Origin of the sequence: Bacteroides sp. Marseille-P8574, from assembly GCF_902825465.1 — a bacterium.
Taxonomy (GTDB): Bacteria; Bacteroidota; Bacteroidia; order Bacteroidales; family Bacteroidaceae; genus Bacteroides; species Bacteroides uniformis.
In genome coordinates this window covers 1,613,669-1,671,339 of record NZ_CADEBE010000001.1, presented here as the reverse complement: position 1 = coordinate 1,671,339, position 57,671 = coordinate 1,613,669, and the positions used below count along the sequence as shown (strand labels likewise).

Genomic DNA, 57,671 nt, shown 5'->3' with positions numbered 1-57,671 from the left:
AAGAAGGAGCAAACATCGCATTCACTGACTTGGTGATTGATGAAAATGCCGAGGCTACAGCAAAAGAATTGGAAGCTTTGGGAGTAAAGGCAAAGGCTTATGCCTCCAATGCAGCAAACTTTGAAGACACTGCCAAGGTAGTGGCAGAAATCCATAAGGACTTTGGACGTATTGATATTCTGGTAAACAATGCCGGTATCACACGTGACGGTCTGATGATGCGTATGAGCGAACAGCAATGGGATATGGTTATCAATGTCAACCTGAAATCGGCATTTAACTTTATCCATGCCTGCACACCCATCATGATGCGCCAGAAGGCGGGTAGCATTATCAATATGGCATCTGTGGTAGGTGTTCACGGCAATGCCGGCCAGGCCAACTATTCTGCTTCCAAAGCCGGTATGATTGCTTTGGCCAAGTCTATCGCTCAGGAGCTGGGCTCTCGCGGCATCCGTGCCAATGCCATTGCTCCGGGGTTCATCATGACAGCCATGACCGACGCCTTGTCTGAAGAGGTGAAGGCTGAATGGTGCAAGAAGATTCCTTTGCGCCGTGGCGGCACACCCGAAGACGTGGCAAATATCGCTACTTTCCTGGCTTCTGATATGTCTTCTTATGTATCCGGTCAGGTTATTCAGGTAGATGGTGGGATGAATATGTAATTTAATGATTAATGATTAGTGATTAATGTTTAATGAGAAGTTGGGTGTTAGTCATTAATCATTAATCACTAATCATTAAACATTAACAATCGATGACTGTCGTATACGAAGACAATCATATCATTATAGTCAACAAGACCGCTTCCGAGATAGTTCAGGGAGACAAAACGGGTGATACACCGCTTTCGGAAACTGTAAAGCAGTATCTGAAAGAGAAGTACAGCAAGCCTGGAAATGTCTTTATCGGTGTCACCCACCGGCTGGACCGCCCCGTGAGCGGTCTTGTTGTTTTTGCCAAGACCAGTAAGGCACTGTCGCGTCTGAACGAGATGTTCAAGAATAGCGAGGTGAAGAAGACTTACTGGGCAGTGGTGAAGAACCTGCCCCGTGAGGAAGAGGGGGAATTGGTGAACTATCTGGTGCGAAATGAGAAACAGAACAAGAGTTATGCATACGACAAGGAGGTGCCGGGCAGCAAGAAAGCGATTTTGCATTATCGGCTCATCGGGCGGTCGCAGAACTATTATCTGTTGGAAATAGATTTGAAAACCGGACGCCATCACCAGATACGCTGTCAGTTGGCAAAGATGGGCTGTCCCATCAAGGGAGATTTGAAGTATGGTTCGCCCCGCTCCAATCCCGACGGCAGCATTTGTCTGCATGCGCGGTATATCCGTTTTGTGCATCCGGTGTCCAAAGAACTGATAGAAGTGGAGGCTCCCGTCCCTCCCGGAAATTTATGGAATGGTTTTGAAACGATTTAATCTTACAGTAATGAAGAAAATCACAGTTTTGTCGGGTTTGCTGCTCCTTGCGGGATTGGCTGCCCAAGCTCAGGAAAGAGTTGCTGAGTATAACGTGCGTCCGGCCGTTACGGTGCGTACTCCCCTTCAGGGTGATAGCGTCAACTTCAAGGGAGATAAGTTTACTATCGGCAATCTTCTGAAGACGAAGGTCAGTCTTAACTTCGACGAGGGTTCGTACGAACGCATGGCTGCTGATACGGCTGGATATGTAGCTGTGGCAAAGGCAGACAAGGACAATCTGTTCTATCTGTTTGCTACCAATCTGCGTGCGGAGCGTTTCATGAAGGGCAAGCTGAATGTATATTCCCCTGCCCGTTTTGAGGTGTTTGTAAACGGTGAGTCCAAGCAAGTCAAGGAGACAGCGGAGGACAGCTTGTCGCAGGTCCGTCCTACGGCTGTCAGTCTGCGTATGGACCCCGAAGCAGATTATGAGATTGTCATCAAGTTGCTTTCAAGCGCGGACGACAAGATGCAGCCGATGCTGAAATGCGAATTTGAAAAGGAAAAGGACTTTGCCGATGTAGCCTGCCGGATGGCACCGGACATGAAGAGACGTTTCTCTTTGTTCAACACCAATTTCGGCTCCCGAGCGAGCAGGGTTTCTCTTTCGCCCAACGGCAAGTATCTGCTGACCCGCTATTCGGACAATTACGACGTGAAGCGTTCCAGGACCCGTTGTGAGCTGACCGAGGTAAAGACTGGCCGGGTGATATTGCCCAATGCCAATGAAAAGATGAACTGGATGCCCAACAGCAACAAGCTCTATTATACGGTTATGGGCGAGGAGCAGAATGACCTGGTTGTGTTCGATCCCGCCACGATGCGTGAGGAAGTGCTGCTGAAGAATGTTCCCGAAGGATATTTCAGCTGGTCTCCTACAGAAGACTATCTTATCTATATGCTCACGGACGAGGGCGAAAAGGTGAGTGGCCCGTTGAAACGTCTCTTGCATCCGGACGACCGTATCCCCAATTCTCGTGACCGCTATTATCTCATGAAATACGATGTGGCGACGGGACTTTCCGAGCGCCTGACATACGGTAGTCACAACGTCTATCTGAATGATATTTCCCCGGATGGCAAGAAACTGTTGTGCAGCACTTCCAAGCCGGACATTACTCAATGCCCTTTCTCCCTCTCTTCTCTTTTCGAGATTGATTTGGCCACCTTGCAGGCAGATACGCTGGTCGCCTGGGATGCTTATCTGGGAAGTGCTTCTTACTCTCCGGATGGGAAACAGCTTCTGGTGACGGGTAGTCCGTCTGCTTTCGGAGGTATTGGCAAGAATTGCGGTGAACATCCCATAGCCAATGACTTTGATACCCAAGCATTCATTATGGATTTGGCTACAAAAAAAGTGCAGGCTATCACGCGCGATTTCAATCCTACGGTGTCTCTCGTGCAGTGGAACCGTGTGGACGGATGTATCTATTTCGATACGACTGATGGGGATTGCAGGCATATCTACCGTTATGTTCCGAAGACGGGCGGCTTTGAAATGCTTCCGCTTGAAGAAGATGTGATTACTTCCTTCACGCTGGCCAATGACAATCCGGTTGTGGCTGCCTATGTGGGCGGAGGAAACACCAGTACGGGCGTAGCCTATACATACGACACGAAGAAAAAAGTTTCTACCCTGCTTGCCAACCCCATGAAGCCCATCCTCGATAAGATTGAGCTGGGACAGATGGAAGAGTGGAACTTTACAGCTTCGGACGGTACGGAGATAAAGGGAATGGTTTGTCTGCCGCCGTCTTTTGACCCGAACAAGAAGTATCCGCTTATCGTATACTATTATGGAGGAACGACTCCTACAACCCGCGGTATAACTTCCCCGTACTGTGCACAGTTGTTTGCGTCACGTGACTATGTGGTTTATGTTATCCAGCCCAGTGGTGCCATCGGGTACGGCCAGGAGTTCTCTGCACGCCATGTCAATGCATGGGGTGAGCGTACGGCCGATGAGATTATTGAAGGTACGAAGAAATTCTGTGCAGCCCATCCGTTTGTCAACGATAAACGTATCGGATGTCTGGGTGCCTCTTATGGAGGATTCATGACGATGTATCTGCAGACTAAGACGGACATGTTCGCTGCCGCTGCCTCGCATGCTGGCATCAGCAATGTAACGAGCTATTGGGGCGAGGGTTATTGGGGATATTCCTATAACTCTGTTGCGGCAGCCGATAGCTATCCTTGGAATAATCCCGATTTGTTTACGAAGCATGGAGCATTGTTCAATGCGGACAAGATTAATACCCCTCTGTTGTTGCTGCATGGCACGGTAGATACGAACGTGCCTATCGGTGAAAGTATCCAGTTGTATAATGCGTTGAAGATATTGGGCAAGCCGGTGGAATTTATTACCGTGGATGGTGAAAACCATTTTGTACTTGATTATGCAAAACGTGAATTGTGGCACAATTCAATTATGGCTTGGTTTGCCCGCTGGTTGCAGGATAGTCCGGCATGGTGGAATGACCTTTATCCGGAAAGACATTGGTGATTTCTTAGTTGACAACTATCAACTATCAATTAAAAAAGCCGTTTCCCAGAATAGACAAGGAGGAAACGGCTTTTTGTTGTAGTGTGCTTACTGTTATTGGGCCACTTTTGCTGTGTCTTGGACGTTCTCGGCTTTCTGCAAAGTATCCGTTACCACAGTGTCGTTAGACAAGGTTGTTGTCTTACTCGGCTGTTCTACCGGAGCCTTAGCTTGAGCCAAGAACGTTCCGCCACAAACAAACATAAACAGGGCTGCTACTAATACTAATTTTTTCATAATTCATTTGCTTTTAGGTTGCTATATCTTATTGTTAAGTCTAAGTGCTTGTTTGTTGTAGCGCTTGTTGCTTGTACTTAATACAAGTCAAATGGTGTGCCAAAAGAATTATTTGTTGGGTAATGCTTTGATAACTAGATGTATATGTTTTTATGCAAAGTGTAGTATAATGTGGAAAAGTGGGGAATGTGTGGAGAGGAGTGTGGAATTATTCCACATCTTTTAGTCGGATATGTTATAAAGCTTCAACTTGTTGTACAGCGTTTTGCGGTCAATGCCCAACAGTTGTGCAGCGCGGCTCTTGTTGTTTCCCGTCTGCCGTAGGGCTTCGATGATTTGACGTTTCTCTGCCTCCTCATTGCGGAGAGGGATGCCGATGATGGCCGATGCAGGTTCTTTCAGTTCACTTAGTTCGTTGATAGTAATGAATTTGCCTTGTGCCAGCAGGGTTGCACGACGTACCATATTCTTCATTTGTCGCAGATTGCCAGGCCAGGGGTATTCCAATAAGGCGCGGGATGCTTTGTCATCAAAGCCGGTCAGTTGCTTGTCCATTTCGCGGTTGGCCTGGTCCAGAAAGAAATTGGCAAAGAGCAAGATGTCTTCACGGCGGTCTTTGAGTTGCGGCATGCGCAGGGTGAATTCATTGATACGGTGATATAAATCCTCACGGAACGTTCCTTTTTCGATGGCTTGCTCCAGATTTTCGTTGGTGGCGGATACCAGACGTATGTCCACGCTTATCTCTTTGTTTGAACCAACCGGACGTATCTTGCGTTCTTGCAAAGCACGCAGCAGTTGTATTTGCACTTCATAGCTCAGATTGCCTATCTCATCCAGGAAGATGGTACCGCCGTTGGCTTCGACGAAAGCGCCCGTTTTGTCGGTCAGTGCGCCGGTAAAGGCGCCCTTTATATGCCCGAAGAATTCCGAAGCGGCCAATTCTTTGGGGATAGAACCGCAATCGATGGCTACAAACGGCCGGTCGGCACGCTTGCTGAGCTGGTGGATGCGATGGGCTACGTATTCTTTGCCCGTTCCGCTGGCACCATTGATGAGTACGGACATATTGGTAGGTGAAACCAGTTTCACATAATTGTAGAGTTGTTTGGCTGCGTCGCTCTCTCCTTCGAGAAAGTCGGAGGAAGACAATGAGCCTTCTGCACTCTTCTGAGACTGATTTTTCATCTTGTCGGAATGTATCGTCTGTTTGGGCGAGACGGATGGTCTGTTTGGGGTAAACGCGTCATCTGTTCGGGACGGATGCATCATCTGTTTCAAAGCGGAGGATGATGCATTCAAGGCTTCGCCTATTTTTTTCAGTAATTCGTCCGGATTCACAGGCTTGGCAATGTAATCGCAGGCTCCCAGTTTCATGGCTTGGACGGCCGACTGTATGTCAGCGTATCCCGTCATGATGATAAGCGGTATTTGCAGGCCGTGTTCGCCCAGCCATTTCAATAAGTCAATGCCATCCTTGTCGGGCAGGCGTAGGTCAGACAAAATCAAGTCCACGGTTTCCGACTCAATATGTTTTTGAGCACGGGCAATGCTGCTGGTGGAGGTTACTTGGAAACCTTTTTTGCCGAGCCATGTTTTTAGCATCATGCCGTAAGTAATATCATCTTCTACAATTAATATGGATGTCATTGCTTTTGCCTTTTATCTCTTTTATGTAGGCAAAGGTAAGTGCTTTTGTCTGATTTTAGTATATTTGCAAACTTAAATTAAATAAAAAACAAAATGAAAAGGAATCTAATTGTATTATTAACTATACTGGTTTGCGGTTTGACTGCTTGCAAGCCGGGACAAAAGAAAGAGGAAAATATGGAAAAAGAAACGAAGCTGAAGATTGAAACAAGTGCGGGTGACATCACCGTGAAACTGTATAATGAAACCCCGAAACATCGTGATAACTTTATTAAGCTGGTGAAAGACGGCACGTATGAAGGTACGCTGTTCCACCGTGTCATCAAGGACTTTATGATACAAGCAGGTGACCCGGAATCGAAAAAGGCTCCAAAAGGCAAGATGCTGGGGGCAGGCGACGTAGGTTATACTGTTCCTGCCGAATTTGTTTATCCGAAGTATTTTCACAAAAAAGGTGCTTTGTCGGCTGCACGCCAGGGTGATGAGGTGAATCCCGACAAGGCATCATCCGGCTGCCAGTTCTACATTGTGACTGGAAAAGTGTATAATGACTCTACCTTGCTGGGGATGGAACAGCAGATGAATCAGATGCGCCTGAACAATGCTTTCAATGCATTGGCCCAGAAGCATATGAAGGAAATCTACAAGATGCGTAAGAATAATGACCAGGACGGTCTGATGGATTTGCAAGATTCTTTGATTGCGCAGGCAGAGGCTCAGGTTGCCAAGGAACCGGAGTTCAAGTTTACTCCCGAGCAGGTGAAGGCTTATACTACCATGGGTGGTACTCCGCATTTGGACGGTGCATATACCGTATTCGGTGAAGTGCTGGAAGGTATGGATATAGTTGATAAAATACAGAAGGTCAAGACTGATCGTAACGACCGTCCTGAAGAGGATGTGGTTATTAAAAAAGTGACAGTGATAGATTGATGATAGATTCTGTCATTCTATTTTATGAAGATAAACAAAAAGATATTTGACAACGGTCTGCGGTTGGTGCACAATGAAGATACCAGCACGCAGATGGTTGCCTTGAATATTGTTTATGACGTAGGTGCCCGTGACGAGCATCCCGAGCATACGGGCTTTGCCCATTTGTTTGAGCATCTGATGTTTGGAGGTTCGGTGCATATTCCTGATTATGACGCTCCTTTGCAACTGGCAGGTGGGGAGAATAATGCATGGACCAATAATGATATTACCAATTACTACCTGACGGTTCCAAAATCGAATGTGGAAATCGGCTTCTGGCTGGAGTCCGACCGTATGCTGGAACTGGCATTCAGTGAGCAAAGTCTTGAGGTGCAGCGTGCAGTGGTGATGGAGGAGTTCAAGCAACGTTGTCTGAACCAGCCGTATGGTGATGTGGGGCATCTGCTTCGTCCTTTGGCTTATCAAACGCATCCTTATCGCTGGCCTACTATCGGGAAAGACCTCTCTCACATTGCCAATGCCACGCTGGATGAGGTAAAGGAATTCTTTTTCCGTTTTTATGCACCTAATAATGCAGTTCTGGCCGTTACCGGAAATATTTCGTGGGAAGAAACGATTAGGCTGACTGAAAAATGGTTTGCTCCTATTCCCCGTAGGAATGTGCCTGTAAGACAATTACCGCAAGAAGTTGTACAGACGGCGGAACGCCGGCAGACGGTGGAACGGAATGTTCCTCTGGATGCTTTGTTCATGGCTTATCACATGTGCAGTCGTGAAGATGCCGATTATTATGCCTTCGATATTCTGTCGGATATTCTGAGCAATGGACGTTCCAGTCGCTTGACCCGCAGGCTGGTGCAGGAGCAAAAGCTCTTTTCCAGTCTCGATGCCTATATCTCCGGTACACGGGATGCCGGACTGCTGCATATCAGTGGAAAGCCATCTGCTGGCGTATCTTTGGAGCAAGCCGAGGCTGCTGTCCGGAAAGAGTTGGAAGAGTTGAAATCCGGGTTTGTTGGAGAGCAGGAATTGGAGAAAGTAAAGAACAAGTTTGAGTCTACACAGATATTCGGCAACATCAATTATCTGAATGTTGCCACGAACCTTGCCTGGTTTGAACTGACCGGGCAGGCGGAAGACATAGACCGTGAAGTGGACAATTACCGCTCTGTGACGGCAGAACAGCTTCATAGGGTAGCCCAACAGACCTTCCGCGATGAAAATGGGATTGTGCTTTATTACCAAAAAGAAAACCTTTAGTATGAGAAATTTATTTGATACGTATAAGCAACACTACAAAGCATTGCTTCTCCTGGGACTACCCATTGTGGTGGGGCAGTTGGGAGTCATTGTGCTGGGGTTTGCCGATACGCTGATGATTGGGCATCATAGCACGGAAGAGCTGGGTGCCGCTTCTTTCGTAAACAATCTGTTTACTCTCTGTATTATTTTCAGTACGGGGTTCAGCTACGGGCTGACCCCGGTTGTGGGAGGCTTCTACGGTAACCGCCGTTTTGCCGAAGCCGGACAAGCGTTACGGTGCAGTCTGGTGGCCAATGTGCTGGTAGCTTTATTGCTGACTCTTGTCATGGCTGTTCTGTATTTCAATGTGGAACGGCTGGGGCAGCCCGAAGAATTACTGCCTCTGATTAAGCCTTATTATCTAGTGCTGCTTGCTTCACTGGTTTTTGTCATGTTGTTCAACGGCTTTAAACAGTTTACGGATGGCATCACCGACACCAAGACGGCCATGTGGATTCTGCTTGGAGGGAATGCGCTTAACATCGTAGGAAACTATATTCTGATCAATGGAAAATTGGGTTTCCCGGAGATGGGATTGCTTGGCGCGGGTGTAAGTACCTTGTTCTCTCGCATTGTGATGGTCGTGGTCTTTGCGGTGATTGTGCTTCGTAGTCGCCGTTTTATCCGTTATAGACTCGGATTCATGAGGCTGGGATGGTCGACACCGATGTTTAGGAAACTCAATGCTCTGGGCTGGCCTGTCGGTATGCAGATGGGAATGGAGACCGCTTCCTTCAGCCTCAGTGTTGTCATGGTGGGGTGGCTGGGGACACTTGCTCTGGCATCACATCAGATAATGCTCACTGTCTCTCAGTTCACCTTCATGATGTATTATGGCATGGGTGCTGCAGTTGCTGTGCGTGTCAGTAACTTTAAGGGGCAGGGCGACGGGCAGAATGTGCGCCGTTCGGCGTATGCTGGCCTTCACGTCATCTTATGCATGGAAGTGGTGCTGTTGAGTATTGTCTTTGCACTTCGCGGTCAGGTCGGAGGATGGTTTACAGATAATATGGAAGTGTCCGGTATGGTAGCCGCTCTCTTCTTTCCGTTCCTGATTTACCAGTTCGGTGACGGATTGCAGATTAATTTTGCCAATGCCCTGCGTGGTATCTCGGATGTGAAACCGATGATGATTATTGCATTTATATCCTATTTTGTTATATCTTTGCCCGTAGGGTACCTCTGCGGTTTCATCTTCGGCTGGGGACTGACGGGGGTCTGGATGGCTTTCCCGTTTGGACTGACCAGTGCAGGGGTGATGCTGTGGCTGAGATTCCGTAGACAGACCAGGGAAAGGATTTGATAATATGAACAGTGTCTCCAAAGTAAAGATTGCCGTAGGCTACACTTTGTTGCTGGCGGTATTGTTTTTTTCCTTGTTCTTCGTACACCGGGAGATGGAGAACCTTATTCTTACCGATGACCGCGATGTACAATGGACAGACAGCGTACTAGCTTTGATACGCGAGAAGGATACCAATACGATAAGAATGCTGCGTACGCTGAGTGAGGCGAATGACAGCATGGTATCCACCAGTGACATTGAGCAGATAATTGCCCAGCAGGACTCAGTAGTGACCCAGCAACGTGTGCAGCACCGTATCATTACACATCGGGATACCGTCGTGACACGCCCTCGGAAGAAGGGTTTTTTCCGTCGTTTGGGTGAAGTGTTTGTTCCCCCAAAGAAAGATACGGCTATCCAGGTGAAGACCTCCCTCGAATTTGCGACGGATACGGTGATTGAACCTTATAATCCGGCCGATTCTTTGCATGAGAAACTGCGTGCTGTGGCCCAGCAGAAAAAAGCTGTAAACACTGTTATACAACGACGTAAACGCTATCTGCAACGCTTGGACCATATGCTGACCGCTCGTATTGACAGTTTGCTGAAAGATTATGAGACGGAAACTCTGCTGCGTGCACGGACGGAAGCCGAGTATCAACAGGCGGTCCGACGCCGTTCGGCCAAGATTATCAGTGGCATTGCCGTAGGTGCGGTATTGCTTTCCGTTTTTTTCCTTATTATCATCGGTCGCGACATAACTCGAAGCAACCATTACCGCCGTGAGTTGGAAGAGGCCCGCCGTCGTGCCGAAGATTTACTTGCTGTCCGTGAAAAACTGATGCTTGCCATTACCCATGATTTCAAAGCCCCGCTCGGTTCTATCATGGGCTATGCCGATTTGCTTTCCCGTCTGACGGTGGATGAGCGCCAGCGGTTCTATCTGGACAACATGAAAACCTCATCGGAGCATTTGCTGAAGCTGGTCGTTGATTTGCTCGACTTCCATCGTCTTGATTTGAACAAGGCTGAAGTCAACCGGGTCACTTTTCATCCTTCCCGCCTGCTTGAAGAGATACACGTAAGTTTTGAACCGCTTACGGCTGCCAAAGGGCTGGAGCTTCATTGCGACATTGCCCCGGAGCTGGACGGTACCTATATTTGTGACCCCTTGCGTCTGCGTCAGATTATCAACAATTTGCTGTCCAATGCCGTGAAGTTTACGGACCAAGGCGGTATTACCATGACTGCCCGTTACGAGGACCGTCGACTGGTAGTTGCCATTGCTGATACGGGTAGAGGTATGGAGCCTGCTGACCGTGAGCGTATCTTCCAGGAATTCACCCGATTACCGGGTGCTCAGGGTAAAGAAGGGTTCGGACTCGGACTTTCCATCGTCCGTATGTTGGTACAGTTACTTGAAGGTACGATTGATGTAGACAGTGTACCAGGTAAGGGAAGCACTTTCACGATATATATTCCTATCTATCCCGTAAGGAGCGAAAGGCGTAGAATGAAGGATGAAGAATTGGGCTGTGTTGTCACGCCGGAGGGCAATTCTTCATTCTCCGTTCCTTGTTCTTCATTGAAGAATGTCCTCCTTATCGATGATGACCGTATTCAACTTACCCTTACTGCCGCCATGCTTCAGCAGAGTGGTATAAATTCTGTTTCTTGTTTACAACTGGATGAATTGCTGGATGCCTTGCGCACTGCAACCTTTGATGTTCTGCTTACTGATGTGCAGATGCCTGCTATTAATGGTTTTGATTTACTGAAACTGCTGCGTGCTTCGAACATACCGCAGGCACAGTCTGTTCCGGTGATTGCTGTCACTGCTCGCAGTGACATGCAGCGTGAGGAATTTACGGCGCATGGCTTTGCCGGATGCCTGCATAAGCCGTTTACCGTCAGTGAATTGCTGCATGAATTGAATGTGGAGGACAAAGGGAAGGAGGTTACAGAAGTTTCGGAAACTTCGGCTTGCCCGGGGTATAAATTCTCTTCGCTCACCGTTTTTTCGGTCGATGACCCCGAGGCCGCAAAGTCCATTCTGGAAAGTTTTGTGGCTGAAACTCGTCTCAATGCGGAGCGTTTGCAGAAGGCTGTGGAGAATGAGGATGTGGACGAGATGGCTGCTGTCTCCCACAAAATGATTCCCCTCTTTACGTTGATTGGAGCTACGGAACTGGTTGCATTGCTGAAACTGTTGGAAACTTCGCATGGAGTGCCTTTTACCGGAGAGTTGAAAGAGCACGTCCTTGCCGCCCTCGTTTTGATAGAGGATGTCATTACTCAGGCAACAGCTTTTCCGTAATGGGGGAACAGAGAAGAATACATGATTTTTCTCTATCGGGAACCAAATGTCGAAAGAAATTGTTTACTTTGTAGGACTTTTAAATACGATGAAAGATTGACGTTCCGATGAGAAGAAAATGGTTGAGAATAGCACTGTGGGTGCTGCTTACTCCTATTATACTGTTTATAATATTGATGATACTGCTCTATGTGCCTCCCGTACAGAATTTGATACGGAAGCAGGCTACAGCAATTGCATCAGATGCTACGGGTATGGACATATCTGTGGAGCGGATTGACCTTCGCTTTCCTTTGAATTTGTTGGTTCGCGGTGTATTGGTGGTACAGCCTGCCGACAGTGCTGTTGAGGTGCAGCATCCCGATACTTTGCTGAATCTTGGAAGTTTGAACGTGCGGGTGCAGGCATGGCCTTTACTCAAAGGGAAAGTGGAGGTGGATGACATTACCCTGAAACAAGTTGCTGTTAACTCTTCCAATTTAATGGAAGGTATGTGCATCAAAGGGGTACTGGGGCATTTCTTTTTCGAAAGCCATGGCATAGACCTTACAAAAGAAGATGCTATTCTCAATAATATAGAATTGAGCGATACCCATGTGCAGGTAATGCTTGCAGATACCACTGAGACTCCCAAGGACACTACTGACACTGCGTTAAACTGGAAAGTCACACTCCATACCCTGAAGTTGAAGAACGTCTCGGTCGATTTACAGATGCCATTGGACTCCATGGGGCTGAAAGCCCATATCGGAAATGCTGAGATTGCGGACGCTGCTGCCGACCTGAAACACCAGTTCTATGGCTGGAGAAAATTCCTGCTGACTGGAACTTCTGTCAATTATGATACCGGCGGCCCGGGGGGTGCGATAGGTTTCGACCCCTCGCACATTGCTCTTCACGACATTCGTATGGGCATTGATTCTGTGATGTACTACGGTAGAGATATGAATGCCGTTATCCGGGAATTTTCCATGTATGAGCGTTCCGGTTTGAGTGTAACTTCCCTGACCGGGCGGTTGTTTGCCGACTCTACCGTTATCCGTATCCCTTCTTTGAAGTTGCTGACACCTCATAGTGAGATGAATCTTACGGCACAGACTTACTGGGAACTGATAAATATACCTACCACCGGCCGTTTGACAGCCCGTTTCAATGCCCGTATCGGCAAACAGGATGTACTGCTTTTTGCCGGTGGCCTGCCGGAAACTTTCAAGGAAGCCTATCCGTTCCGTCCGTTGGTGATTCATGCCGGTACGGAAGGAAACCTGAAGCAGATGCAGATTTCCCGTTTTACGGCTGAGCTGCCCGGAGCCTTTTCGTTGAGTGGGGGAGGAGAATTCTGGAACCTGGCCGACAGTGTGAAACGCAATGGAAACATGGACTTCGAGATGCATACGCAGAACTTGAACTTCCTGACCGGACTAGCTGACATTGCTCCCGATGGCTCCGTCATCGTGCCGGACAGTATGCACCTTGCGGCACGTGTCGGTATGGAGGGGGCGCAGTGCACTGCCGCCCTGAAACTGCAGGAGAAGGAAGGCGCCTTGAATCTGGATGCCGCCTATAATCTTGCTACGGAAGCCTACCATGCCGACCTTGCCATCAACAACTTGCAGGTGCATCACTTCCTGCCCAAGGACTCTATTTATACTCTTACGGTAAAGATGTCCGCTAAGGGACAAGGGGTGGATGTAGCATCACGAAAGACTGTGGCTGCTTTGAATGCCTCCTTGGAAAAACTACAGTATGGCCATTGGGACATTTCCGGTGTGGATGTGCATGCCGGACTCAAGTCATCCGTTGCTACTGTCCGTCTTGCCAGCGATAATGTTCTTCTCAAGATGCAGGGAAATGCAGATATGCGTCTTGACCGCAGCTATCTGGATGGCGCTTTGGATTTGAATGTGGAAGAGGTGAATCTGCACAAGCTGGGGTTGGTGTCCCGACCGTTGAAACACCCATTTGCCTTTACAATGGGAGCGGAGGCACGTCATGATTCTCTCGAGTTGAGGCTTGATGCCGGTGACTTGAATCTGCGTTTCCGCGCTCATAGCACGTTGAAGAAGTTGATGGAACAGTCGGATAAATTTGTCTCTATCCTGACAAAGCAGATTGATGAACGGCGTTTGGACCATGCCGCTTTGCGACAAGTCCTTCCTTCAGCCGGCATGCATCTGGAAGCCGGTAACCAGAATCCCGTCAGCTATTTCCTGGCTGCAAAGGGTATTTCCTATAATGATTTCAAACTGAGCTTCGGATTTACTCCGCAAGTCGGCATCAATGGGCGTACAGCTGTTCACGGATTGCGCATGGACTCCTTGCAGCTCGATACAATATTTTTTACAGTAAAGCAGGATACTGCCCGCATGAAGTTGCAAGGTGGTGTCATAAACGGCCCCAAGAACCCGCAGTTTGTGTTCCGCAGTACACTGACGGGTGAAGTCCGTAATGAAGATGCGGAGCTGACTGTGGATTATGTGGATGGAAAAGGGCAGACCGGTGTGCTGTTCGGTATTAACGCCCGTCCGTTGACCGAAGGACATGGTCGCGGTGATGGTGTGCTGCTGAACCTTATTCCTGCCGAGCCGATTATCGCTTTCCGTAAATTCCACTTTGCGGACAATAGTAACTGGATTTATCTGCATAAGAATATGCGCGTCTATGCCAATATTGATATGGACAGCGACGATGGTCTGTGTTTCCGTATGCAATCCGACAAGAATGATACCCTTTCCTTGCAGAATATAAACGTAGAACTGAGCCGATTGCGCCTGGATGAACTTACGGAGGTACTTCCTTATATGCCTCGGCTTACGGGATTGTTCTCCGCCGAAGCAAATTATATACAGACTGCCACTTCCCTGCAGGTGTCCGCCGAAGCCAATGTAGAGAAACTGACCTACGAACGCCAACCGGTTGGAGATATAGGTCTGGGGGCTACCTGGTTGCCGGGCGACAAGAATACGCACTATTTGAATACCTATTTTACACATGATAACGAAGAAGTGATGACCGCCGACGGTATCTTGACGCAGAAAAACGGAAAGGATACTCTGGAAGTGTCCACTCGTTTCGAGCATTTCCCATTGAAGATGGCCAATGCATTCATCCCTGACCAAATGGTGGCCTTTACCGGAGATATTGATGGAGGGCTTTATATTTACGGTTCGCTGGACAAGCCTCAAATGCATGGTGATATTGTTTTGGACAGTGTGTCTGTCTATGCACGCCAGGCGGGAGCACGTTACTGGTTCGACAACCGTCCGGTACAGATAAAGGACAATCAGTTGATATTCGATAAGTTTGCCATTTATACCACCAGCAAGAATCCGTTTACGATTGACGGTAAGGTTGATTTCCGGAATATGGAGCGTCCTACTGCCAACCTCAATCTGCTGGCAGAGAACTATACGTTGCTGGATGCACCGCGTACCCGCGAAAGTCTGGTATATGGAAAGGTGTTCGTTGACTTGCATGCCACGGTGAAGGGACCGCTTGACGGGCTCACGATGCGTGGAAACATGAATCTGCTGGGCAATACCAACGTAACCTACGTGTTGACCGATTCCCCTTTAACGGTGGAAGACCGTCTCAGTGGGCTGGTTACCTTTACCTCATTCACCGATACGACGTCGGTAAAGGCGGATGAAGTTCCTGCCATGTCGTTGGGAGGATTGGAAATGTATATGTCCGTCCATATTGACGATGCTGTCCGTCTTCGTGCCGACTTGAGTCCCGACCGCAGCAAATACATCGAACTGGAAGGTGGCGGTGATTTGAATATGCAGTATACTCCCCAAGGGGATATGAGCCTTACCGGACGCTATACCCTTTCGGGTGGCGTCATGAAATATTCGCTGCCTATCATCCCCTTGAAGGAGTTTCAGTTCAATCCCGGCAGTTATGTGGATTGGCGAGGGAATATTATGAATCCTACGCTAAGCCTAAAGGCTACGGAACGTATGCGTGCTTCTGTGGCCGACGGTGACGGGGACGGTTCGCGCATGGTGAACTTCGATGTTTCCATTTCCATCAAGAACAGGCTTGACGCTCCCGATCTTATATTCGATATTTCGGCGCCCGAAGATGGCACAGTAGAGAATGAGCTGCAGGCAATGGGGGCAGAAGAGCGTAGTAAGCAGGCTATTGCGATGCTTGCTACGGGTATTTACTTGAATAGCGGCGCCAAAGGAGGAGGTTTGTCAATGGGAGCCGCCTTGAACTCAGTGCTTCAGAGCCAGATAAACTCCTTGGCGGGAGGTATAAAAGGTGCCAATATCAGTGTAGGTGTGGAAGACCGTACCTCTACTGAAACGGGCGACACGCAGAAAGACTTCAGTTTCCGTTATTCCCAGCGTTTCTTCAACGATCGCGTACAGATAGTCATCGGTGGAAAAGTATCCACCGGGGCCAATGCGACGAACGATGCGGAATCATTCATTGACAATATATCGCTGGAATACCGTCTTGATGCGTCGGGTACCCGATATGTCCGTGTATTCCATAATAAGAACTACGAAAGCATACTCGACGGTGAGATAACCGAAACGGGTGTTGGCCTTGTGCTGCGCCGGAAGATGGACCGGTTGGGTGAACTCTTCATCTTCAGGAAGAAAAAGATAAAACCGGAGGCTGAAAACAGCGATATGAAAAAGTAGGAATGTGATATGAAACGACTGATATTATATATTGCAGGATTGATATTTCTGGCAGGTTGCTCCACCACGAAGCACTTGCCCGAGGGGGAGATACTCTATACCGGACAAAAGCCGATGATTGTATTGAACCGCAGTGAAACGTCTGTTGGCGAGATTGCCATGGAAGAGGTGGAAGCCGCCCTTGCTACGGCACCGAACAATTCGTTGCTGGGGAGCTCTACTATCCGCTATCCCTTTCCTTTCGGACTGTGGATTTACAATGGTTTCCAGAAGTATGAGAAGGGACTCGGAAAGTGGATATTCAATAAATTTGCCGCCACTCCGGTGCTTCTGTCTACGGTGAATCCCGATATACGTCAGAAGGCGGCGGTTAACTTGCTGCGCGATTACGGCTATTTCAACGGAAGCGTCAGCTACAAGACATTTGTCGACCCGAAGGACTCGCTGAAGGCAAAGTTGCAATATACGGTGAACATGCGTAATCCCTACTTTATAGATACGGTGTACTATCGTGGTTTCAACCAACGTACCACTCGCATTATGGAGCTGGGGCGCCGACGTTCCCTTATCAGTCCGGGAGAACAATTCAATGTGGCTGATCTGGATGGGGAGCGTACCCGTATCAGTACCCTGCTGCGTAATGTGGGTTGTTATTATTTCCGTCCCGACTACCTGACCTATCAAGCCGATACCATGATGGTTCCTAATGGGCATGTCCAGATGCGCTTGATTCCCGTTCCCGGTATGCCAAAGGTAGCCGAGAAGCAGTTCCGTGTGGGGCGTAAATCCGTATATCTTCTTGGAAAGCAGGGGCAGGAACCCAATGACAGCATGGATTACAAAGGCTTGACCATACATTACTACAACAAACCTCCGGTACGTCCCAATATGCTTTACCGTTGGTTGAACTATCAAGGTTATCGGCGGAAGCGCCAGATACAGGACAGCGCAGGTATTGCCCGCCAGCGTTCTATGCAGAGTTTGTATAGTTTGTACCGTCAGACTCGTATTCAGGAGCGTCTGGCAAGCGTCGGTATTTTCCGTTATGCGGAGATGCAGTATATACCACGTGATACGGCGTTTGTGTCTGATACATTGGATGTGAAGGTCATTGCCGCGCTCGATAAACCCTACGATGCGGAATTGGATTTTAATGTCACCATGAAGAGTAATAACCAGACGGGACCGGGTGCCGCTTTTACGGTGACGAAGAATAATGTCTTCGGTGGTGGTGAAAGCTGGAATGTGAAGTTGAACGGTTCGTACGAATGGCAGACGGGCAAGGCAAGTTCTTCCCTAATGAACAGCTATGAACTGGGTATCTCCACTTCGCTTATCTTTCCGCGCGTGGTGTTTCCCAGGATGGGCGACCGTGAGTATGACTTCCCGGCTACAACGACTTTCCGTTTATATGCCGACCAGATGAACCGTGCCAAGTATTATAAGCTGTTGGCTTTTGGCGGTAATGTCACTTATGACTTCCAGCCCAAATCGACTTCCAGGCACAGTATAACTCCTTTCCGGTTGACATTCAATGTACTGCGCAATCCTACTGCCGCTTTCGATACGTTGCGTGCCGAGAATCCAGCACTCTACGTTAGTTTGCGCGACCAGTTCATTCCTGCCATGGAGTACACCTATACTTATGACAACGCTTCCGTGCGCGGCAAGCGTAACCCCATCTGGTGGCAGACCACCGTTGCGTCGGCCGGTAACCTGACTTCTGCCGTCTACCGTATTTTCGGCAAGCCGTTCAGTGAGGAAGGAAAGAAGCTTTTCGGGGTACCTTTTGCACAGTTCCTGAAGTTGAATTCGGAATTCAGGTACCATTACCGGATAGACAAGAACCAGATGATTGCTTCGCGTATTGCGGGAGGGGTGATATGGTCGTATGGCAACGCTACGACCGCACCTTATACGGAACAGTTCTATATCGGTGGTGCCAACAGTGTGCGCGCCTTTTCTGCACGCAGTATAGGTCCGGGCGGTTATCCTCCCGAGACGGATAGGAAATATACCTATATCAACCACGTGGGTGATATTCGCATGGAAGCCAATATCGAGTATCGCTTCCGTATGATTGCCGACTTGCATGGAGCCGTATTCTTGGATGCCGGCAATGTATGGCTGATGCGTAAAGATGAAAACCGCCCGAATGGTGAATTTACGTTGAAGAATTTCCCGAAACAGATTGCTTTGGGCACGGGATTTGGCTTGCGTTACGATTTGGACTTTCTTGTTTTTCGTCTGGACTTGGGTATCGGGCTGCATGATCCGTATGATACCGGGAAGTCGGGGTATTATAATATTCCCAAGTTCAAGGACAGCATGGCGTTGCATTTTGCCATCGGTTATCCGTTCTAAATGTACCTTTTTGAACGGATAGTGGTAAAGAATGAACTAAAACTCCCTTCTGTCAGCCATAAATTTTTGTACATTTGCAGCCGTTATCAACTGTGATATACTAACCTTTTTAAATAATAACTAAATATGAAACCAACTTTATTCTTATTGGCAGCCGGCATGGGCAGTCGTTATGGTGGCTTGAAACAATTGGACGGACTGGGCCCGAATGGCGAAACTATCATGGATTATTCTATTTACGATGCCATCAATGCCGGTTTTGGAAAGCTCGTTTTCGTAATCCGTAAAGATTTTGAGCAGGATTTCCGCGACAAGATTATTTCCAAATACGAAGGCCATATCCCCTGCGAACTGGTATTCCAGTCCATCGATGACCTTCCCGAAGGCTTCACCTGCCCCGAAGGCCGTACCAAACCTTGGGGAACCAACCATGCTGTAATGATGGGTGCCGATGTAATAAAGGAACCGTTTGCTGTTATCAACTGCGACGATTTCTACGGTCGTGATTCCTTCCAGGTAATGGGCAAATTTCTTGCAGCCCTTCCCGAAGGTTCCAAAAATGTATATTCCATGGTAGGCTTCCGCATCGGTAATACATTGAGCGAAAGCGGTACCGTATCCCGTGGTTTGTGCGGAACGGATGCAAACAACTTGTTGACTTCTGTAGTAGAGCGTACCCAGATTCAGCGTATGGACGGCGAGGTGAAGTACATCGATGATAACGGTGAATGGACTGCCACTCCCGAGACGACTCCGGTCAGCATGAACTTCTGGGGCTTTACTCCCGATTACTTTGCTTACAGTGCAGAGTTTTTCAAGAGCTTCCTGAGCGACCCGAAGAATATGGAGAATCTGAAAAGCGAATTCTTCATCCCGCTGATGGTGGATAAGCTGATTAACAATGGCACTGCTACCTGCGAAGTGCTCGATACAACCAGCAAGTGGTTCGGTGTGACTTATCCCGAAGACCGTCAGAGTGTAGTCGACAAGATTCAGGCTTTGGTGGATGCGGGTGAGTATCCTGCGAAGCTGTTCTAAAGTAAGACGGAAGGATAACTTGATTCGCATTAATTTATTGGGTAAAAGAACAAAAGGACAAATATGGGGAAGACGTTTGCCAGAGCTATATTTGTTCTTCTGTTTTCTGTTCACGAGGTGTCTGGTGCAAGCATACTGAAATGTTGGAACAGAACCCTGCATTGGGCTTACCGATATTGGAACCTTTGAAATCAGATTACTCCAAGTATGTCCGGAACAGCGTAGGGAATTGGTTAAATGATGCAAGTAAGACGCAATCCGGATTTGTAAGGAAGCTTTGCAGGCGTTAGGAAAGTGAAACGAAAGAGACCAAGTATATCGTTAAGAAAGCGCTGAGGACTGTCGGTAAATGAGTGTCTGTTCCAAGGTATGGGGTGAGTTTTGGGCTTACTGAATCGATGTGCGGGAAAAGGGGCATTATATCCTCAAACATAAATCGTTATAACCAAGTGATGAAACAATTAATTGCATGTTGCGGGTTGGATTGCGAAAATTGTGCCGCCCGTATAGCCACTGTCAATAATGACGATGAGCTGAGAGAGAAAACTGCCAAAGAGTGGAGTGTGCTGAACAATACGCCGGAAATTACGCCGGAAACCATCCATTGTATGGGGTGCCGTGCAGACGGGGTGAAGTTTGCCTATTGCAGCGATTATTGTGCTATCCGCAAATGTGTGTACGAAAAAGGTTTCAATACTTGCGGCGACTGTAAGGAACTGGATACTTGCCAGGTGGTAGGTGCGGTTCTTCAGCATGCGCCCGGTGCAAGGGAAAATCTTTATTAACCGTAAAATCTTTGATTAAATAAAATATTGCTTATCTTTGCAGTATGACAAAGACATTTAAATCGGATTTGGTTTTGTAAACAATCTGTGTTCCCTGCACAGATTGTCCCCCCTTCGTTTACTCTCGGATAACTTCTTTCGAGAGTGTTTTCCTATTGTTATAATTCAAGTTTAATCCGCATATTATGCTGAAGGTATTGTGATACTTTCCGTATATGCAAAATATAGTAAGAAAATGAGTAACGAAAATAAAACTATCCACGATTTCGAACTTAATTTAATCTGTGACTTTTTCTCCAATATGGAACGACAAGGCCCTGGCAGTCCTGAAGCGACGTTGAAGGCATTGAGCTTTGTAGACGGTCTTACCGATGAATCCTTTATTGCCGATATCGGCTGTGGAACGGGTGGCCAGACAATGGTAGTAGCTGGCCATGTGCCGGGGCGGATTACAGGAATTGACCTTTTTCCCGGCTTTATTGATATCTTCAACCGTAATGCAAGGCAGTTAGGCTTGCAGAACAGAGTAAAAGGAATTGTCGGTTCAATGGATGCCCTTCCTTTCGGTGAGGAGGAGCTGGATATGATTTGGTGTGAAGGTGCTATCTATAACATTGGCTTTGAACGTGGCTTGAAGGAGTGGCGTAAGTATCTGAAACCGGGAGGGTATATTGCCGTCTCCGAGAGTTCATGGTTTACGGACGAACGCCCTGCGGAAATCAATGACTTCTGGATGGACGCTTACTCTGAAATGGATACACTTCCCAATCAGGTGACCAAGTTGTACAAGGCAGGTTATCTTCCCGTTGCTACATTCATTTTGCCGGAGAATTGCTGGACAGAGCATTACTTTGCTTCAAAGGTTGCGGCTCAGGAGATTTTCCGTAAGAAATATGCCGGTAATAAAATTGCCGAAGAGTTCAGCTTACTCCAAATGATTGAGGATGAACTGTACGGCAAGTATAAGGAATTTTACGGTTATGTGTTCTTTATTGCCAAGAAGGTAGGCTGATGACGGACTTCTCTTATTGAGGAATGCGGGTATTCTCAGGACAGAATATCCGCATTTTGGGTTTTGAGTAGATTTTATTGTTTTGAGGATGTACGGAACTTCTGAGGAGGTATTCCCGTATGACGTTTAAAGAATTTGTTGAAGAAGGCCGCATTATTAAAACCTAGACTCACGGCTATATCCTTTATCGGAGTGTTGGCGGTACAAAGCTGTGCTTTGGCATCCATGATGATAGTATTGTTGATGATTTCCATGGCTGTATGTCCTGATTCCTTTTTGACAAGGCGGCAAAGAGCTGCCGGCCTCATATTCATTTTCAATGCATAATAGGACACTTGATGCTCCCGGACATAGTCTGTGTGTACCAATCGGATAAAAATGCGGTATTGGTTGAAATGCCTGCTGCCCGGAGTCTCTTTTATCCTAGGGTGTTCCGGACAGAGTTCGGATATGCCTTGTAACAGATATGCCAGTAGAGTTTGCAATGAAACTAGACTTGAGGGGCTTTCTGTTCTTTGATAGAGGTGTGACAAATAGGTCATGAACTCAGCATAAAGCTGGAAGTTCTTTTTCGATAGAGGAAAAATATAGTGTTTACCTATAATGTGAAACTTATCCATCATGACCTTACCGACTCCTGCACTTTGGATAAGTTGTTTGGAAAATATGACGACATATATTTCAGTATCGTCTGACGTGTGTAGTAATTGTACGAAGGTCTCAGGAGGAATAGCTAGGAGAACGTTAGCTTCAACCTTGAATTGGGTATGGTTTATGATGGTTTTCAGAACTCCTTTGATACACAAAACGAAGATACTGGCCTTGGTGTGGTATGGCTTTTTCACTAGCGGATTCAGTTCACTGGTTGTGATATGATTGCAGGCAATGAACTCGTCATTTATATTGAATTCGGATATATTCATGTTGGAGATTTTAAGACGCAAAAATGGGGGATAATAATGTATAAATGACAGAGGTAACAGTTAAAATCAATATTACGCTCAACTTATCTCTGTTAAATAAGGTAAAGTTGTGAATAATAGAATATATACATATTAAAATGGAATATTGATTTATAAGGGTTTGTTTGTGGTATAAGCATTTTAACCCGAACTTTGCTTCTTGTATGATAAACCAATTCTGATGAATCCGAATGTTCCTCAAGAAGTACGTATAATAAATGCCATCTCCGAGCAGTTGTTCAACTCATGGCCCGTCAGCATTATTATGATTGATTTGGAAGATTGTATCTGGCGTCTGAATCAGCAGGTGATGAATGAACTCCAATTGAATGAGTATGTGATAGGGCGGCGTATCACTGACTTATTGGAGGTGGTATGTGATAAAAAGAATGTGTTAGAAGACCTTTTGCTGCAACTTCGGGAGAGGGATGTGCGGATTATTCCCTTAGATACCAATTGCTTTATACGTGAATTGAAGAGTGGTATAAGTTTTCTGATACAAGGTGCTATGGTGGGAATTCATGAAGATGGACAATTGGTGAGGATTGTACTCTATTTCAGGAATGTGTTGGAAGAACGGACACAGAAGCATTTGCTGAATATTGCGCTGAGTCGTACCCAGATATTTCAATGGTCTTTCGACATGGAACATAATCTGATGATTATAGAACCGCGTTATTTTGAATATTTGGGGATTCCTACGCGTGACTATACGCTGACGCCTGAGGAATTCGCATTTCTGATTCATCCGGACGACCGGAAGGGAGTGTTTGATGCTTTGGCTTTACAGTTGCATGGTAATTTGTACGAATGCCCAGTGGAATACCGTTTACGGCGGGGAGACGGCAAGTGGGAGTGGTTTGAGGCGCAATCTACCTATGTGGGGCAATTGACGGATTTGCCGTTCCGTATCATCGGTATTTGCATGAGTACGCAGAAATACAAGGATACGGAGAATAAATTGAACGAGGCTTTGCAGAAAGCGCAACGTAGCGATGAGTTGAAGAGCGTATTTCTTGCTAATATGAGCCACGAGATACGTACGCCGCTAAATGCCATTGTGGGCTTCTCTACACTACTGGCTTGTGGGGATGCCGACTTGTCACGGCAGGAGATTATGGAATTCACGTCTTTGATTGAAAAGAACAGCCAGTTGTTAATGGTGTTGATTTCAGATATTCTGGATTTGTCCAAGATAGAATCGAACACAATGGAGTTCCATTTTGAGAAGGTTTCTTTAAATGGCATATTGGAAAGCATTTACAGTGCGCAGAAGATGAATCTTCGGAAAGGAGTGGAGTTACTGCTAGACCTTCCGGACCGGGCGGCAGTTATCTATACAGATCCTACGCGTTTGGGGCAAGTTGTCAACAATCTTATCAATAATGCGGTGAAGTTCACTGCTGAAGGACGCATAACCATAGGGTATAGGCTGAAGGACTTTGCTACATTGGAAGTCTTTGTGGAAGATACGGGAACTGGCATGTCGGAAGAAGTTCTGGCGCACATTTTTGAACGTTTCTATAAGGGAGATGCTTTTGTGCAGGGCACGGGATTGGGATTGGCCATTTGCAGGACTATCGTTGAAAGGTTTCATGGAAAAATAGAAGTGGCCTCAACTCTTGGCAAGGGGAGCCGCTTTGCAATTGTCCTTCCGCAGGAAATGCGGGAGTAGTGTTTTCTTTCTTGGATATTTGATGTAATTATGTGAGCGTATGATATTGTATAACGTTGAAAATCGCTACCTTTGCAGTCTTGAACGATAAATTCATTGACACTATGATATCTGTAGAAGGACTGAAGGTAGAATTTAATGCCACTCCTCTGTTCGAAGACGTCTCTTATGTTATCAATAAGAAAGACCGTATAGCTCTTGTCGGCAAGAATGGTGCCGGTAAGTCCACCATGCTCAAGATATTGGCTGGCATTCAGCAGCCCACTGCCGGCATTGTTGCCGTTCCTCGCGAATGTACTATCGGGTATTTGCCCCAAGTGATGATACTCAGTGACAAGCGCACCGTGATGCAGGAGGCTGAACTTGCCTTCGAGCATATTTTTGAGATGCAGGCGGGCATCGAACGCATGAATCAGCAACTTGCCGAACGTACCGACTACGATAGTGAGGATTACCAGAAAATGATTGACCGCTTCACCCACGAAAACGAACGTTTCCTTATGATGGGAGGCACCAACTACCGTGCCGAAATAGAGCGCACGCTCCAAGGGCTGGGCTTTAGCCGCGAGGACTTTGACCGCTCTACAAGCGAGTTTTCCGGTGGTTGGCGTATGCGTATAGAGCTTGCCAAGCTGTTGCTTCGTCGTCCGGATGTGTTGCTGCTCGACGAGCCTACCAACCACCTTGACATCGAGAGTATCCAGTGGTTGGAGAACTTCCTTTCCACCCGTGCCAATGCGGTGGTGCTTGTCAGCCACGACCGCGCCTTTTTGAACAATGTCACTACGCGTACCATCGAAATAACTTGTGGACGCGTTTACGACTATAAAGTGAAATACGATGAGTTCGTGGTGCTTCGCAAGGAGCGCCGGGAGCAGCAACTGCGTGCTTACGAGAATCAGCAGAAGCAGATACAAGATACGGAAGACTTTATCGAGCGTTTCCGGTACAAAGCTACCAAGGCTGTGCAGGTGCAAAGTCGCATCAAGCAACTTGAAAAGATAGAACGTATCGAGGTGGATGAGGAAGACAACTCCTCTTTGCGCCTGAAGTTTGTTTGCAGCAGCCGTAGCGGTAATTATCCCGTCATCTGCGAGGATATGGAGAAATCCTACGGTGAGCACATTGTTTTCCATGATGTGAATTTGACCATCAACCGAGGAGAGAAGGTTGCTTTTGTCGGTAAGAACGGCGAAGGAAAGTCTACGCTTGTAAAGTGTATTATGGGTGAGATTACGGATTATACCGGAAAACTTACACTGGGACATAATGTGCAGATTGGATATTTTGCCCAGAACCAGGCACAACTTTTGGATGAGAACCTAACTGTATTCGATACGATTGACCACGTGGCCGTAGGGGATATCCGCCTCAAAATTCGTGATATTCTGGGTGCTTTCATGTTCGGCGGTGAGGCTTCGGATAAAAGGGTGAAGGTGCTCAGCGGTGGAGAGCGTACCCGGCTTGCCATGATAAAACTGTTGTTGGAGCCGGTGAATTTTCTGATTCTCGACGAACCTACGAATCATCTTGACATGCGTTCCAAAGATGTACTGAAGGAAGCTATCCGCGATTTTGACGGGACGGTGATAATAGTCAGTCATGACCGTGATTTTCTGGACGGACTTGCGACTAAAGTATACGAGTTTGGTGGCGGACTGGTGAAGGAACATTTGGGAGGAATTTATGATTTCCTGCAAAAGAAGCAGATAGAGAGCCTGAATGAGTTACAGAAATCTCCTTCACTTTCCGCTTCGCCCACTGCCGGTAAGGCGGCATCAGGAAATGCTGGTGCAGAACCGGTTCAGCCCTCGGCTGCCAAGCTCTCCTATGAGGAGCAGAAGGAGCTTAACAAGAAACTTAAGAAGCTGGAACGCCGCGTTGCCGATTGTGAAGCGGAGATAGAGCAGACGGAGGCTGCCATTGCCATTCTTGAGGCTAGGATGGCTACACCGGAGGGTGCTTCGGACATGTCGCTTTATGAGCAGCACCAAAAACTGAAAGAGCAGCTTGACCGTGTGATGGAAGAGTGGGACGCGGCTACTGTAGAGTTGGAGAATCACTAACTATTATATTTTATATATTTATGAAAGCAAATCATTTGTTACCCATTGCAGCATTCTGTCTGATGACGGCATCCTGCAACACCGGCAAGCAGCAGGCTGAACTTACAGCAGGCATCCAGCTCGCCAATCTTGACACAACGGCTCTACCCGGAACTGACTTTTACCAATACGCATGTGGCGGTTGGATGAAGAACAATCCAATTCCTGCTGAATACTCACAGTACGGTTCTTTCACTATCCTTGCAGAAAACAACCGCAAGCAGATTCAAGGACTGATTGAAGAACTTGCCGCCACCCAGCACGAAGCCGGCAGCGTGGCACAAAAAATCGGTGACTTGTACAAAATCGTAATGGACAGCGTGAAGCTGAACAAGGACGGTGTGGCCCCCATCAAGGCTGAACTCGACCAGCTGGCTGCTTTGAAGGACAAGAAAGAGCTTTATGCCTTGCTGGGCGATATGCAGAAGAAAGGTATCATCGTCTACAACGTGCTGTATGTTGGCGCTGACGAAATGAACAGTAGCATGAATGCCGTACAGACCTATCAGACCGGGCTGAGCATGGGCGAACGTGAATACTATCTGGAGAATGATGAGGCTACTGCCAAAATTCGTGATGCTTTCCGTACACATGTACAGAAGATGTACCAGTTGGCTGGTTTCGACGAGGCTACTGCCAAGAAAGGTATGGAGGTGGTGATGGATGTGGAAACACGTCTTGCCAAGGCTTTCCGCTCTCGTACGGAGTTGCGTGACCCACATGCCAATTATAACAAGATGAGCATGGAAGAGTTGAAGAAGAATTATCCTACTTTCGATTGGGATGCTTATTTGTCTGCCATGGACTTGAAGGATGTGAAGGAAATCATCGTAGGCCAGCCCGCTTCACTGAAAGCCGCTGCCGATATCCTGGATACGCTGCCCATTGAACAGCAGAGCCTTTATTTGCAATGGAAATTGATTGATTCTGCCGCAAGCTTGCTGAACGATGCTATGGCAGAACAGAACTTCGACTTCTACAGCCGCACTATGAGCGGTACACAAGAGATGCAGCCCCGCTGGAAGAGAGCGGTAAGCACTGTAAGCAGCGCGCTGGGCGAAGCTGTAGGTCAGATGTACGTGGAGAAATATTTCCCTGCTGCTGCCAAGGAGCGTATGGTTACTTTGGTGAAGAACTTGCAGGAAAGCCTGGGCGAACGTATCAAGAATCTTGCCTGGATGGGTGATTCCACTAAGGTGAAAGCTCTGGAGAAACTGGCTACCTTCCATGTGAAGATTGGTTATCCCGACACTTGGAAAGACTACTCCACACTGGAAATCAAAAACGACTCTTACTGGGCAAACATGGAACGTGCCAACGAGTGGAGCCATGCCGAAATGATAGCCAAAGCCGGCAAGCCGGTGGATAAGGATGAATGGCTGATGACTCCGCAGACCGTCAACGCATACTATAACCCGACTACGAACGAAATCTGTTTCCCCGCCGGTATCCTGCAATATCCTTTCTTCGATATGAATGCGGATGACGCCTTCAACTACGGTGCCATCGGTGTGGTAATCGGTCATGAAATGACTCACGGATTCGACGACCAGGGTCGCCAGTACGACAAGGACGGTAACCTGAAAGACTGGTGGACTGCTGAAGATGCCAAGAACTTTGACGAGCGTGCCCAGGTGATGGTGAACTTCTTCGATAGCATCGAGGTTGCTCCGGGCGTATATGCCAACGGACGCATGACATTGGGTGAGAATATTGCCGACCACGGTGGTCTGCAGGTTTCTTATCAGGCATTCAAGAAAGCTACGGCTGCCAATCCGTTGCCGGTGTTGGATGGTCTTACTCCCGAACAACGTTTCTTCCTGGCATACGCAGGTGTATGGGCCAATGATATTCGTCCCGAAGAAGTGCTGAACCGCACGAAGAGCGATGTGCATTCATTGGGCGAATGGCGTGTAAACGGTGCATTGCCGCAAATCGGTGCTTGGTATGAGGCATTTAACGTGACAGAAAAAGACCCGATGTTCTTGCCGGTAGAAAAACGTGTATCTATTTGGTAAACCAACAAAATAACCCTTAAAAAAAGGCGGCAGACTGGAAACAGATGCCGCCTTTTTTAATTATACCTAATTTATTGTGTATGAATGTATGTATGAATAAACAAAATTTGTAACTTTGCGCATCAAATACTAATATACGCATACTTTAATACGCAAATCCATGTCTGAAACAAAAAGAATCAAAACAGCTCTGGTATCTGTTTACCATAAGGAAGGTTTGGACGAAATCATTACCAAACTGCATGAAGAAGGTGTAGAGTTCCTCTCAACCGGTGGAACACGTCAGTTTATAGAATCTCTGGGCTATCCCTGCAAGGCAGTGGAAGACCTCACTACATACCCTTCCATCCTGGGCGGACGCGTAAAGACTTTGCATCCGAAGGTTTTTGGAGGTATCCTTTGCCGCCGCGGATTGGAGCAAGACATGCAACAGATTGAAAAATATGAAATTCCCGAAATAGACCTCGTCATCGTTGACCTCTATCCGTTTGAGGCTACAGTTGCCAGTGGTGCCGAAGAACCTGCCATCATCGAAAAGATTGACATAGGCGGTATCTCCCTGATTCGTGCCGCTGCCAAGAATTACAACGACGTGGTTATCATCGCTTCGCAAGCACAATACCAGCCGTTCCGTGACATGCTGATGGAACACGGAGCCACTACTACCATCGAAGAACGCCGTTGGTTTGCCAAAGAGGCGTTCGGAGTGTCTTCACACTATGATTCTGCCATCTTCAACTATTTTGACGGTGAGGAAGGTTCCGCTTTCCGTTGCTCTGCCAATAGCCAGAAGACTTTACGCTATGGCGAGAATCCGCACCAGAAAGGTTATTTCTATGGCAATCTGGATGCTATGTTCGACCAGATTCACGGTAAGGAAATCTCTTATAACAACCTGCTCGACATCAATGCTGCCGTTGATTTGATTGACGAATTCAAGGATACTACTTTCGCTATCCTGAAACATAATAATGCTTGTGGACTGGCTTCACGTCCCACTGTGCTCGAAGCATGGAACGATGCGCTTGCCGGTGACCCGGTATCCGCTTTTGGTGGTGTGCTCATTACAAATGCCGTGATTGACAAGGCTGCTGCCGAAGAAATCAATAAAATTTTCTTTGAGGTAATTATCGCTCCCGATTACGATGTGGATGCGTTGGAAATCCTCGGTCAGAAGAAGAACCGTATTATCCTGGTTCGCAAGCCGGCAGCTCTGCCTAAGAAGCAGTTCCGTTCTTTGCTGAATGGCGTATTGGTTCAGGACCGCGACCTTAAGGTGGAAATTCCTGAAGAATTGAAGACTGTAACTACGAAGGCTCCCACTGCACAGGAAATTGAGGATATGCTCTTTGCAAACAAGATTGTGAAGAACAGTAAGTCGAATGCCATTGTGTTGGCAAAAGGAAAGCAGTTGTTGGCAAGTGGTGTAGGCCAGACCAGCCGTGTGGATGCTTTGAAGCAGGCTATCGAGAAAGCCAAAAACTTCGGTTTCGACTTGAATGGCGCTGTAATGGCAAGTGACGCATTCTTCCCCTTCCCCGACTGCGTGGAAATTGCCGGCAATGAAGGTGTAACAGCCGTCATCCAGCCGGGTGGGAGCATCAAGGATGAACTCTCGTTTGAATATTGCAACGAGCATGGCATTGCCATGGTAACTACTGGGTTCCGTCACTTTAAACATTAAGGTCATTTACTATTTGACGATTTACTATTTACTATTTGCCGGGAGGTGTCATTGTAGGTGGAGGTCGTCAGATAGCAGATCTGCCAAATAGTAAATAGTAAATCATTTAATAGTAAATCAATAGATGGGATTATTCTCTTTTACACAAGAAATAGCGATGGACCTTGGCACAGCCAATACCATCATCACCACGAATGGTAAGATTGTGGTGGATGAGCCTTCGGTGGTGGCTTTGGATCGTCGTACCGATAAGATGATTGCCGTGGGTGACAAGGCAAAGATGATGCACGAAAAGACCCACGAAAACATACGTACCATCCGTCCGTTGCGCGACGGTGTGATTGCTGACTTCTATGCTTGCGAGCAGATGATACGCGGACTTATCAAGATGGTGAACAACCGTAACCGTCTTTTCTCTCCGTCACTCCGCATGGTGATTGGTGTTCCTTCGGGCAGTACCGAAGTGGAGCTGCGTGCCGTGCGCGACTCTGCCGAGCATGCCGGCGGGCGCGACGTTTATTTGATTTTCGAGCCGATGGCTGCTGCCATCGGTATCGGTATCGATGTAGAGGCTCCCGAAGGCAACATGATTGTTGACATAGGTGGTGGTTCTACGGAAATTGCCGTAATCTCTTTGGGAGGTATCGTAAGTAACAACTCCATCCGCATTGCCGGTGACGACTTGACTGCCGATATTCAGGAATACATGAGCCGCCAGCACAACGTGAAGGTCAGCGAGCGTATGGCTGAGCGTATTAAGATTAATGTGGGTGCTGCCTTGACGGAACTCGGTGAGGATGCTCCTGAAGACTATATCGTTCATGGTCCGAACCGCATCACGGCATTGCCCATGGAAGTGCCGGTATGCTATCAGGAAGTGGCGCACTGCCTGGAGAAGTCTATCTCTAAGATTGAGACAGCCATCTTGAGTGCATTGGAAAATACGCCTCCCGAATTGTATGCCGACATTGTTCACAACGGCATCTACCTTGCCGGTGGCGGTGCATTGCTTCGTGGACTGGATAAGCGTTTGACTGATAAAATAAACATACCGTTCCACATTGCGGAAGACCCCTTGCATGCCGTTGCCAAAGGTACGGGCGTGGCATTGAAGAACGTTGACCGCTTCTCATTCTTGATGCGGTAATGCGGAATTTATTAAACTTTCTCATTAAATATAATTACTGGTTCCTCTTTCTACTGTTAGAGGTTGCCAGTTTTATTTTATTATTTCGCTTCAACCATTACCAGCAGAGTGTGTATTTCACCTCTGCCAATGGCGTGGCAGGGAAGGTTTATGAAATATCGGGTGGCATCACTTCTTATTTCCACTTGAAGACGGCCAACGAAGACCTGCTCGACCGCAACATGTGGCTGGAGCAGCGGCTTTCGTTTCTGGAAAATGTTTTGAAGGAGAAAGGATTGGACTCCGCCAGGTTGTACAGCATGGAACGGCTTGCTCCTACGGAGTATCAGATATTCAAGGCGAATGTCATAAAGAACAGCTTGAACAAGGCTGACAATTATATCACTTTAGACCGTGGAACAACAGAAGGTATCCGTCCTGAGATGGGAGTTGTAGATGCCAATGGCGTGGTGGGTATTGTGTATAAGACCTCTCCCCATTATTCGTTGGTCATTCCGTTGCTGAACAGCAAGTCGAGCATCAGCTGTAAGATTGTGGGTAGTGATTATTTCGGTTATTTGAAGTGGGAGGGAGGTGATTCCCGTTTTGCCTATCTGAAGGATTTGCCCCGGCATGCCGAATTCAATCTGGGAGATACAGTAGTGACCAGCGGCTATTCCACCGTGTTTCCAGAAGGTGTCATGGTGGGGACGGTGGATGACATGTCCGACTCGCACGACGGGCTTTCGTATCTGTTGAAGATAAAGCTGGCTACAGACTTTGGAAAGGTGAGTAATGTGCGCGTCATTTCCCGCAACGGGCAGGATGAACAAAAGACATTGGAGTCGAGGGCGGACGAGAAGTGACTAAGAAATTAGGGATTAGGGGTTAAGGATTAATCATCTTTATATCTTATAACTATACACTCAATAACTTGTAACTCGTAACTTATAACTCATTAGCGTTGTTAATTAATTATCTGCATAAAATAGGATGGTTCATAGGCTTGGTACTGTTACAGGTGCTGATATTGAACAATGTGCATATTGCAGGATATGCCACTCCATTTCTGTATATCTACTTGATACTGAAGTTTGAGTCGGACACTCCCCGCAATGCGTTGATGTTGTGGGCATTCTTTTTAGGGCTGGCTGTCGACGTCTTTTCCGACACACCGGGGATGAACGCTGCCGCTACGGTGTTGCTGGCTTTCTTGCGCCCCACTTTCTTGCGGCTGTTCGTGCCTCGTGACACGCTGGATACACTGGTTCCGGCCATCCGTACAATGGGGATTCTTCCTTTCCTGAAATATCTGGTTGTGAGTGTGCTGATACATCACGGTTTGTTGCTTACCCTCGAATTCTTCTCTTTTGCCCATATCGGTACGCTGTTGTTGAGAATTGCGGCAAGTACCCTGCTTACTGTGACTTGTATTATGGCTGTTGAGGGAATAAGAAAGAAAGGATAAAGGGATTAAGGATTAGGAATTGATGAAAGACTATACACTGGAAAAGCGGAAATATGTAATTGGAGCGGCGGCTATTGTCATCGTTCTTATTTACGTGTTCCGGCTGTTCGACCTGCAAATCATGACTGATGACTACAAGAAGAACGCGGACAGCAACGCTTTTCTGAACAAGATACAATATCCATCACGGGGGGCTATCTACGACCGTAACGGTAAGTTGCTCGTGTTTAATCAGCCTGCCTATGATATTACGTTTGTGCCTCGGGAGGTGACGCAGCTGGATACACTCGACCTTTGCAGTGCCTTGAACATTACCCGTGAACAGTTTGACAAACGGATGAAGGACGTCAAGAACCGCTGGATGAACCCCGGTTATTCCAAATACACCCATCAGGTGTTCATGACGCAGCTTTCTGCCGAAGAGTGCGGTGTGTTTCAGGAGAAGCTGTTCAAATTTCCAGGTTTCTATATTCAGCGGCGTACTATCCGCCAATATACCTATAACTCTGCCGGCCATTTGCTGGGGGACATCGGCGAAGTGTCCAAGAAAGACATTGAGAACGATGACTATTATATTCGCGGAGACTATATAGGCAAGCAAGGCATCGAGAAATCCTATGAAAAGTATCTGCGTGGAGAGAAGGGGGTGGAGATTCTGCTTCGTGACGCTCACGGGCGCATCCAGGGACACTACATGGACGGACAGTTGGACCGTTCCTCCGTACCCGGCAAGAACCTGACGTTGGGCATCGACATTGATCTTCAGATGTTGGGAGAACGACTGCTTCAACACAAAATCGGTGCCATTGTGGCCATCGAACCGGCTACGGGTGAGATACTATGCATGGTTTCCTCGCCTACCTTTGACCCTCATCTGATGATAGGGCGCCAGCGGGGAAAGAACCACCGCCTGCTGCAGATGGACAAGCGGAAGCCTTTGTTGAACCGTGCCATCATGGGAGCTTATCCGCCGGGCTCCACCTTCAAGACGGCACAGGCACTGACTTTCCTTCAGGAAGAGATTATCCACGAAGATTATCCGACTTTCCCTTGTGCGCATGGTTTCAATCATAAAGGCCTTCATGTGGGATGTCACGGACATGGTTCGCCTCTGTCTCTGATTCCTGCCATAGCTACCTCTTGTAATTCCTATTTCTGTTGGGGATTGTACCGCATGTTCGGTGATAAAAAATACGGTTCGCCGCAGAATGCCATTACCGTATGGAAAGACCACATGGTGTCGCAGGGCTTCGGCTATCGGCTCGGTACCGACCTACCTGGCGAGCAGCGTGGCCTCATACCGAATGCCAAGTTCTACGACAAGCCCTATCGGGGCTCGTGGAACGGTCTGACGGTTATCAGTATCGCTATCGGGCAGGGAGAGATTCTTGCTACACCCTTGCAGATAGCCAATCTGGGTGCCACCATTGCCAACCGGGGGCATTTCATTACTCCGCACATCGTGAAGGAGATAGAAGACAATGAACTGGACAGCATCTATCGCAATCCCCGTTATCCCACCATCGACCGCGAATATTATGAAATGGTGGTGAAAGGTATGCGTGCCGCTGTAGACGGAAGTACGGGTAGCGCCACTTGCCGCATGGCGGGAGCCATCCTGCCGGGTGTGGAGGTCTGCGGAAAGACGGGTACGGCACAGAACCGCGGCAAGGACCATTCTGTCTTTATGGGCTTTGCCCCGATGGACAACCCTAAGATAGCCATTGCCGTCTATGTGGAGAACGGTGGTTTCGGTGCCACGTATGGCGTACCTATCGGTGCCATGATGATGGACCAGTATCTGCATGGAAAGCTGTCGCCCGAGAATGAGATACGGGCGGAAGAATTCAGTAACCGGGTGATACTTTACGGAGATGAGGAGAGATGATGATTAGGGGTTAGGGATGAACTGTGGGTGGCTTCAATAGTAAATAGTAAATCGTAAAATTGTAAATAAATTGGTGACGAGGAGAGATAGCATATGGAAATCATTGGACTGGGTGACGATTGTCGTTTACCTGCTGCTGATTGTATTCGGCTGGTTCAGTGTCTGTGGAGCAAGTTATGATTATGGTGACCGTGACTTTCTGGACTTCTCTACGCGTGCCGGCAAGCAGTTTGTCTGGATTATATGTTCCTTCGGGTTGGGGTTTGTGCTGCTGATGCTGGACGATTCCCTCTATGACATGTTCTCCTACCTTATATATATAGGGCTGATGCTGTTGCTGATTGTCACGATATTCATTGCGCCTGACACGAAAGGGTCGCGGTCGTGGCTCATCCTGGGGCCGGTCAGTTTGCAGCCGGCGGAGTTTGCCAAGTTTGCCACGGCGCTGGCGCTTGCCAAGTATATGAGCGCCTACTCGTTTACGATGAAGAACTGGAAAAGCTCCCTTATGCTGGCTTTCCTGATTCTCTTCCCCATGTTGCTGATTATCCTGCAGCGGGAGACGGGTTCGGCATTGGTGTACTCTGCATTTTTCCTGATGCTTTATCGGGAGGGAATGCCGGGCGTGGTGCTGTTCTCGGGTATATGTGCAGTGGTCTACTTCGTGGTGGGTATCCGTTTTGATGCGGTGATGATTGCCGATACGCCGACGCCTATCGGAGAATTTGCCGTGCTGCTGATGGTACTGCTTTTTGCCGGAGGCATGGTATGGGTTTATAAAAAGCGTTGGGAACCCACGCGGAATATTATCGGCGGTTCGCTGGGAGTGCTGCTCGTGGCTTATCTGATTTCGGAATACGTGGTACCCTTCAACTTGGTGTGGGTGCAGTGGGGGCTTTGTGCACTTGTTGTCGGGTATCTTGTCTTTCTTTCTTTAAGCGAGCGCCATTTATCTTATTTTCTGATTGGGCTGTTTGCTTTGGGTTCGATAGGTTTCCTCTACTCCAGCGACTACTTCTTCAATAAAGTGCTGGAACCCCATCAGCAGATACGTATCAAGGTGGTGCTCGGTATGGAGGAGGACCTTGCTGGTGCCGGCTATAACGTGAACCAGTCGAAGATAGCCATCGGCTCCGGGGGGCTGACCGGCAAAGGTTTCTTGAACGGTACGCAGACAAAGCTGAAGTATGTGCCGGAGCAAGATACGGACTTCATTTTTTGCACCGTGGGTGAGGAGGAAGGATTCGTAGGGTCCACGACTGTCCTGTTACTGTTCCTTATTCTTATTTTACGGCTGATTGCCGTGGCCGAGCGGCAGCAATCCCCCTTTGGCCGGGTGTATGGTTACTCTGTGCTTAGTATATTCTTGTTCCATCTATTCATCAATATAGGCATGGTGCTGGGACTGACCCCCGTCATCGGTATCCCGTTGCCTTTCTTCAGTTACGGAGGTTCTTCTCTCTGGGGATTCACAATCCTGCTGTTTATCTTTCTACGGATTGATGCGGGACGTAATCGCCGAATTTAGTTATGACCGTTTCCTTGTGGGACATACGAATGGACTTGATTATCATTACATTGCATTTACACATTGTTTACATCGTAATGTAACGTCCGTTACACCGCATTGTAACGTCCTTTACGCTGTATCGTAACGACTTTTACGCTATATTGTAACGCCCTTTACATGCTGGTGTAACGGTCGTCGTTACATCCTGGCGTAAAAGACGTAACGCTATGAGGTAAGAGGGCAAGTTATGATACCCCGCCCGTTTCCGCTTCAAGGAGACGTGAGTGGGAGACTGAGGTGGTTGTTAGAAGAAGGTGATAAAGAACAATAGGGAGTTCCTATCTCTTCAGTTTGATGCCGATGTCATTGATTCCTTGCAGCCTTTCGTCCGGTAGCGTATAGGCCACTTTAAAGAGGTAGGTGCCGGGTTTGCCGATTCGAACGCTTCCTGCGGAGACGGCAGTCTGATAGAGACCTCCCCAGCCGTCACCTTTCCAGATTCCTTCTTTGTCCGCGAGGATTATCTGTATGGTGTCCGTGGGTGACGGAATGGAATCTGCGGTGGTGTAGCAGATGGATAGAGGTAGATTCTGATAGGGGTAGTTGCTTCGGTTACGAACTTCCAGAGACAGTTTGTAGTAGGTCAGTGAGTCGGTGACCTTCACGTCGAAAGAGAGCGTGTCTTCGCGCGGCCAACCTTCGGTGGGGAGGGATTGGAAGGAATGGTATACGGTCTGTTTGTCGCAAGCGCTCAGCAGGCTTGCGACAAACAGTAGTATGATACCTTTCAGGCAGAGATTCCTATTCTTGAGCCGGTTTGTCATTTTGGGCAGGTCTTTCACCTTGAGGTTTGGGCTTATTGTTACGGGGCGGACGACGGTTGTTATTGTTCCGTTGTTGACGTTCGCCTTGTTGCTGTTCACCTTGTTTGGGTACTTGCCGGTCTTGTTTCTGTCTCGGTTGCCGGTCTTGCCTGGATTGTTCTCTCTGGTTGTTGGATTGGGGAGCACCCTGCTCACCTCCTTGCGGACGACCGTTCCCACTCTTTTTCTTTCTCTTGTTACGGCTGTTGTTGCTGTTCTCGCTACCGTTGCCGTCACCGCCACTCTTGCCTTTCCGGCTGCGGTCAAAGCGTGTGAGGCTCTCTTGTTCCAGCAAGTCCACCGGTTTTTTGGGTTCGGAGCGATGGGCTTCTTCTATCAAGCTGTCGGGCTTGATGCCACGTTTGTTCAAACCGATAATCTCGAAGGCGCGTCTGCCGCTGATGGTCACCAGGTTGGCAGGGATGTTCTTGTCGCTTGAGTAGGTTATCTGGTTGCTCAGAATGTCGGCTTTGAAGAAGAAGAACTCGCCGTCTTTGGTTTCCAGGGTAATCTCGCGCGAGGGCAGGCGTTTCTGTGCTTCCACGTAGCAGTCCACTTCGTAGTTGAGGCAGCACTTCAGCTTGGCGCATTGTCCGGCAAGTTTCTGCGGATTCAGTGATATGTCCTGGAAGCGTGCAGCGCTGGTAGATACCGACACGAAGGAGGTCATCCAGGTAGCGCAGCAGAGTTCGCGTCCGCAGGGACCGATGCCACCGATGCGTCCGGCTTCCTGGCGGGCGCCAATCTGTTTCATCTCGATGCGCACGCGGAAGGCGTCGGCAAGGACCTTGATGAGCTGGCGGAAGTCCACACGCTCGTCGGCGATGTAGTAGAAGATGGCTTTGTTGCCGTCTCCCTGGTATTCCACGTCACCAATCTTCATGTTGAGGTTGAGGTCCAGGGCAATCTGGCGCGAGCGTATCATGGTGGCGTGCTCGCGGGCTTTTGCTTCGTTGTACTTCTCCATATCTACGGGCTTCGCCTTGCGGTAGATGCGTTTGATGTCTGCCTCGGACTTGATATTGGCTTTCTTCATTTGCAGCGGCACGAGGCGTCCGGTCAGGGTCACCACGCCGATGTCATGTCCGGGGGTGGCTTCTACGGCTACGATGTCGCCTTTCTCCAGGGGTATCTTGTTGCTGTTGCGGAAATATCCCTTGCGGGTATTCTTGAACTGAACCTCTACCAGCTCGCTCTCATCGGCATTGCCCGGAATGTCTGCCAGCCAGTCGTAGGTGTTCAGTTGCTTGTCCTGCCTGCCGCAACTCTTGCAGCAGAGACCTCCGCTTCCGTTATGTAGTTTAAATTCCATCATCTGTTTATTTACTATTTGACTATTTACTATTTACGATTTGATACTTTGCATTTCATTATCTTGCCACTTTTCATTGTTTCAATAAAACAATCATTTTGAGGGAGAAGTCGAAGAACACCATGCGGGCGTTCACGTTCTGCTCGATGTGGCGCTGCGCTTCACTCAGTTCGTCCATGATGCCCACGACGTTACGCTCGTTGACAAAGGGGGCGAAGCGGGTGGCGAAGTTCTGTTCGGGCAACGTCATGTAGTTCATCTCCTTGCGGTGCAGGTTGTAGATGAAGTTCTCGCGGGTCATACGCTGGCAGTAGTCCAGGAAGTTCTTCTGCCGTTCGCGTCCCATGGCGGCAAGCTGCTCGCTCCATTGTTTCATTTCCCGTATCTTGCGCTGGTAGGAGAGTCGCATCAGGCTGACAAAGAGATTGAAGAACAGTTCGTTCTCCTCGTTCAGATGGATGGTCTCCAATGCTTTGATAAAGTCTCCGTTTGCCAGGTGGGCTATGGTCTCGCTGTCGCGGGGCTGCACTCCGTACTTCTGCTGTAAGGCTCCTGCTATGTCAACTTCTTCAATCTTGGGGATGTTGAAGCGTTGCGTGCGGCTGAGGATGGTGGGCAGTATCATTTCCGGAGCTTCGGAAATGAGGAGGAATATCGTTTTCTCGGGCGGCTCTTCCAGCAGCTTCAGCAGCTTGTTGGCGCAGACTTCGTGCATTTTTTCGGGCAGCCATACGATGGTGACTTTGTAACCTCCTTCGCTGGATTTCAGACTGAGCTTGCGGGTTATCTCGTCGCTTTCTTTGGCATAAATGATGGCTTGCCCGTTTTCGGCATCCATCTCGTTCAGCCAATGATTCAGTCCGAAGTAGGGGCTGTTCAGCAGCAGGTGCCGCCAGTTGGTGATATAGTCGTCGCAGACTTCCTTTTTCCCTTTGGCACTCTTGACGATAGGGTATACGAAGTGTACGTCCGGGTGCACCAGCTTGTTCCATTTCACGCAGGAGGGACAAGTACCGCAGGCATCGGTTTCCGTCCGGTTGGGACAGCAGATGTAGCGGGCATAGGCAAGTGCCAATGGGAGTTTTCCTACTCCGGCAGGGCCACAGAAGAGTTGTGCGTGGGGGATACGTCCTTCCTGCACTTCTTGTATCAGCCTTTGCTTGGCTGGCTCTTGGCCTATTATGTCCTTGAAACTGAACACGGGGTAATGAGTTATAAGTTATAAGTTATGAGTTATTACTTGTGATACTATCATTTGTCAATTATCAATTGTTCAGTATATTTGTTTGGCTACTTCCTTGATGCTGTCTGTAGCTCCTACCGAGTAGAAGTGGAGGCTTGGGACGCCATGGGCTATCAGCTCTTTGCACTGCTGCACGCACCATTCGATGCCTACTTGCTGGGCTTCTGCGTCGGTGTTGCACTTCAGAACCTCTTGGGTCAGTTCCTTGGGCAAATCTACTTTGAACGTCTTGGGTATCATGCTGAGTTGTGACAGCTTCTTGAAGGGCTTGATGCCCGGGATAATCGGGATGGTGACACCGGCTTGGCGGGCGCGTTCCACGAAGTCGAAATATTTCCGGTTGTCGTAGAAGAGCTGGGTCACGGCATACTCTGCACCCATTTCCATTTTCTTCTTCAGCCAGTAGATGTCTGTATCCATGTTGGGGGCTTCTTCATGCTTTTCCGGATAGCAGGCTACGCCGTACGAAAATGGGGTATTGGTAACTTTCATCTCGGAGCCGTCCACAAAGATGCCTTTATTGAAGTTGTTGATTTGTTCTTGTAGTTCGACGGCGTGGTGGTAACCGTTGCCTACGGGGATAAACGAAGATTCGTGCTTTGCCTTGTCGCCACGAAGCACCAGCAGGTCGGTGATGCCGAGGAATTGCAGGTCGAGCAGCACGTACTCCGTCTCCTCGCGGGTGAAGCCGCTGCAAAGGATGTGCGGCACCATGGTGATGTTGTACTTGTTCTGGATGGCAGCAGCTACGGCTACGGTGCCGGGGCGGCGGCGCAGGCGGTTTCGCTGGAACAATCCGTTGCCGAGGTCTTTGTACACGTACTCGCTGCGGTGCGTGGTGATGTTGATGTATTTGGGGTCGAATTCCCGTAACGTATCTATGGTCTGATACAGCTTTTCGATGCCCGTACCTTTCAGTGGTGGCAATATTTCAAAGGAAAAAGCTGTTTTTTCGTTACTGTTTATCAGGTCGATTACTCTCATTTCTCTTTCGTTATCTTTGTCCGATTGGCAAAAATCTTGCACATTGGGAACAAAAATACAAAAAAGAAATGAGAAATGTCGAAATTGCCGGCTATTCTTTTATACAGCGGATGGAAAGAGCTTTATAGTAGGGCTTGCCGGTGACATGGGCGGCGCTTGAGACAAACTCGTCGCTTTCGCCGAGAAAATAAATGGTGCTTTCCGAAAGGGTATGCTTTGTATGATCCCAACTCCAGAAGGCGGTCATTTTGTTTGGACTGTTGTGCCCCTTGTTGTACCACATTCCTACGGGAAAAGCATTGAACCGGGTATAGTTGTTGACGGGGGCTACTTCACCGGATACCATTGTCTGCCATTCTCCGGCTTTTAGTATGGAGCTGTCGTTGCCGGTATAGCTTTTCAGCTGTTCCCAGTCTGCATCCGATGGTATTTTCCAGCCTTCGGGTACCAGCTCTCCTGCCAGTATGGCTTCTCCATTGTAAAAATAAATATCATACTTATCCGGCTTGTAATATCCGGCTTTGTCTGTTCCCAAATCAATCTGTTTTTTCAAGGGAGTTCCGTCACGGTAGGTGGTGGCATGGAGTTCTTTACCCATCCAGTATTGGGCTCCAATCTTGACAATGGGGTATTCGGTAGACACTCCTTTTCTGATGTCTCGAAGGGTGTAGCATGCCACATTCACCTTGATGGCGTTTTCCGGCTTTTCCAGAAGTAGTTTATGGCTGTTGTCTATATAGAGCTTGTCTATGCCGGTATATTCCCCTTTAGTGTAGGTAAATCCATAGTCGTCTGTATTCCAGCTTATTCTTCCTCCGCAGATGGTGTCTTTACGGTCCGCAAGCTGTAGGATGACGCCATTGCTCAGGTCGGCCTTTTCATTTTTACCTATGGGATAGGCTATAACGGCTCTGGAAGTCAATGACGCTGATTTGAGATATTCCTTGCAGACTTCTGCAATGGGTATCCCTTCGTGATAAATTCTGTACACATTTGAAAGAGAAAAGGAGAGAGCGGAAATATGTATGGCAGTGTAATCTTCCATATTGTCGGTGTCGATGGGAGGGAGGCTGCTCCATTCCTTGATTTTGCCGGCAAAGCTACTCAGGACGTTGCTGTTGCTCTGCATGGCTGATATGTTGATGATACATTGCGTGCTGCTACTCATTTCCACTTCGGGTATTGCACAACTGTATATACGTCCGCTCCACTCCATAATGAAGGATTGCTTGCCATCATTTATCGTTTGGGGTATGATAATGAATTCCTTGCCGGTAAGTTTGTTGTCTTTGACACTCCATTCACCGGAGGCTATGATGTCTTGTGTCCCCGTAAGATTACTGAAAGTCCCGTCTTCCAGATTATAATCGGCCGAGGTCTTGAGCCCGGTTGCGATGATACGCGGATTGGCTTTCAGCAAATCATTGGCAGAGTTGCTTGTGTCGGGTGTCAGAGAGATTGCCAGTTTGGACAGCTTGTGTTGGAACTCCAGGGTTACAGATTTGGTTTTATTGGTGATTCCTTGCGCTTTAGCTACCAAGAAGTCACTTTGTGCGCGGTTTTTCTCATTGCTTTGGTCTATCTGTACAGATACGGGAAGAACGGGTGTACCGGCAACTACCCCTTCGGTTTGGTAAGGGTGGTAACTGATAAAGTCCAGTGGCACATCTCCTTCCGGATAGAATACTGTCTTTTGGGGAATCAGTGTAGAGCCTTCCGTATATTCCAGAGCCAGATTGTCAATATACCGTTTCCCCTTGATAGAGCCGGAGGAAGTGGTTGCAAACAAGCCCATTTTGTCTCCTTTTTCAAAGGCGGTGTTTGTGACCTTGGTACTGGCCTTTTCTATTTTGATAGAGAACGTGATAGGCGTCGTCCCTTCCTCGATTTCCGCTTCTGATTCTTCGTCAATCCGGTTCACACAAGCTGTATTCCCTAAGGACACGCAGCAGAATAAAGAGGCAGCTAAGACTCCTCTTGCAAGAATAAGTTTTTTCATTATATTATTATTGCGGGGCAACGGTTTTTCCGCTTTCCCAGTTATACTCAATGAACCTTGTCTTAAAAATGTGGATTTAGCAGAGCTATAACCGGTATGGAAAAGTCTTTTACGCTTTTGGATGCTAATTATCAGTATCACGCTTGATGCCGCAGTGCTTTTTAACCTTATTTTTTAATAACTTTTAATAGGTTTCGGGTACAAATGTAATTAAACGTGTTAAATGAAAAGGGATAAATCGATAAAACTTTTATAATTTATTTATCACACTCTGATTTTTTGCCTAACTTTACACGCTAAAATAGTAGACAGTAATAAGTTAAACCATAGATATAAACTCATGCCTTTAAATTTACCCGATAAACTACCCGCTATCGAGTTGCTGAAAGAGGAGAATATTTTTGTCATTGATAATTCCCGGGCAACCCAGCAGGATATCCGTCCGCTGCGTATCGTGATTCTGAACTTGATGCCGCTAAAGATTACAACGGAAACGGACTTGGTGCGTCTGCTTTCCAATACTCCGCTTCAGGTGGAAATCTCGTTCATGAAGATAAAAAGCCATACTTCCAAGAACACTCCGATAGAACACATGAAAACATTCTATACGGATTTCGACAAGATGCGCGGTGAAAAGTACGATGGCATGATTATCACCGGTGCTCCGGTAGAGCAGATGGATTTTGAGGAGGTGACTTATTGGGATGAGATTATTGAAATCTTCGACTGGGCGCGTACGCATGTCACCTCTACGCTCTACATCTGCTGGGCGGCGCAGGCAGGGCTCTATCATCATTATGGAGTGCCGAAGTATGCACTGGATAAGAAGATGTTCGGTATCTTTGAACATCGTACCTTGCAACCGTTGCATCCCATTTTCCGTGGATTTGATGATATATTCTATGTGCCGCATAGCCGCCACACGGAAGTGCGCCGGGAAGATATACAGAAGGTTCCGGAATTGACGCTGCTTTCCGAGTCGGAGGATGCCGGTGTATATATGGCGGTGGCCCGTGGAGGGCGTGAGTTCTTCGTGACCGGCCATTCGGAATACTCTCCGTTGACGCTGGACACAGAGTATCGCCGTGACTTGAATAAGGGCCTGCCCATCGAGATACCCCGTAACTACTATGTGGACGATGACCCGGACAAAGGAGTGTTGGTGCGTTGGCGTGCCCATGCCAATCTGTTGTTCTCCAATTGGCTGAATTATTTTGTATATCAGGAGACACCGTATAATATTAATGATATAGAGTGAGTAGCGTGTCACTTGTCACTCGTAATTGAACAATGATAAAACAACGTAAAATAGAGCTGCTGGCTCCTGCCAAGAATTTGGAGTGTGGCATAGAAGCTGTGAATCATGGAGCGGATGCGGTCTACATCGGTGCACCCAAGTTCGGTGCGCGTGCTGCTGCTGTCAACTCTTTGGAGGATATTGCCGCTTTGGTGGAGCATGCCCATCTGTATAATGCCCGTATCTATGTGACGGTCAATACCATTCTGAAAGAAGAAGAGCTGAAAGAGACAGAGAGGATGATTTGGGAATTGTACCGTATCGGTGTGGATGCGCTGATTGTACAGGACATGGGGATTACGCGGCTGAATTTGCCGCCCATCCCGTTGCATGGCAGTACACAGATGGATAACCGTACGCCGGAGAAAGTACGTTTCCTTGCCGATGCCGGTTTCCGTCAGGTGGTGTTGGCACGCGAACTTTCTTTGCAGGAGATACGCGGTATCCATGAGGCGTGTCCCGACGTGCCGCTCGAAGTCTTTGTACACGGGGCTCTTTGCGTCAGTTATAGCGGGCAGTGCTATGTCAGCCAGGCTTGTTTCGGACGGAGTGCCAACCGGGGGGAATGTGCGCAATTCTGCCGTTTACCCTTCAGTCTGGTAGATGCCGATGGCAAGACCATTGTGCGTAATAAGCATTTGCTTTCTTTGAAAGACCTCAACCAAAGTGAGGTGTTGGAAGAACTGCTGGATGCCGGAGCCACTTCCTTGAAGATAGAAGGCCGCTTGAAGGATGTGACGTACGTGAAGAATGTGACGGCGGCTTACCGTAGGCGACTCGATGCCATTTTTGCCCGTCGCAAGGAATATGCCCGTGCCTCTTCGGGCACTTGCCGTTTCGATTTTCAGCCACAGTTGGACAAGAGTTTCAGTCGTGGTTTCACTCATTACTTCCTGCAAGGAAGGGGAGGGGAGATCACTTCGTTCGATACGCCCAAATCTTTGGGAGAGGAGATGGGCACTTTGAAGGAACAGCGCGGGGGCTATCTCACGGTGGCAGGCATAAAGCCTTTCCACAACGGAGACGGTGTCTGCTTCTTGGATGAGCAAGGACGTTTGCAAGGTTTCCGTATCAACCGGGTGGATGGCAACAAGCTCTATCCGGCAGGGGAAGTGCCCCGTATTAAACCACGTACCCGGCTTTATCGTAACTTCGACCAGGAATTTGAACGTATCCTTACCCGTAAATCCTCCGAACGCAAAATCGGTGTTTGTTGGGAGTTGGCAGATAATTCTTTCGGATTTAGCCTGACGGCTGCGGACGAAGATGATAACCGCGTGACACTTTCTTTCCCTTATCCGAAGGAGTTGGCACGTACACCGCAGGCGGATAACCTGCGCAGCCAACTGGCTAAGTTGGGAAATACACCTTTCGAGGTAGCCGGGCATTTATCAGAAGAGGCGTCGGGTATCAGGCTCAATCTTTCTGCGAATTGGTTCATTCCTGCTTCTGTGGTGGCAGACTGGCGCCGGCAGGTGATAGATAAGCTGATTGAGGCTCGGCGTGTTACTTATCGTCGTGAGCTGGCTGTTTGGAAACCGACCAGCCATGCTTTCCCAGCTACTTCGCTGACCTATCTGGGCAATGTGATGAACAGTGCTGCCCGGAGTTTTTACCGTGAGCATGGACTCTCGTCTATAGCGCCTGCCTATGAGGCACAAGCGGTTCCAGAGGCTGTGCTCATGTTCTGCAAACATTGCCTGCGTTTCAGTATGGGATGGTGTCCCACCTATCAGAAAGGACATTCTCCCTATAGGGAACCTTATTATTTGGTTGGGACGGACGGCAAGCGTTTCCGCTTGTCGTTTGATTGTAAGAATTGCCAGATGAAAGTCATTGCTCATGAAGAGCCGCTTTAATGAAGGACGAAGAATGAGGAATTACTAATAAAGACTTGAAAATGAGGAGTGAGGAACGGGCACATAATGAAAGGCTGGCAAATGACCGGTACCGGGAAGCGGGCAGGGACAAACATCCTTTGCGTTCACTGCGTTCCCTCCTATTCTGCATTCTTTATTTTTTATGCTTCATTGCTTTAGTTTCCTGTCATTATTCCCGTCCTAATCTTGAAGATGAACATCTGTCTAAGGAGACGCGTGATTCGCTGACCTATCTTTTTGAACGGCATTATACTTGGAATACCAATCTGGAAGTGCTGGCAGATTCTGTGAATTTGGCTTGTCTGCCCGTGAAGGACTGTTATAATATGCTTTATCGGGGAGACCGCGTGGTGGTTGCCGAGTTCGCCATCCATCCTGCCGACAGTGTGGATAGTGTATGGGTGAAGCTTGCCCATTCGCAGGAAGTGCAGGGCTGGTTGCGGGAGTCCGAAATGATGCATGCCTTTGTTCCTACAGACAGCATTTCGCAGGCCATCTACTTGTTCAGTGATACCCATGCCTCTTATTTTATCATTATTTTTGCCTTGTTTGTGACAGTCTGGCTGTTCCGGGCTTTTCGGCGCAAGCAGCTAAGGATGGTGTACTTTAATGATATAGACAGTCTCTATCCGTTGTTGCTATGTCTGTTGATGGCGTTCTGTGCCACTATTTACGAATCTATACAAGTGTTTGCGCCGGAGACGTGGCAACACTTCTATTTTAATCCTACCTTGTCGCCGTTCAAGGTACCGTTTGTGCTTTCTGCTTTTCTGATGGGATTCTGGCTGTTTATCGTGGTGTTGCTGGCGGTACTCGACGATTTGTTCCGCCAGTTAAGTCCGGCGGCGGCCGTATTCTATCTGTTGGGGCTGGCCTCCTGCTGCATCTTCTGTTATTTCTTCTTTATCCTTACTACATCTATCTACGTCGGATACTTGTTTTTGGCTGCTTTTGTATGGGTATTCCTCAAAAGGCTTCGTATTTCGCTGCTGGCTTCACGCTATCGTTGCGGCAGATGCGGGCAGAAATTAAGGGAGAAGGGAGTCTGCCCGCATTGCGGAGCTATCAATGAATAAGGAAATCAGAATCTGCATCGTAGTTCTATCCCTGCTTGCACGGGACGTCCTTTCTGCATAAATCCGTTTCCCATACTCTTGAAGTAGAAGGAGGCGTAATCCTTGTTGAGGGCATTGCGCACCCAGAAGTCAATTTGTCCATGTCCTTTCTGGAAGCTGATGCGTCCGTTCAGCGTGCCGTAGAAGGCTTGGCTCACGGTATTTTTCTCGGTCCAGTAGATGCGCCCGGCACCGGTGTAGTTAGCATTCAGCTGGATGCGGTCCAGCCAGTACCCCGGACGGATGCGGAAGATGTACTGACCGCCCACGTTCATGGTATGCTTGGGAACAAAAGGGACATACTTGCCATTGTAGCTGATTTCCTGAAGCTCACCATTTACTTTTTCGTTGGTGATGTAGTCCTTAAAGATGGCACGAGTATAGCCATAACTTGCATTCAGCGTGAAATCCGTAGTAACGGCAGCTGTCAAGGCAATCTCTGCCCCTTGGCTGCGGCTTTTACCGGCATTTGCCGTTTCACGTCCCAGTCCACTTGGGGCGAAACGTGAAATCTGTTGGTCGCGGGTTTCCAGCCAGAAGATGGAGGCGTCGGCATGCAGACGTCCGTCAAACAGATTCAGGTGAGTTCCTATTTCGTAGTTCCAGGTTTGTTCGGGTTTATAGACAGTGGCAGATTTTGCATCCGGATTCTCTCCTGCATCGGGGAAGTATTTGCTTACCAACTCTTTGTAGGCATCCGGTACGTTGGACATAATCGCCTCTTTGCTTTGCCGCATCATGTCGTTTTTCAAACTGGATTGCAGCAAGTCGGAGAACATCTGCACGTTGTAGCCTCCCGAACGGTAACCTTTGCTGACCGTAGCGTAAATGTTTCCTCTGTTTCGCGCAAAGTCATACTGCAAAGCAAACTTGGGCAACAGCTGAAGATAATCTTTGTCGATACTTCCCAGGTAGCGAGACTCTACGGTCAGCGCTGTCTCCGGCATCATCTCTATTTCGCGGATGACGACATCGCCTCGCTTCATTTCTCCCTTGATGCCCACCTTGTACTCCAGGCTGGTGCCGGAGTTGTAATCCATGTTCATACGTTCATAATCCAAACGTAGCCCGGCGGTGAAGGACACTCCTTTCAGCCCGAATAAATCTCTGAAGGTGGATTGATGAAAGAGCGCCCCATTCAGCAGCGGAGTGTCGAAACTGCCTCCGATGGGCATAGCCCGGCTGATGATGCCCAGTGAGGGCAGGATATTCATGCTCATGGACGGACCCATCTCTACTTGTATTTGTGATGGAATGACACTACCCAACATCTGGTTCAGCATCCCCATTCCGGCTTCTTTGAAGGTTACGGGAGCTTCCGTATTCAGCCATTGGTAGAAGCCGAAGGCACCGGTGGTCCATTGCCAGCGGTTGCCGCTTTTACTCTTCAAGATGATTTCCTCGCTCAGTGCGTGGGAGCATTGTTTCTGTTGCAAGGTATAGATGTCGTTGGCGGTGAAGTCTTGGTCTATGTCCATGCAGTCCTTTAGAAACTGGTAGCCGGTGACCATGCTCAACGTGAAGTGCTGTGCCTGGTATTCCAGGTTCAGACCGGTGTTCAGCAGGTTGCGGTAATAGTTGCTTCGGGCATTGTTGGAGACCTTTCCAATGTAGGGTTTCATCGCCTCGCTCTGTGCTTCGGGGGCCAGGCTACCTTGATAGAAATACGGGTATCCTCTCTGGTCGCTGTATTCGTAGTTGATGTTCAGGTCCACCTTCCAGTTGTCCGAAGGGAGGTAAATGGCGCGGATGCGTCCGCCTGCCGATTGCCCCTTGTCCGCTTTCTCGTCCCTCACCGTGTTGCGGAAGAATCCTCCTTGATAATCGTAAAACCCTCCGGTGGAAAAGGCGAACCGTTCCGAAAGCCGATGATAGTGGGTCAGCGAGGTATTATAGGCATTGTGCGTACCTGCCCCCATGCGGAAGTCCGTTCCCTGGTAGGAGAAGGGAGATTTGGTGTGTACCTTAATCAATCCGCCCATAGCATTGCGCCCGTAGAGCGTGCCTTGCGGACCGCGTAGCACGTCGATGCGCTCTACGTCGGCATAGCTGAAGTCGAAGGCTGACTTGTCTATATAAGGTATATTGTCTACATAAAGTCCTACGGAGGGAGTGTTGATGCGTGAACCTATGCCGCGGATATAGACAGCCGAAGTCAGTCGAGATCCGTAGTCGGGGATAAATATATTGGGCACTACGGATGTCAGATTCTTGATGGAGTTTACTTGTGCGTTCTGCATGTCCTGTTGCGAAAGCAGGGTGACGGCAGTGGGCTGCTCGCGCAGTTTCCGGTTTTCTTTTGGGGTAGCAATGACGGTTATTTCCTCTACGTCTACCACTTTCAAAGTGTCTGCCTCTTCGGCAAGTACATTGCCGGTTGCCAAAAGGCAGAAGATGCCGGCTAAAATTCTATATCTGTTCATAAACTGTTTTTTTGTACCTGCAAAGTAAGGGGATTCTTGCGGAAGGGGCAATCCTCATTTATTAGGATTTCGTTCTTGGAGTGCTAATCTTAAATCGTTCTATCATGTGGAAAATATCGTTCCATCGTGGAGTAAACTTTGGCATACAAGTACACTGATTAGGGCGGAGCCTTTCTGAAAAACTCCGCTTCTGATGTGTTCCGGTTGCAGGATTATATTCTGTCGGCTTCCACATATCCGTGCATGACTGCATAGATAGTCAGCCCGGATACGGACTTGATGCCCAGCTTCTCGGTGATATTCTTGCGGTGTGAGATGACGGTGGTCAGGCTGATGTTCAGTTTGTCGGCAATCTCCTTGTTGATGAGGCCTTTGGTAATCAGCACCAGCACTTCTATTTCTCGGGCGGAAAGGTCGTGGCTGGTGGTGTCTGGTGCCATGTTTGCGTGTCCGGCAGACTCCGGTCTGCCTTGGTGCAGGTGGTATTGGTCTCCGTATTGACGCAGCTGCAGAATGTTCTTTGCCAGGTTCTGTTCGTCCTGATAGATGTTCAACGTCGGCACGCTCGACAATTGGGGAACGGTTTCACCGTTGACCAGCACAATGGTTTTGGGTTTGCGCTCCAGAAAGAAAGCGGTATGCTCGAAGTAAATCTGCGAGGAGATGAAGTAATGCACATACATGTCAGGCGTATCATCCATCAGCTCACCAAAGGAACGGAAAGAGCGGATGACGGCTGTCGGGATGATTTCCTCCAGCAAGTTCTGCAGTCCCAGGCAGGAGAGGGTGTTGGAGTCGACGATTGCTATTTCAGGAGTCATTCTCGTTTTTTGTTTCTGCAAAAATACGGATAATTTTTTAGGGTTTGGCTGTGTGGGGCTGCAAAATGAAAAATTCTCCTATGCAGAACTATTCTCCCTCTCCTTTGGGGGAGCGGGGAGTGTCTCCTTTCGCATATTGGCTGGGGCTGACATTGAAATACTTCTTAAAGACTTCCCGGAAGTATTTCCCATCGCAGAAACCGGTTCTTTCTGCGACTTCGGTAATAGAATATTTTCCCTCTTTTAGTAAATTGGCAGCGTGTTTCAAACGAATATTCCGTACGAAATCTGCCGGGGCCTGGGCGGTTAGCGCTTTCAGCTTGTTGTAGAAACTGGTGCGACTCATGTTCAGGAGAGAACATAAGGTGTCTACTGTGAAATCGGGATTATCTATGTTATCTTCGATGTTCTTCTTTACATTGGACATGAATATCCAATCAAGGCTATTGGAACAAGTAGCTGTAGGAGGTTCCTCTTCTGCTGCATTGATTTCCAAATCTGCATACTTCTTACGTAGCAATGCACGGTTGGCAAGCAGATTGGCTATACTGGCTTTCAGTATGTTTATGCTGAAGGGTTTTACAATATATTCGTCAGCACCGATCTGGAGACCTTCAAGAATGTTTTTTTCATCTCCCAGTGCCGTCAGCAGTAGTATCGGGATATGGGAAGTTTCGATGTCGCTCTTGATGGCTGTACATAATTCGTCTCCTCGCATTTCCGGCATCATGATGTCGGAAAGAATCAGTTCTGGCCAGAATTGTTTTACAATAGCAAGCGCTTCTTTGCCGTTACCGCATACTTGCACGTTGTAATTGGGGGAGAATGACTGGAGCAGATAGTTTCGTAGCTCGTCATTGTCCTCTACAATCAAGATACGTTGCAGTTTGTCCTTGTCTTCGGTCAGGAAAGAGTCGGTACGTTCCGAAGGAGTAATGGGAACGTCCAGTTCATAGGCAGACTTCTTCTCTTTGATTGCCAATGTGAAGTGCTTGAACTGTTCTTTATCTTTGGGCAGGGTGATTCTGATAGTAGTGCCTTGATGTTCGGTACTTTCAATGTGTATTTTGCCATTGTGCAGGTTTACCAGTTTCCGTACCAGCATTAAACCGATGCCACTCCCCGTGGTCTTGGAGTTAATGGCGTTTGTACCACGGAAGTGCATCTTGAATAATTTCCTTTGTTCTTTGGCTGGAATCCCTATGCCATTGTCTTTGATCTCCAGTCTCCACGTATTTCCAATGTCATATACGGAAATGAGTATGTCACCTTTTTCAGGAGTATATTTCAAGGCATTGGATATGACGTTCTTCAGGATGGAGTCCATTTTCTCTTTATCGAACCACACATTCATGTAACTGAAGTTACTTTCATATCTGAAAGAAATGTGCTTTATGGCAGCGTATGTACGGAAAATATTGTATATCTCCTTTATATAAGTATTCAGTTCATATTCTGCTATGTACAGATGGGAGGAATATACTTCTGCCCGTTCGAAGTTTATCAGATTGGTGGTCATGTGCAGGAGTGAATTGACATTTCTCAGTGCCATGTGCATATTGTTGGTCTCGGCTTCGTTCAATGTCTTGTTTTCAAGCATTTCTTCCAGAGGTGCCTTTATCAGTGTCAATGGCGTGCGGATATCATGTGCGGTATTGACAAAGAAGCGGGTTTTCTCATCGGATATCTTTTTTTGTTTTCTCAGTGCTATGATACGAAAACCGGTAATGAACATCAATGCCGCCAATAAAACATAGCAAGCTATAGCCCAAAAACTGAACCAGACGGGACGCGCAATGCTGATGTCGATACTTCGCTCTTCAAAATAGAGATACGGCTCTTCCTTGGATACCGCCCGTATGCAAAGCTTGTAATCGCCCGAGGCAAGATTGGTGAAGCGGAGATGCCCTTCTTCACTCAGTCGGTTCCAGTCATCGTAAAATCCTTCCAATTTCCAGTAGAAAGTGACATTGTCCGGTGCGTCATAATTAATGGATGAAATGTTGAGAGAGAAAGTGTTCTGGTTATATTTCAGCTTTAACCGGTCTGTCTGGTTGATGTTTTCCTTCAAGGGGGAATTCATACTGCCGGGAAAGACTGTCTGATAGAATATCTGAAAATCGCTGAGTATCATGGGGGAGTAGATGTACTTGGGAAGACGGGTTCCTTCGGGGAATTCGATGGCTCCGTCTGTGCTGCCAAAGACAAAACCCTTGTTCTTGCGTAGCGTTCCGGAAGAGGCGCTGAAGCAGGAGGACATCAGCCCTTGCTCTTTGGTCCAGTTGTGGAATATCTTCTCCGCAGGGTGGAAACAGCTGATCCCGTTTTCAGTGCTCATCAGGATATGCCCGTCCGACTCGGGGAGTATGGTGTAGATGTTGTTTGAAATCAAGGCACAATTGTCCTTATGATAATGCTTGAACGTACTGTCCTTTGCGTTGTATACAACCACTCCGGAGCCGTTTGTTCCTATATATAGAGAGAGGTCTTCCGCTTGGTAAAGTGTGTTGATATAGGTCGCCTCTTCCTGCAAGGCGATATATTGGAATCTGCCTGACTCTCTGTCCAACAGATATAGTCCGGTACTTGTCCCAATCCACATGTGTCCGTCGTCCTTTTCTGTAATGGCGGTGATGGAATTTATTCCGGGATACAGACGGACAGAATTCAGGGACAAATCGAAGCACTTCAGATTGTAGAACCCTCCGGACCAGATATATCCTTTGGAGTCTTTTACAATGTCGCGGATATACTTGTCAGGACGAATGTTGTCCGGATTGAGCAGGTAAGGGGAGAAATATTCTACCGAGAGTGTCCTTTTATTTATTTTGTATACTCCCGAAGTATATCCTCCTGCCCAAATAATGCCGGGTGATACCTCGCATAGCGTAATGAAGATGTGGTTCTTGTCTTTCAGTTGATGGTCGAAAGAGCTCAGGAATGAATGCCACTGCCCGGTTTTTGATTGATAAAGGCTGATTCCGTTGCTTGTTCCGAACCATAGGTCTCCGTCACTGTCTTCAATGACAGAGTGCACCTGGTCGTTGACCAGCGATTGTCTGTTTCCGATGGAATGCTTTATCCAGTTGTAGTTTTTGTACCGGTTGTCTATAATGGTAATCCCTTCCGGGTAGTTGGCTATCCATATCCGCTTTTCTTCATCAATATAAATGTCATTGATGTTATTGCTGTTCATCTCATTGTAACTTTTGTAGTTGGAGGTGATGTACGGTTCCGAGATGCACGAGTTCACATTGATTTTGTGTATGCCCATACCTTCTGTCGCTATCAATAGTTCTGTCCGGTTCAGAGGTCTGATTCGGGCGATGTTTACATCGCTCAAATCTGTATTGGAGTGTATAATTCGTTGTTGCCGTATGTCGTAGGCAAAGACTCCTTTTTCAAAAGTACCGATGAAAAGTCTTTGTGACTCTTGGTGGAAATAGAGTGCACTGATTTGGGCCCGGATTTTGTCAAGAGGTTCAAGAGGGACAATCTGCAATGTTTTGTTTTCGAGTTTGACGTATCGCGCTCCCTTGCTGGTGCCCATGAAGAAGTGGTTATTGTCTATTTGTTCGATACTTGTAATGCTCCTTTTTAATTCATTGGGCATTTGATGGGTTTCTCCGGTCTTTGTGTCATAGAGAATGATACTGTATTTGCTACATAGCCAAATTCTATTATTGTGATCCATATAGCTGCAGCTGATATTGACCGATGCTTTGGGCAGTTTATATATCCTGTTGAACGAATCGCGTTCTTGGTTATATTGAAAAATGCATCCGGATTTGCCTATTACCCATAATTTCCCTTGGTCTTCAAAATATAGCCAGCCAAGATGGATGGGGGAGTTTGACTTTTTATCTTCTTCAATTAATTTGTAATGTTTGATGTCTTTTCCATTGTACCGGTCTATGCCTTCGTTGGTGAGGAACCACATGTAACCTATTGAATCCTTTTGAATGTCGAAGATTCTGCGGTTACTTAATCCGTTTTCCACTCCGATGTATTTATAGGTTTGCGCTGTGGCAATGAAAGGTAAGAAAAATAGAAAGCATACAATGTTTCTGATGAATCTCATATAAATATTTCTATAAATACAATAAAACAATGTATATGTGATAATTGTTTACAAATTAAACGATAAAATAAAAATTTGAATGTAAATATTATAGCTTAATTAAAGAATGCCTTTGCCGCTTCCGCACATCGTTCGCCGTCAATTCCGGCAGAAACAATGCCGCCAGCGTATCCAGCGCCTTCTCCGCAGGGGAATAGTCCTTTTACGCGTACATGTTGTAGTGTCTCCTTATCCCTTGTTATGCGTACCGGAGCCGATGTACGGGTTTCCACTCCAATCATGACCGCCTCATTCGTCAAGAACCCCCGGCTGTATTTCCCGAATAACTGAAAACCTTTGCTCAGGCGTTCTGCAATGAAAGAAGGCATCCAGAAGTGGAGAGGCGAGGAGACCAATCCCGGTGCATACGAAGTTTCCGGCAGGTCGTAACTTAGTTTTTTCTTAGTGAAGTCTGCCATTCTCTGTGCCGGTGCTGTCTGCTTCATATTGCCTTGTTGCCAGCAGAGGCGCTCCAGATATTCTTGAAAGTACATCATGCTTAATGGGGAATTGACGGTTGGCAATTGACAATTAGCCGCGCTGTCGTGCTGCATAGAAATTGTAAATTGTAGATTGTCAATAGTAAATTGCTCTATGTCTTCCGGGCGTAGCTCTACCACCATTCCCGAATTGCTCCAACGGGAACCGCGGTTGCTGGGACTCATCCCGTTGACTACAATCTGCTCGGGACCGCTGGCGGCGGGCACAACAAAACCACCGGGACACATGCAGAAGCTATATACTCCTCGTCCGTCTACCTGGTTTACAAAGCTATATTCGGCGGCAGGCAGATATTTTCCCCGTCCGTTCCGGTTGTGATATTGTATTTGGTCTATTAAGGTGGCGGGATGTTCCAGTCGTACGCCTACCGCAATGCCTTTAGCTTCAATCTCTACATTGTTGGCGGCAAGCCAGCGGTATACATCCCGGGCAGAGTGACCGGTGGCAAGTATCACCGGGCCAAGGAAAGTCTTGCCGGTATTTGTTTCAATGCCTTTGACTTCATCCTTCTCTATGAGCAGGGCGTCCATGCGTGTTTCAAAGTGGACTTCGCCACCGCACTGGATGATAGTGTTCCGCATGTTTTCGATGACACGCGGCAGTTTGTCCGTACCTATGTGCGGATGTGCATCTACCAGAATGGAAGTGGAGGCTCCATGTTGGCAGAAGACGTTCAGAATCTTGTCTACATTGCCGCGCTTCTTGCTGCGTGTGTACAGCTTGCCATCCGAGTAAGCTCCGGCACCTCCCTCTCCGAAGCTGTAATTGGACTCCGGGTTGACGAGTTGCTGGCGGCTGATTTGCGCCAAGTCTTTCTTGCGTTCCCGTACGTCCTTTCCACGTTCCACAATGACGGGGCGTAGACCGAGTTCTATCAGGCGCAGAGCGGCGAAGAGTCCTCCGGGACCGGCGCCTACCACTACTACTTGGGGTTTTCCTTCTACATTATTATATAAGGTATGTTGATATTCGTCCTCTTTCGGCATTTCGTTCAGATATGCCCGTACGTTGAGGTTGATATAGATGGTCCGTTGGCGGGCATCGATACTGCGCTTCAAGATGCGCGTTGCTGTTATCTCCCGCGCATTCAGTCCTTTCTCATGTATTAAGTACTCTTTCAGGCGTTGCTCGTTTGCCGCTACTTCGGGCAATACGCGCAGTTGGTATTCTTGTATCATAATGATTATCCGAATAGGGCACGGAATGCTTCTTCCACCTTCCGTACCGGTATCAATTCCATTTTAATCTTCTTCGTGTTCAGTCCTTGCATATTATACTTGGGAAGTATGAATCGCTTGAATCCAAGTTTCTCTGCTTCTCCGATACGTTGCTCTATGCGGTTCACTGGGCGGATTTCACCTGACAGACCTATTTCTCCCGCCATGCACACCTCCGGCTCTATGGCCGTGTCCATGTTGCTGGAGAGGATAGAACTGATGACGGCAAGGTCTATTGCCGGGTCGTTCACTTTCAATCCGCCGGCAATGTTGAGAAAGACGTCTTTCTGTGCCAGCTTGAAGCCTACACGCTTTTCCAATACGGCCAGCAGCATATTCATGCGGCGGATGTCGAACCCTGTGGCAGAGCGTTGCGGGTTACCATATACGGCACTGCTGACCAATGCCTGCGTTTCGATGAGGAACGGTCTGATGCCTTCTATCGCGGAGGCGATGGCTATGCCGCTCATACCTTCATGGTCCTGGTTCAGCAGCAGTTCGGATGGGTTGCTCACCTGGCGCAATCCATCTTGCCGCATTTCGTAAATCCCCAGTTCGGCAGTACTTCCGAAACGGTTCTTGATGCTGCGCAGGATACGGTACATGTAGTGTTGGTCGCCCTCGAACTGGAGTACGGTATCCACGATATGTTCCAGTACCTTGGGGCCGGCTATGCTTCCTTCCTTATTGATATGCCCGATGAGGATGACCGCCGTATGCGTTTCCTTGGCAAAGCGCAGGATGGAGGCGGAACATTCCCGTACCTGGGCGATGCTCCCAGGCGACGATTCAAGGGTTTCGGTAGAAATTGTCTGTATGGAGTCGATGATGACTATATCCGGGCGAATATTTTTGATGTGGACGTAAATCTGTTCCAGGGAAGTTTCGCACACGATGAGGCAGTCACTGGAGGTGCTTGTCAAGCGGTCGGCACGCAGTTTCAATTGGCGGGTGCTTTCTTCGCCGGATACATAGAGAATACGTTTTTCCGGTATGCGGAGTACGGTCTGTAGCACCAGGGTGGATTTCCCAATACCCGGTTCGCCGCCAATCAAAACAAGAGAACCTTGTACAAGACCACCACCCAGTACCCGGTTCAGCTCGGCATCATGGAGGTCGATGCGCGGTTCGTCATCGGCTACAATCTCATGGAGGGTTACGGGTTTGGCTTTGGCGGTTTCTATGCCCGATACGGGACGCTTGTTCACCACTTCTTTCCGTACCACCTCTTCCACATACGTGTTCCACATTCCGCACGACGGACACTTGCCTACCCATTTGGGAGAGTCTTGTCCGCAGTTGCTGCATACATAAACCGTCTTTTCTTTAGCCATAGTTGCGCATTCCTTCTAAAATGATTGCCCAAAGGTACAATTTTTCAATGCAGGGCTTGCAGACTCCCATAGAGTTTTTTTATTTTTGTGAGTAGAAAACAATAACATGTTATAAAAGCCATGATAGAAGATATTCTTGCATACAACAAGCGTTTTGTTGCCGAGAAGGGATATGAGAAATACATCACGAATAAATACCCGGATAAGAAGATTGCCATCCTCTCTTGTATGGATACCCGTTTGACCGCTTTACTGCCGGCGGCCTTAGGTATCAAGAACGGTGATGTGAAGATGATAAAAAATGCGGGTGGAATCATTTCACATCCGTTCGGTAGCGTCATCCGTAGTCTGATGGTGGCCATCTATGAGTTGGGAGTGACGGAAGTTATGGTTATTGCCCACTCCGATTGTGGTGCGTGCCATATGAGCAGTGCCCAGATGATAGAGCATATGAAGACCCGGGGTATCAAGCAGGAGACGATTGATATGATTCGTTTCTGCGGAGTGGATTTCGAGTCCTGGCTAT

At 47.9% G+C, this 57,671-nt stretch carries 38 protein-coding genes (2 of these 38 running past the window's edge); 25 read left to right on the top strand and 13 right to left on the bottom strand.

Going from position 1 to position 57,671, the window contains the following annotated elements:
* The 3 genes from fabG to HUX74_RS07215 all read left to right on the top strand — a co-directional run.
* On the top strand, nt 1-665 hold the 3' portion of the coding sequence (gene fabG, locus HUX74_RS07225; protein ID WP_117588701.1) for a 3-oxoacyl-[acyl-carrier-protein] reductase. It extends 82 nt beyond the left edge of the window; 665 of the gene's 747 nt are visible here — the last part of the coding sequence; its start codon lies off the left edge, out of view; it ends in the stop codon at nt 663-665.
* Between the two features lie 92 nt (nt 666-757).
* Nucleotides 758-1,429, top strand: a complete 672-nt coding sequence (locus tag HUX74_RS07220; protein ID WP_005834903.1) for an RluA family pseudouridine synthase — start codon at nt 758-760, stop codon at nt 1,427-1,429.
* A 10-nt stretch (nt 1,430-1,439) separates the two neighbouring features.
* Nucleotides 1,440-3,977 carry a prolyl oligopeptidase family serine peptidase gene (locus tag HUX74_RS07215; RefSeq protein WP_138346162.1) on the top strand — a complete coding sequence of 846 codons (2,538 nt, stop codon included), beginning with the start codon at nt 1,440-1,442 and terminating at the stop codon, nt 3,975-3,977.
* A 93-nt stretch (nt 3,978-4,070) separates the two neighbouring features.
* Here the strand turns inward: HUX74_RS07215 and HUX74_RS07210 are convergent, their stop codons facing one another.
* Entirely contained in the window at nt 4,071-4,253 is a 183-nt protein-coding gene (locus tag HUX74_RS07210) for a hypothetical protein (protein ID WP_005828596.1), read from the bottom strand.
* A 222-nt stretch (nt 4,254-4,475) separates the two neighbouring features.
* A complete protein-coding gene (locus HUX74_RS07205) occupies nt 4,476-5,903 on the bottom strand; it encodes a sigma-54 dependent transcriptional regulator (protein WP_174646430.1) in 1,428 nt (475 codons plus the stop codon).
* Between the two features lie 93 nt (nt 5,904-5,996).
* Between HUX74_RS07205 and HUX74_RS07200 the strand changes: the two genes are divergently transcribed.
* The 9 genes from HUX74_RS07200 (at nt 5,997) to HUX74_RS07160 (ending at nt 21,600) form a co-directional block, all read left to right on the top strand.
* Nucleotides 5,997-6,836: a peptidylprolyl isomerase gene (locus HUX74_RS07200; protein ID WP_117966295.1), complete on the top strand. Its 840-nt coding sequence runs from the start codon at nt 5,997-5,999 to the stop codon at nt 6,834-6,836.
* Between the two features lie 24 nt (nt 6,837-6,860).
* Nucleotides 6,861-8,099, top strand: coding sequence for a pitrilysin family protein (locus HUX74_RS07195; RefSeq protein ID WP_117599218.1), 1,239 nt, complete (start codon nt 6,861-6,863; stop codon nt 8,097-8,099).
* 1 nt (nt 8,100) lies between these two features.
* The gene (locus tag HUX74_RS07190) at nt 8,101-9,444 is read left to right on the top strand and encodes an MATE family efflux transporter (RefSeq protein WP_117599219.1); all 1,344 of its coding nucleotides are present in this window, start codon (nt 8,101-8,103) and stop codon (nt 9,442-9,444) included.
* Nucleotides 9,445-9,448: 4 nt separating this feature from the next.
* Nucleotides 9,449-11,743 (top strand): hybrid sensor histidine kinase/response regulator, encoded by a 2,295-nt coding sequence (locus tag HUX74_RS07185; protein WP_174646429.1) that lies wholly within the window; start codon nt 9,449-9,451, stop codon nt 11,741-11,743.
* A 107-nt stretch (nt 11,744-11,850) separates the two neighbouring features.
* A complete protein-coding gene (locus tag HUX74_RS07180; protein ID WP_174646428.1) occupies nt 11,851-16,401 on the top strand; it encodes a translocation/assembly module TamB domain-containing protein in 4,551 nt (1,516 codons plus the stop codon).
* Nucleotides 16,402-16,410: 9 nt separating this feature from the next.
* Complete coding sequence (locus tag HUX74_RS07175) at nt 16,411-18,765, top strand: BamA/TamA family outer membrane protein (protein WP_174646427.1); 2,355 nt, start codon at nt 16,411-16,413, stop codon at nt 18,763-18,765.
* Between the two features lie 126 nt (nt 18,766-18,891).
* Nucleotides 18,892-19,803, top strand: coding sequence for a nucleotidyltransferase (locus HUX74_RS07170; protein WP_117966307.1), 912 nt, complete (start codon nt 18,892-18,894; stop codon nt 19,801-19,803).
* A gap of 452 nt (nt 19,804-20,255) precedes the next feature.
* Nucleotides 20,256-20,588, top strand: coding sequence for a DUF3795 domain-containing protein (locus HUX74_RS07165; RefSeq protein WP_034528899.1), 333 nt, complete (start codon nt 20,256-20,258; stop codon nt 20,586-20,588).
* 235 nt (nt 20,589-20,823) lie between these two features.
* Nucleotides 20,824-21,600, top strand: coding sequence for a class I SAM-dependent methyltransferase (locus HUX74_RS07160; protein ID WP_165853618.1), 777 nt, complete (start codon nt 20,824-20,826; stop codon nt 21,598-21,600).
* A 74-nt stretch (nt 21,601-21,674) separates the two neighbouring features.
* Here HUX74_RS07160 and HUX74_RS07155 read toward each other — a convergent pair whose 3' ends face one another.
* Nucleotides 21,675-22,523 (bottom strand): AraC family transcriptional regulator, encoded by an 849-nt coding sequence (locus HUX74_RS07155; protein WP_117966310.1) that lies wholly within the window; start codon nt 22,521-22,523, stop codon nt 21,675-21,677.
* Between the two features lie 220 nt (nt 22,524-22,743).
* Here HUX74_RS07155 and HUX74_RS07150 point away from each other — a divergent pair, with 220 nt between their 5' ends.
* The 9 genes from HUX74_RS07150 to rodA all read left to right on the top strand — a co-directional run bounded on the left by HUX74_RS07150 (nt 22,744) and on the right by rodA (nt 36,054).
* A complete protein-coding gene (locus HUX74_RS07150; protein WP_138346156.1) occupies nt 22,744-24,237 on the top strand; it encodes an ATP-binding protein in 1,494 nt (497 codons plus the stop codon).
* A 104-nt stretch (nt 24,238-24,341) separates the two neighbouring features.
* Nucleotides 24,342-26,303 carry a ribosomal protection-like ABC-F family protein gene (gene abc-f, locus HUX74_RS07145; RefSeq protein WP_174646426.1) on the top strand — a complete coding sequence of 654 codons (1,962 nt, stop codon included), beginning with the start codon at nt 24,342-24,344 and terminating at the stop codon, nt 26,301-26,303.
* A 20-nt stretch (nt 26,304-26,323) separates the two neighbouring features.
* A complete protein-coding gene (locus HUX74_RS07140) occupies nt 26,324-28,360 on the top strand; it encodes a M13 family metallopeptidase (protein ID WP_117966316.1) in 2,037 nt (678 codons plus the stop codon).
* A gap of 160 nt (nt 28,361-28,520) precedes the next feature.
* Nucleotides 28,521-30,044 (top strand): bifunctional phosphoribosylaminoimidazolecarboxamide formyltransferase/IMP cyclohydrolase, encoded by a 1,524-nt coding sequence (purH, locus tag HUX74_RS07135; RefSeq protein WP_174646425.1) that lies wholly within the window; start codon nt 28,521-28,523, stop codon nt 30,042-30,044.
* 124 nt (nt 30,045-30,168) lie between these two features.
* Nucleotides 30,169-31,191 carry a rod shape-determining protein gene (locus HUX74_RS07130; RefSeq protein WP_005828544.1) on the top strand — a complete coding sequence of 341 codons (1,023 nt, stop codon included), beginning with the start codon at nt 30,169-30,171 and terminating at the stop codon, nt 31,189-31,191.
* Nucleotides 31,191-32,036, top strand: a complete 846-nt coding sequence (gene mreC / locus HUX74_RS07125; RefSeq protein ID WP_117966322.1) for a rod shape-determining protein MreC — start codon at nt 31,191-31,193, stop codon at nt 32,034-32,036. The genes HUX74_RS07130 and mreC overlap by 1 nt, the downstream gene beginning before the upstream one ends.
* A gap of 98 nt (nt 32,037-32,134) precedes the next feature.
* The gene (gene mreD, locus HUX74_RS07120; RefSeq protein WP_005828540.1) at nt 32,135-32,638 is read left to right on the top strand and encodes a rod shape-determining protein MreD; all 504 of its coding nucleotides are present in this window, start codon (nt 32,135-32,137) and stop codon (nt 32,636-32,638) included.
* 19 nt (nt 32,639-32,657) lie between these two features.
* Entirely contained in the window at nt 32,658-34,526 is a 1,869-nt protein-coding gene (gene mrdA / locus HUX74_RS07115; RefSeq protein ID WP_117966324.1) for a penicillin-binding protein 2, read from the top strand.
* Between the two features lie 70 nt (nt 34,527-34,596).
* The gene (rodA, locus tag HUX74_RS07110) at nt 34,597-36,054 is read left to right on the top strand and encodes a rod shape-determining protein RodA (RefSeq protein ID WP_174646424.1); all 1,458 of its coding nucleotides are present in this window, start codon (nt 34,597-34,599) and stop codon (nt 36,052-36,054) included.
* A 320-nt stretch (nt 36,055-36,374) separates the two neighbouring features.
* On the opposite strand, the gene HUX74_RS07105 is transcribed toward rodA, so the two are convergent.
* The 5 genes from HUX74_RS07105 to HUX74_RS07085 all read right to left on the bottom strand — a co-directional run bounded on the left by HUX74_RS07105 (nt 36,375) and on the right by HUX74_RS07085 (nt 42,437).
* Nucleotides 36,375-36,860: a gliding motility lipoprotein GldH gene (locus tag HUX74_RS07105; RefSeq protein WP_174646423.1), complete on the bottom strand. Its 486-nt coding sequence runs from the start codon at nt 36,858-36,860 to the stop codon at nt 36,375-36,377.
* Entirely contained in the window at nt 36,838-38,211 is a 1,374-nt protein-coding gene (locus HUX74_RS07100) for a regulatory iron-sulfur-containing complex subunit RicT (protein ID WP_174646749.1), read from the bottom strand. Before HUX74_RS07100 ends, HUX74_RS07105 begins: the two co-directional genes overlap by 23 nt.
* A gap of 73 nt (nt 38,212-38,284) precedes the next feature.
* Nucleotides 38,285-39,412 (bottom strand): DNA polymerase III subunit delta', encoded by a 1,128-nt coding sequence (locus HUX74_RS07095; protein ID WP_117966333.1) that lies wholly within the window; start codon nt 39,410-39,412, stop codon nt 38,285-38,287.
* 72 nt (nt 39,413-39,484) lie between these two features.
* A complete protein-coding gene (gene metF / locus HUX74_RS07090; RefSeq protein ID WP_117599230.1) occupies nt 39,485-40,438 on the bottom strand; it encodes a methylenetetrahydrofolate reductase [NAD(P)H] in 954 nt (317 codons plus the stop codon).
* A gap of 91 nt (nt 40,439-40,529) precedes the next feature.
* Nucleotides 40,530-42,437 carry a fimbrillin family protein gene (locus HUX74_RS07085; protein ID WP_117599231.1) on the bottom strand — a complete coding sequence of 636 codons (1,908 nt, stop codon included), beginning with the start codon at nt 42,435-42,437 and terminating at the stop codon, nt 40,530-40,532.
* 340 nt (nt 42,438-42,777) lie between these two features.
* Here HUX74_RS07085 and metA point away from each other — a divergent pair, with 340 nt between their 5' ends.
* The 3 genes from metA to HUX74_RS07070 are packed head-to-tail and all read left to right on the top strand — an operon-like array spanning nt 42,778 to nt 46,690.
* On the top strand, nt 42,778-43,695 hold the full coding sequence (gene metA / locus HUX74_RS07080; RefSeq protein ID WP_117599232.1) for a homoserine O-succinyltransferase: 918 nt from the start codon (nt 42,778-42,780) through the stop codon (nt 43,693-43,695).
* Nucleotides 43,696-43,727: 32 nt separating this feature from the next.
* Nucleotides 43,728-45,593 carry a U32 family peptidase gene (locus HUX74_RS07075; RefSeq protein ID WP_117966336.1) on the top strand — a complete coding sequence of 622 codons (1,866 nt, stop codon included), beginning with the start codon at nt 43,728-43,730 and terminating at the stop codon, nt 45,591-45,593.
* A 41-nt stretch (nt 45,594-45,634) separates the two neighbouring features.
* A complete protein-coding gene (locus tag HUX74_RS07070) occupies nt 45,635-46,690 on the top strand; it encodes a hypothetical protein (RefSeq protein ID WP_117599234.1) in 1,056 nt (351 codons plus the stop codon).
* A gap of 5 nt (nt 46,691-46,695) precedes the next feature.
* On the opposite strand, the gene HUX74_RS07065 is transcribed toward HUX74_RS07070, so the two are convergent.
* The 5 genes from HUX74_RS07065 to radA all read right to left on the bottom strand — a co-directional run bounded on the left by HUX74_RS07065 (nt 46,696) and on the right by radA (nt 57,145).
* The gene (locus tag HUX74_RS07065; RefSeq protein ID WP_174646422.1) at nt 46,696-49,152 is read right to left on the bottom strand and encodes a TonB-dependent receptor; all 2,457 of its coding nucleotides are present in this window, start codon (nt 49,150-49,152) and stop codon (nt 46,696-46,698) included.
* A gap of 212 nt (nt 49,153-49,364) precedes the next feature.
* Nucleotides 49,365-49,973, bottom strand: coding sequence for a LuxR C-terminal-related transcriptional regulator (locus HUX74_RS07060; protein ID WP_117599236.1), 609 nt, complete (start codon nt 49,971-49,973; stop codon nt 49,365-49,367).
* 88 nt (nt 49,974-50,061) lie between these two features.
* On the bottom strand, nt 50,062-54,054 hold the full coding sequence (locus HUX74_RS07055) for a hybrid sensor histidine kinase/response regulator transcription factor (RefSeq protein WP_117599237.1): 3,993 nt from the start codon (nt 54,052-54,054) through the stop codon (nt 50,062-50,064).
* Between the two features lie 95 nt (nt 54,055-54,149).
* A complete protein-coding gene (locus HUX74_RS07050) occupies nt 54,150-55,772 on the bottom strand; it encodes an NAD(P)/FAD-dependent oxidoreductase (protein ID WP_174646421.1) in 1,623 nt (540 codons plus the stop codon).
* Between the two features lie 5 nt (nt 55,773-55,777).
* The gene (gene radA, locus HUX74_RS07045; protein ID WP_117599239.1) at nt 55,778-57,145 is read right to left on the bottom strand and encodes a DNA repair protein RadA; all 1,368 of its coding nucleotides are present in this window, start codon (nt 57,143-57,145) and stop codon (nt 55,778-55,780) included.
* 120 nt (nt 57,146-57,265) lie between these two features.
* Between radA and HUX74_RS07040 the strand changes: the two genes are divergently transcribed.
* Nucleotides 57,266-57,671: the 5' portion of a carbonic anhydrase gene (locus HUX74_RS07040; RefSeq protein WP_117599240.1), read on the top strand. Its footprint extends 137 nt past the window's final position; only the first 406 of its 543 coding nucleotides appear in the window; it begins with the start codon at nt 57,266-57,268; its stop codon lies beyond the right edge, outside the window.

What these genes read in the sequence shown, in the direction of transcription:
- HUX74_RS07220 (WP_005834903.1), top strand. Translation starts at nt 758, where the DNA reads ATGACTGTCGTATACGAAGACAATCATATCATTATAGTCAACAAGACC.
- HUX74_RS07215 (WP_138346162.1), top strand. Translation starts at nt 1,440, where the DNA reads ATGAAGAAAATCACAGTTTTGTCGGGTTTGCTGCTCCTTGCGGGATTG.
- HUX74_RS07210 (WP_005828596.1), bottom strand. Translation starts at nt 4,253, where the DNA reads ATGAAAAAATTAGTATTAGTAGCAGCCCTGTTTATGTTTGTTTGTGGC.
- HUX74_RS07205 (WP_174646430.1), bottom strand. Translation starts at nt 5,903, where the DNA reads ATGACATCCATATTAATTGTAGAAGATGATATTACTTACGGCATGATG.
- HUX74_RS07200 (WP_117966295.1), top strand. Translation starts at nt 5,997, where the DNA reads ATGAAAAGGAATCTAATTGTATTATTAACTATACTGGTTTGCGGTTTG.
- HUX74_RS07195 (WP_117599218.1), top strand. Translation starts at nt 6,861, where the DNA reads ATGAAGATAAACAAAAAGATATTTGACAACGGTCTGCGGTTGGTGCAC.
- HUX74_RS07190 (WP_117599219.1), top strand. Translation starts at nt 8,101, where the DNA reads ATGAGAAATTTATTTGATACGTATAAGCAACACTACAAAGCATTGCTT.
- HUX74_RS07185 (WP_174646429.1), top strand. Translation starts at nt 9,449, where the DNA reads ATGAACAGTGTCTCCAAAGTAAAGATTGCCGTAGGCTACACTTTGTTG.
- HUX74_RS07180 (WP_174646428.1), top strand. Translation starts at nt 11,851, where the DNA reads ATGAGAAGAAAATGGTTGAGAATAGCACTGTGGGTGCTGCTTACTCCT.
- HUX74_RS07175 (WP_174646427.1), top strand. Translation starts at nt 16,411, where the DNA reads ATGAAACGACTGATATTATATATTGCAGGATTGATATTTCTGGCAGGT.
- HUX74_RS07170 (WP_117966307.1), top strand. Translation starts at nt 18,892, where the DNA reads ATGAAACCAACTTTATTCTTATTGGCAGCCGGCATGGGCAGTCGTTAT.
- HUX74_RS07165 (WP_034528899.1), top strand. Translation starts at nt 20,256, where the DNA reads ATGAAACAATTAATTGCATGTTGCGGGTTGGATTGCGAAAATTGTGCC.
- HUX74_RS07160 (WP_165853618.1), top strand. Translation starts at nt 20,824, where the DNA reads ATGAGTAACGAAAATAAAACTATCCACGATTTCGAACTTAATTTAATC.
- HUX74_RS07155 (WP_117966310.1), bottom strand. Translation starts at nt 22,523, where the DNA reads ATGAATATATCCGAATTCAATATAAATGACGAGTTCATTGCCTGCAAT.
- HUX74_RS07150 (WP_138346156.1), top strand. Translation starts at nt 22,744, where the DNA reads ATGAATCCGAATGTTCCTCAAGAAGTACGTATAATAAATGCCATCTCC.
- abc-f (WP_174646426.1), top strand. Translation starts at nt 24,342, where the DNA reads ATGATATCTGTAGAAGGACTGAAGGTAGAATTTAATGCCACTCCTCTG.
- HUX74_RS07140 (WP_117966316.1), top strand. Translation starts at nt 26,324, where the DNA reads ATGAAAGCAAATCATTTGTTACCCATTGCAGCATTCTGTCTGATGACG.
- purH (WP_174646425.1), top strand. Translation starts at nt 28,521, where the DNA reads ATGTCTGAAACAAAAAGAATCAAAACAGCTCTGGTATCTGTTTACCAT.
- HUX74_RS07130 (WP_005828544.1), top strand. Translation starts at nt 30,169, where the DNA reads ATGGGATTATTCTCTTTTACACAAGAAATAGCGATGGACCTTGGCACA.
- mreC (WP_117966322.1), top strand. Translation starts at nt 31,191, where the DNA reads ATGCGGAATTTATTAAACTTTCTCATTAAATATAATTACTGGTTCCTC.
- HUX74_RS07105 (WP_174646423.1), bottom strand. Translation starts at nt 36,860, where the DNA reads ATGACAAACCGGCTCAAGAATAGGAATCTCTGCCTGAAAGGTATCATA.
- HUX74_RS07100 (WP_174646749.1), bottom strand. Translation starts at nt 38,211, where the DNA reads ATGGAATTTAAACTACATAACGGAAGCGGAGGTCTCTGCTGCAAGAGT.
- metF (WP_117599230.1), bottom strand. Translation starts at nt 40,438, where the DNA reads ATGAGAGTAATCGACCTGATAAACAGTAACGAAAAAACAGCTTTTTCC.
- HUX74_RS07085 (WP_117599231.1), bottom strand. Translation starts at nt 42,437, where the DNA reads ATGAAAAAACTTATTCTTGCAAGAGGAGTCTTAGCTGCCTCTTTATTC.
- metA (WP_117599232.1), top strand. Translation starts at nt 42,778, where the DNA reads ATGCCTTTAAATTTACCCGATAAACTACCCGCTATCGAGTTGCTGAAA.
- HUX74_RS07075 (WP_117966336.1), top strand. Translation starts at nt 43,728, where the DNA reads ATGATAAAACAACGTAAAATAGAGCTGCTGGCTCCTGCCAAGAATTTG.
- HUX74_RS07070 (WP_117599234.1), top strand. Translation starts at nt 45,635, where the DNA reads ATGAGGAGTGAGGAACGGGCACATAATGAAAGGCTGGCAAATGACCGG.
- HUX74_RS07065 (WP_174646422.1), bottom strand. Translation starts at nt 49,152, where the DNA reads ATGAACAGATATAGAATTTTAGCCGGCATCTTCTGCCTTTTGGCAACC.
- HUX74_RS07060 (WP_117599236.1), bottom strand. Translation starts at nt 49,973, where the DNA reads ATGACTCCTGAAATAGCAATCGTCGACTCCAACACCCTCTCCTGCCTG.
- HUX74_RS07055 (WP_117599237.1), bottom strand. Translation starts at nt 54,054, where the DNA reads ATGAGATTCATCAGAAACATTGTATGCTTTCTATTTTTCTTACCTTTC.
- HUX74_RS07050 (WP_174646421.1), bottom strand. Translation starts at nt 55,772, where the DNA reads ATGATACAAGAATACCAACTGCGCGTATTGCCCGAAGTAGCGGCAAAC.
- radA (WP_117599239.1), bottom strand. Translation starts at nt 57,145, where the DNA reads ATGGCTAAAGAAAAGACGGTTTATGTATGCAGCAACTGCGGACAAGAC.